General features: G+C 72.4%; 45 protein-coding genes and 3 tRNA genes (2 of these 48 cut by a window edge). 19 read left to right on the plus strand and 29 right to left on the minus strand.

Going from position 1 to position 57342, the window contains the following annotated elements; all coding sequences use genetic code 11:
• Together AC07DO_RS03005 and AC07DO_RS03010 are read left to right on the plus strand one after the other, a co-directional pair.
• Positions 1–115, plus strand: the 3' portion of a protein-coding gene (locus AC07DO_RS03005) for a hypothetical protein (protein WP_479056588.1). Its footprint begins 77 nt before the window's first position; 115 of the gene's 192 nt are visible here — the last part of the coding sequence; the start codon falls outside the window, past its left edge; its stop codon occupies positions 113–115.
• A 21-nt stretch (positions 116–136) separates the two neighbouring features.
• Positions 137–919: a sulfite exporter TauE/SafE family protein gene (locus AC07DO_RS03010; protein ID WP_479056589.1), complete on the plus strand. Its 783-nt coding sequence runs from the start codon at positions 137–139 to the stop codon at positions 917–919.
• 26 nt (positions 920–945) lie between these two features.
• Here AC07DO_RS03010 and AC07DO_RS03015 read toward each other — a convergent pair whose 3' ends face one another.
• The 6 genes from AC07DO_RS03015 to AC07DO_RS03040 form a co-directional block, all read right to left on the minus strand.
• A complete protein-coding gene (locus AC07DO_RS03015; protein ID WP_479056591.1) occupies positions 946–1674 on the minus strand; it encodes a class F sortase in 729 nt (242 codons plus the stop codon).
• Between the two features lie 118 nt (positions 1675–1792).
• Positions 1793–2365 (minus strand): hypothetical protein, encoded by a 573-nt coding sequence (locus AC07DO_RS03020; RefSeq protein ID WP_479056592.1) that lies wholly within the window; start codon positions 2363–2365, stop codon positions 1793–1795.
• 293 nt (positions 2366–2658) lie between these two features.
• On the minus strand, positions 2659–3456 hold the full coding sequence (locus tag AC07DO_RS03025; protein WP_479056593.1) for an aminotransferase class IV: 798 nt from the start codon (positions 3454–3456) through the stop codon (positions 2659–2661).
• Positions 3453–4007, minus strand: coding sequence for a redox-sensitive transcriptional activator SoxR (gene soxR / locus AC07DO_RS03030; RefSeq protein WP_479056594.1), 555 nt, complete (start codon positions 4005–4007; stop codon positions 3453–3455). The genes AC07DO_RS03025 and soxR overlap by 4 nt, the downstream gene beginning before the upstream one ends.
• A 61-nt stretch (positions 4008–4068) precedes the next feature.
• Positions 4069–5367, minus strand: a complete 1299-nt coding sequence (locus AC07DO_RS03035) for an ATP-binding protein (RefSeq protein WP_479056596.1) — start codon at positions 5365–5367, stop codon at positions 4069–4071.
• Complete coding sequence (locus AC07DO_RS03040; RefSeq protein ID WP_479056597.1) at positions 5367–6089, minus strand: hypothetical protein; 723 nt, start codon at positions 6087–6089, stop codon at positions 5367–5369. The genes AC07DO_RS03035 and AC07DO_RS03040 overlap by 1 nt, the downstream gene beginning before the upstream one ends.
• Positions 6090–6372: 283 nt before the next feature.
• Between AC07DO_RS03040 and AC07DO_RS03045 the strand changes: the two genes are divergently transcribed.
• The gene (locus tag AC07DO_RS03045; protein WP_479056599.1) at positions 6373–6861 is read left to right on the plus strand and encodes a gamma-glutamylcyclotransferase family protein; all 489 of its coding nucleotides are present in this window, start codon (positions 6373–6375) and stop codon (positions 6859–6861) included.
• A gap of 107 nt (positions 6862–6968) precedes the next feature.
• Complete coding sequence (locus tag AC07DO_RS03050) at positions 6969–7259, plus strand: DUF6355 family natural product biosynthesis protein (RefSeq protein WP_479056601.1); 291 nt, start codon at positions 6969–6971, stop codon at positions 7257–7259.
• 61 nt (positions 7260–7320) lie between these two features.
• On the opposite strand, the gene AC07DO_RS03055 is transcribed toward AC07DO_RS03050, so the two are convergent.
• Both AC07DO_RS03055 and AC07DO_RS03060 read right to left on the minus strand, forming a co-directional pair.
• Positions 7321–9462, minus strand: coding sequence for a molybdopterin oxidoreductase family protein (locus tag AC07DO_RS03055; protein ID WP_479056602.1), 2142 nt, complete (start codon positions 9460–9462; stop codon positions 7321–7323).
• A gap of 244 nt (positions 9463–9706) precedes the next feature.
• The gene (locus tag AC07DO_RS03060) at positions 9707–10429 is read right to left on the minus strand and encodes a SanA/YdcF family protein (RefSeq protein WP_479056604.1); all 723 of its coding nucleotides are present in this window, start codon (positions 10427–10429) and stop codon (positions 9707–9709) included.
• Between the two features lie 245 nt (positions 10430–10674).
• Between AC07DO_RS03060 and AC07DO_RS03065 the strand changes: the two genes are divergently transcribed.
• The 5 genes from AC07DO_RS03065 to AC07DO_RS03085 all read left to right on the plus strand — a co-directional run bounded on the left by AC07DO_RS03065 (position 10675) and on the right by AC07DO_RS03085 (position 17965).
• Positions 10675–11610, plus strand: coding sequence for a sirohydrochlorin chelatase (locus AC07DO_RS03065; protein WP_479056606.1), 936 nt, complete (start codon positions 10675–10677; stop codon positions 11608–11610).
• Between the two features lie 61 nt (positions 11611–11671).
• Entirely contained in the window at positions 11672–12982 is a 1311-nt protein-coding gene (locus AC07DO_RS03070; RefSeq protein WP_479056607.1) for a deoxyguanosinetriphosphate triphosphohydrolase, read from the plus strand.
• 202 nt (positions 12983–13184) lie between these two features.
• On the plus strand, positions 13185–14447 hold the full coding sequence (locus AC07DO_RS03075) for an NAD(P)/FAD-dependent oxidoreductase (RefSeq protein ID WP_479056608.1): 1263 nt from the start codon (positions 13185–13187) through the stop codon (positions 14445–14447).
• Between the two features lie 43 nt (positions 14448–14490).
• Positions 14491–16395: a DNA primase gene (dnaG, locus tag AC07DO_RS03080; protein WP_479056610.1), complete on the plus strand. Its 1905-nt coding sequence runs from the start codon at positions 14491–14493 to the stop codon at positions 16393–16395.
• A 211-nt stretch (positions 16396–16606) separates the two neighbouring features.
• Positions 16607–17965, plus strand: a complete 1359-nt coding sequence (locus tag AC07DO_RS03085; RefSeq protein ID WP_479056612.1) for an RNA polymerase sigma factor — start codon at positions 16607–16609, stop codon at positions 17963–17965.
• 34 nt (positions 17966–17999) lie between these two features.
• Here the strand turns inward: AC07DO_RS03085 and AC07DO_RS03090 are convergent, their stop codons facing one another.
• The 4 genes from AC07DO_RS03090 to AC07DO_RS03105 all read right to left on the minus strand — a co-directional run bounded on the left by AC07DO_RS03090 (position 18000) and on the right by AC07DO_RS03105 (position 23688).
• Positions 18000–19898 carry an ABC transporter ATP-binding protein gene (locus AC07DO_RS03090; protein ID WP_479056614.1) on the minus strand — a complete coding sequence of 633 codons (1899 nt, stop codon included), beginning with the start codon at positions 19896–19898 and terminating at the stop codon, positions 18000–18002.
• Between the two features lie 26 nt (positions 19899–19924).
• Entirely contained in the window at positions 19925–21658 is a 1734-nt protein-coding gene (locus AC07DO_RS03095) for an ABC transporter ATP-binding protein (protein WP_479056615.1), read from the minus strand.
• Between the two features lie 196 nt (positions 21659–21854).
• Entirely contained in the window at positions 21855–23285 is a 1431-nt protein-coding gene (locus AC07DO_RS03100; RefSeq protein ID WP_479056616.1) for a xylulokinase, read from the minus strand.
• 100 nt (positions 23286–23385) lie between these two features.
• Positions 23386–23688, minus strand: a complete 303-nt coding sequence (locus tag AC07DO_RS03105; protein ID WP_190537608.1) for a YtxH domain-containing protein — start codon at positions 23686–23688, stop codon at positions 23386–23388.
• Positions 23689–23880: 192 nt separating this feature from the next.
• Here AC07DO_RS03105 and AC07DO_RS03110 point away from each other — a divergent pair.
• The 3 genes from AC07DO_RS03110 (at position 23881) to AC07DO_RS03120 (ending at position 24295) form a co-directional block, all read left to right on the plus strand.
• Positions 23881–23953, plus strand: a tRNA-Asn gene (locus AC07DO_RS03110).
• Positions 23954–23958: 5 nt separating this feature from the next.
• Positions 23959–24031 (plus strand) — tRNA-Asn (locus AC07DO_RS03115).
• 187 nt (positions 24032–24218) lie between these two features.
• Positions 24219–24295, plus strand: a tRNA-Ile gene (locus AC07DO_RS03120).
• Between the two features lie 129 nt (positions 24296–24424).
• On the opposite strand, the gene AC07DO_RS03125 is transcribed toward AC07DO_RS03120, so the two are convergent.
• Positions 24425–25480, minus strand: a complete 1056-nt coding sequence (locus AC07DO_RS03125) for a YihY/virulence factor BrkB family protein (RefSeq protein ID WP_479056618.1) — start codon at positions 25478–25480, stop codon at positions 24425–24427.
• Positions 25481–25691: 211 nt separating this feature from the next.
• Here AC07DO_RS03125 and AC07DO_RS03130 point away from each other — a divergent pair, with 211 nt between their 5' ends.
• The 5 genes from AC07DO_RS03130 to AC07DO_RS03150 all read left to right on the plus strand — a co-directional run bounded on the left by AC07DO_RS03130 (position 25692) and on the right by AC07DO_RS03150 (position 32325).
• Entirely contained in the window at positions 25692–28541 is a 2850-nt protein-coding gene (locus AC07DO_RS03130; RefSeq protein WP_479056620.1) for a polymorphic toxin-type HINT domain-containing protein, read from the plus strand.
• Positions 28541–28834, plus strand: coding sequence for an immunity 53 family protein (locus AC07DO_RS03135; protein WP_479057507.1), 294 nt, complete (start codon positions 28541–28543; stop codon positions 28832–28834). The genes AC07DO_RS03130 and AC07DO_RS03135 overlap by 1 nt, the downstream gene beginning before the upstream one ends.
• A gap of 261 nt (positions 28835–29095) precedes the next feature.
• The gene (locus tag AC07DO_RS03140; protein WP_479057508.1) at positions 29096–29494 is read left to right on the plus strand and encodes a TOBE domain-containing protein; all 399 of its coding nucleotides are present in this window, start codon (positions 29096–29098) and stop codon (positions 29492–29494) included.
• Between the two features lie 73 nt (positions 29495–29567).
• Positions 29568–30362 (plus strand): molybdate ABC transporter substrate-binding protein, encoded by a 795-nt coding sequence (gene modA, locus AC07DO_RS03145; protein WP_479056622.1) that lies wholly within the window; start codon positions 29568–29570, stop codon positions 30360–30362.
• A 7-nt stretch (positions 30363–30369) separates the two neighbouring features.
• Entirely contained in the window at positions 30370–32325 is a 1956-nt protein-coding gene (locus AC07DO_RS03150) for an ABC transporter permease (RefSeq protein WP_479056624.1), read from the plus strand.
• An 82-nt stretch (positions 32326–32407) separates the two neighbouring features.
• Here AC07DO_RS03150 and AC07DO_RS03155 read toward each other — a convergent pair whose 3' ends face one another.
• The 5 genes from AC07DO_RS03155 to AC07DO_RS03175 all read right to left on the minus strand — a co-directional run bounded on the left by AC07DO_RS03155 (position 32408) and on the right by AC07DO_RS03175 (position 42546).
• Complete coding sequence (locus AC07DO_RS03155) at positions 32408–34066, minus strand: GAF domain-containing protein (RefSeq protein WP_479057509.1); 1659 nt, start codon at positions 34064–34066, stop codon at positions 32408–32410.
• A 58-nt stretch (positions 34067–34124) separates the two neighbouring features.
• A complete protein-coding gene (gene mreB / locus AC07DO_RS03160; protein WP_150167431.1) occupies positions 34125–35162 on the minus strand; it encodes a rod shape-determining protein in 1038 nt (345 codons plus the stop codon).
• Between the two features lie 240 nt (positions 35163–35402).
• Positions 35403–39530 carry an SAV_2336 N-terminal domain-related protein gene (locus AC07DO_RS03165; RefSeq protein ID WP_479056626.1) on the minus strand — a complete coding sequence of 1376 codons (4128 nt, stop codon included), beginning with the start codon at positions 39528–39530 and terminating at the stop codon, positions 35403–35405.
• Positions 39520–40698 (minus strand): AAA family ATPase, encoded by a 1179-nt coding sequence (locus AC07DO_RS03170; RefSeq protein WP_479056628.1) that lies wholly within the window; start codon positions 40696–40698, stop codon positions 39520–39522. The genes AC07DO_RS03165 and AC07DO_RS03170 overlap by 11 nt, the downstream gene beginning before the upstream one ends.
• Positions 40699–40725: 27 nt before the next feature.
• Positions 40726–42546 carry a VMAP-C domain-containing protein gene (locus tag AC07DO_RS03175; protein ID WP_479056630.1) on the minus strand — a complete coding sequence of 607 codons (1821 nt, stop codon included), beginning with the start codon at positions 42544–42546 and terminating at the stop codon, positions 40726–40728.
• Between the two features lie 440 nt (positions 42547–42986).
• Here AC07DO_RS03175 and AC07DO_RS03180 point away from each other — a divergent pair, with 440 nt between their 5' ends.
• Positions 42987–46673: a S8 family serine peptidase gene (locus tag AC07DO_RS03180; RefSeq protein ID WP_479056631.1), complete on the plus strand. Its 3687-nt coding sequence runs from the start codon at positions 42987–42989 to the stop codon at positions 46671–46673.
• Between the two features lie 116 nt (positions 46674–46789).
• Here the strand turns inward: AC07DO_RS03180 and AC07DO_RS03185 are convergent, their stop codons facing one another.
• The 4 genes from AC07DO_RS03185 to AC07DO_RS03200 form a co-directional block, all read right to left on the minus strand.
• Entirely contained in the window at positions 46790–48241 is a 1452-nt protein-coding gene (locus AC07DO_RS03185) for an acyl-CoA synthetase (protein WP_479056633.1), read from the minus strand.
• Positions 48242–48655: 414 nt separating this feature from the next.
• Positions 48656–49756 (minus strand): YeiH family protein, encoded by a 1101-nt coding sequence (locus AC07DO_RS03190; RefSeq protein ID WP_479056635.1) that lies wholly within the window; start codon positions 49754–49756, stop codon positions 48656–48658.
• A complete protein-coding gene (locus tag AC07DO_RS03195; protein ID WP_479056637.1) occupies positions 49756–50325 on the minus strand; it encodes a cysteine dioxygenase family protein in 570 nt (189 codons plus the stop codon). Before AC07DO_RS03195 ends, AC07DO_RS03190 begins: the two co-directional genes overlap by 1 nt.
• A 99-nt stretch (positions 50326–50424) precedes the next feature.
• Positions 50425–51330: a LysR family transcriptional regulator gene (locus AC07DO_RS03200; protein ID WP_479056639.1), complete on the minus strand. Its 906-nt coding sequence runs from the start codon at positions 51328–51330 to the stop codon at positions 50425–50427.
• Positions 51331–51519: 189 nt separating this feature from the next.
• Here AC07DO_RS03200 and AC07DO_RS03205 point away from each other — a divergent pair, with 189 nt between their 5' ends.
• Positions 51520–51834, plus strand: a complete 315-nt coding sequence (locus AC07DO_RS03205; RefSeq protein WP_479056641.1) for a hypothetical protein — start codon at positions 51520–51522, stop codon at positions 51832–51834.
• On the opposite strand, the gene AC07DO_RS03210 is transcribed toward AC07DO_RS03205, so the two are convergent.
• The 7 genes in view from AC07DO_RS03210 to AC07DO_RS03240 are tightly spaced (at most 30 nt apart) and all read right to left on the minus strand, a layout consistent with a single transcriptional unit that may run on beyond the window.
• A complete protein-coding gene (locus AC07DO_RS03210; protein ID WP_479056643.1) occupies positions 51824–52417 on the minus strand; it encodes a hypothetical protein in 594 nt (197 codons plus the stop codon). The two genes, AC07DO_RS03205 and AC07DO_RS03210, sit on opposite strands and share 11 nt — an antisense overlap.
• Positions 52407–53207: an FkbM family methyltransferase gene (locus AC07DO_RS03215; protein WP_479056645.1), complete on the minus strand. Its 801-nt coding sequence runs from the start codon at positions 53205–53207 to the stop codon at positions 52407–52409. The genes AC07DO_RS03210 and AC07DO_RS03215 overlap by 11 nt, the downstream gene beginning before the upstream one ends.
• Positions 53208–53237: 30 nt before the next feature.
• Positions 53238–53465, minus strand: a complete 228-nt coding sequence (locus tag AC07DO_RS03220) for a Trm112 family protein (RefSeq protein WP_150183948.1) — start codon at positions 53463–53465, stop codon at positions 53238–53240.
• The gene (locus tag AC07DO_RS03225) at positions 53462–54370 is read right to left on the minus strand and encodes a hypothetical protein (protein ID WP_479056647.1); all 909 of its coding nucleotides are present in this window, start codon (positions 54368–54370) and stop codon (positions 53462–53464) included. The genes AC07DO_RS03220 and AC07DO_RS03225 overlap by 4 nt, the downstream gene beginning before the upstream one ends.
• Positions 54371–54384: 14 nt before the next feature.
• Positions 54385–55149: a class I SAM-dependent methyltransferase gene (locus AC07DO_RS03230; protein WP_479056649.1), complete on the minus strand. Its 765-nt coding sequence runs from the start codon at positions 55147–55149 to the stop codon at positions 54385–54387.
• On the minus strand, positions 55146–56666 hold the full coding sequence (locus AC07DO_RS03235) for a condensation protein (RefSeq protein WP_479056651.1): 1521 nt from the start codon (positions 56664–56666) through the stop codon (positions 55146–55148). Before AC07DO_RS03235 ends, AC07DO_RS03230 begins: the two co-directional genes overlap by 4 nt.
• Positions 56663–57342: the 3' end of an alpha-(1->3)-arabinofuranosyltransferase gene (locus AC07DO_RS03240; protein ID WP_479056653.1), read on the minus strand. It continues 3754 nt past the right edge of the window; only the last 680 of its 4434 coding nucleotides appear in the window; its start codon lies off the right edge, out of view; its stop codon occupies positions 56663–56665. Before AC07DO_RS03240 ends, AC07DO_RS03235 begins: the two co-directional genes overlap by 4 nt.

Consider the following 57342-nt stretch of genomic DNA (forward strand, 5'->3'; position numbering starts at 1 on the left):
GGCCGGGGCGAGCGCGCTCGTCGCCGCGGCCCTCGCCGTCGCGGTCGACCCGGCGGCACCACCGGCCCCGGACCGCCCCTCGGCGGGCGTCCCCGCGCCTCAGGCCGCCCCATGATCGCGGGATAAGGTCGCGATCATGCCTGACATATCGCTGACCACGGTCGTCGTCCTCTGTCTCGCCGCCCTCGCGGCCGGCTGGATCGACGCCGTGGTCGGCGGCGGGGGACTGCTGCTGCTCCCCGCCCTGCTGCTCGGCCTGCCGGGCGGCACCCCGGCCGCGCACGCCCTCGGCACGAACAAGGCCGTCGCGATCGTGGGGACGACGGGCGCCGCGGTGACGTACGTCAGGAAGACACCCGTCGACGTGCCGACAGCCGTTCGCATCGGCCTCGCCGCGCTCGCCGGGTCGATGGGCGGCGCGTTCTTCGCGGCAGGGATGAGCACCGACGTGCTGAAGCCCGTGATCATGGTGGTGCTGCTCGCCGCCGTCGGCGCTTTCGTGATCCTCAAGCCCGCCTTCGGCACGGCGCCCGCCACCGGACCGGCGTCCCCGAAGCGGATCCTCGCCGCGATCGGCCTCGCGGGCCTCGGCATCGGCTTCTACGACGGGCTCATCGGGCCCGGCACCGGCACGTTCCTCGTCCTCGCCCTGACCGCCGTACTCCACCTCGACCTGGTCTCGGCCTCCGCGACCGCGAAGATCGTGAACTGCTGCACCAACGCGGGCGCCCTCGCGATGTTCGCCTGGCAGGGCGCGGTCCTGTGGCAGCTGGCCGGTCTCATGGCCGTCTTCAACCTGGCCGGCGCCATGTTCGGCGCGCGCACCGCCCTGAAGAAGGGCAGCGGCTTCGTCCGCGTCGTACTCCTGACGACCGTCTTCGGCCTCGTGGTGAAGATGGCCTACGAGCAGTGGTTGTAGGACCTCAGCGGGACCTCAGCGGAACCTCAGCGGACCGCGGTGAGGTGGGCGAAGACGACCACGTTGCCCTGGTAGCCCGTCTGCTTCGAGTACGTGCCGCCGCAGGTGATGACCCGTAGTTCCGGCCGGGACGCGGCGCCGTACACCTTGTCGTCGGGGAAGTCCGCCGCGTCGTACACCTCGTTCGCGTGGACCGTGAAGACGGCGACGCTGCCGTCCCTGCGCTCCACCTCGATCGTGCGGCCCTTCTGCAGCGCGCCCAGCTCGTAGAAGACGGCGGGCCCCTCCTTGTTGTCGACGTGGCCCGCCACGATGGCGGTGCCGCGTTCGCCGGGCGTGGTGCCCGCCTCGTACCAGCCCGCGAGGTTCTTGCGCTCCGGCGGCGGCACGTCGAGGCTGCCCTGCCTGGTCAGGCCGAGGCCCATCAGGGGAGTGTCGACGCCGATCGCGGGGATCCGCACGCGGTCGGGTGGGGACGGGGGGAGCGGGGTCGTACCGTGCTCGGACACCGAGGGGGCCGTGGCCCGTGCGGACTGTGCGGCCTGCGCGGCTTGTGCGGCGGACGGCTGGGGCGGCGGGTGCGAAGCGGCGCCGCTGCTCAGCAGCCACGCCCCGGAACACAGCGCCACGGCGGTGACCGTGCCTATGACGGCGTTGCCGGCCCTCCGGCCCGCGCCGGATCGGGTACGTGACCGTTCGCGGAGGCGCGTACGCAGGCGCGTGCGGAGTCGCGTACCGGTTCGCGTGCGGTGCATACGGCAACCTCCTCGGGGTCGGGCGGGCCGGTCCCCTCGTCCCCCTCCCCGCCCGCGAGGGGACACGGGCCGGGAGGGGGCGGGGGCGGCGGTACCGGTGGACAGCGGAGGGTGTCCGTCAGATCCTGTCGCCTCTCGCCCGGCGATGCAGGAGCCAGGTACCGCCCGCGGCGGCGACGGCCAAGGCCGCCACTCCCGCCGCGGTCTGCACGGGGTCGGGGCCGAGTGCGCCGCCGACCCCCGTCTTCACGTGCCCCTTGGGGAGCAACTGCTGCGGCCGTTCACCCGCGGCGGCGGCGGTGGAGGTGATCGTGACCATGAGATCGCCCGCGATCCGCTTGTTCTTCGCACCGGAACCGCCGGACCCGGAGCACTTCGCGACGATCTCGTACGTGCCGGGCTGCGCGGACGGCGGTACCTCGAACCGCCCCACGGCGGTCTCGCCGCCCTCCGGACGCGTGCCCGGCGCCATCGTGAACGCCCCCGCGCCGACCGCGCTCGCGTCGCCGGCCGCCGTCCCGCCCGGGCCGCACGCGGTGGTGTGCACGGTGACGGTGGAACCGGGGGCGACGGTGGCGGGGCGGATCTCCAGGCCCCCGGCGGGCGGGCCGGGAGCGGCGGCCGCGGGGACGGCCAGAGCGCCCGCCGCCACGGCGAGAGCGGTACCGGTCAGCAGACGGGCGTAGCGCATGTGGTCGTTCCTCCGAGGGCCTTCGTACGGGCACGGCCCGCGGCACCCCCAAGTGCCGCTGCGTCGGTCGAACCCCGCTCTACCGAGGTAAGTGGCACTCGGCGGCCCACGCCTCCTGATGAGGCATCAGAAAGCCGGTGTGCGGGCGCCTCCTGATGCGGCGAAAGGAACGTTCCAGCAGGTCACCGGCGTGCCGAGGGCCTGTGCCCGAAGGGTGCGCGGCGCGCCTGTGAATGGGTGACCCGGGCGCGTGGCGCGGGCTTCGCGCCCGGCCGCCCCGGCCGCCCCGGCCGTCAGACGGTGTCCCACGGCACGTCCTCGTACGCCCCGGCCACGCGCGCCATCAGCTGCTCGTCGACCCCGTACGCGACGTCGTCGATCCGCCGCACGGGACGCACCCCCCACGCGTTGGTGAGGAAGGCCGCCCCGTACGAGGGGAGGTCCGCGAGGGTCACCGGGGCGTGCCGGGTGGGCAGCCCCGCGTCGGGCAGGCGCGACCGGACGAGCCGCATCGTGATGCCTGCCAGGTGCGGTGCGTCCGGCCACACCACGCCCGTGCCGTCGAAGAAGGCGATGTTCGTGACGGCGCCCTCGCTGATCTCCCCGCCGGGACCGGTGAGCAGCACCTCGTCGAAACCGTCGCCCCGCGCGAGCTCCGCGTGGCGGGCCTGTCCGAAGCCGCCCAGGTGCTTGATGTGGGCGAAGGGCCGCTGATACGCCACGGAACGCAGCGACTGCGCCCGCTCCTCCATCGTGGCGGGCAGCTCCGTGGGCGGCCGGACGGTGACCAGGTGGGACGGCTTCCCGTCCGGGGCGTGGACGTAGACCCGTACGGACGCGTCGGTGATGTCGTCGCGCAGGATGTGCCGGACGAGACCGCGCACGTGCTCCCCGTCGACCCCGTGCCCGAACAGCTCGCGCGTGGCCGCGTCGAGTCGCGCCAGGTGAAGGTCGAGGCCGCGCACCTTGCCGCTCCTCACCTGCATCGCGGTGAAGTGCCCGGTCTGGACGAGGGCGGGCCACAGCAGACTCTCGACGGTCGCGGGCCGCCCGTCGACCTCGACGCGCAGTACCGGTGGGGGAAACTTCATACGGACACGTCTTCCTGTTCCTGGCCGTTCTCCGGAGCGGCTTCGTCCTGGTCCTCCGAAGCGGCCCCGCAGGACCCCGTGGCGCACGGAACCCGTTTCTCCACGAGGCGCCGCGGGCCGGGGCCGCGTGAACCCAGCGTGTCCCACGTGTTGGACAGCGCGCACCGGGACAGGGAGAGGCAGCCGCAGCCGATGCAGTCGGTGAGGTTGTCGCGCAGCCGTTGCAGGGTCCGTATCCGGGCGTCCAGGTCCTCGCGCCAGCACTCGGAGATCCTCGCCCAGTCCGCGCGGTTCGGCGTACGGTCCTCGGGGAGCAGGGCGAGCACCTCGCGGATCGTGGCGAGCGGCATGCCGAGCTGCTGCGAGGTGCGGATGAAGGCGACCCGGCGCAGGGTGTCGCGGCTGTACCGGCGCTGGTTGCCGGACGTGCGGCGGGACTTGATGAGGCCTTCGGTCTCGTAGAACCGCAGGGCGGAGGGGGCGGACCCGCTGCGTGCTGCGAGCTCGCCGATGGTGACTTCCTTGGCTTTCGGTGCGAGGCGGTGCGTCATGCGGTCAGCGTAGTGAGAGCCGGTCCGTGGACCGCCGTCGTTCGCGCGGGGCCGCCGCGGGTCATGCCCGGGGCAGGCGTACGACCGCGACCGCCCCGCCGTCCGCCGCGTTGGAGAACTCCACGCGGGCGCCGATCACTTGGGCCTGCCCGCACGCGATGGTCAGGCCGAGGCCGGTGCCCTGGCCGCGCTCCCGCGCGCCGGTCTGGAAGCGCCGCGGGCCGTCGTCGAGGAGGTGGTCGGGGAAGCCCGGCCCGTGGTCGCGGACCGTGACCTCGACGCCGTCGACCCGCACCTCGACGGGATCGCCGCCGTGCTTGCGGGCGTTGCTGACGAGGTTGGTGAGAATGCGCTCCAGGCGGCGCGCGTCCGTACGGACCGACATGCCGTACGCGCTCTCCGTGCCCACCGCCGTGAATCCCGCCGCCGACCCGCCCGCGCGCTCGGCGACGGACTCGACGAGCGGCCCCAGCGGGTGCACCGCGAGGTCGGGCTTCTCCACCTCCGCGTCGAGGCGCGCCACTTCGAGCAGGTCCTCGGTGAGGGTGCGCAGGGCGCGGACCCGGTCGCGCACGAGCTCGGTCGGGCGGCTCGGCGGCAGCAGCTCGGCCGCCGTGTGCAGTCCGGTCAGCGGGGTGCGCAGCTCGTGGGCGACGTCGGCGGTGAAGCGCTGCTCGGCCTCCAGGCGCTGCTGGAGGGACGCGGCCATCGTGTCGACGGCGGTGGCCAGTTCGGCCACCTCGTCCTTGCCGTGCCGCCCGTCGGGCGGCCGCGGATGGTCGATGCGGGCGTCGAGGTCGCCCTGGCTGATGCGGCGCGCGATGGCCGCCGCGGTACGCAGCTCACGGCTCAGCCTGCTCGCGAGGCCGGCGCCGCCGAGCGCGGCGAGAGCGACGACGACGGCGCCGGAGACCATCACGCGCCGGTCGAACTCGGCCATGCCGGCGGCCTGTTCGCGCAACGACAAGCGGATGGACAGGACGTGGCGCGGGTTGTCGCCGATCGGCCGCGCCGCCCAGACGCACGGGTCGTCCGACGTCATGTCGAGGTAGGTGGTGCGCTGCCCGGCCAGCGCGGCCCTGCGCAGCGCGGCGGGCGCTCGGGGGTCGTCGACACCGGCGTCCGTGTCCGCCTGATCGACCTGACCCGTCAGCTCGTACAGCTGCCGTACGCGCACGAGTTGGGCGGTCGCGCCGGAACGGGCGCCCGCGGAGATCTGGTCGAGCCGCGCGTGGTGGACGAGCAGCCCGATGGCGACGGCGACCACGGCGCAGCCGACCGCGAGCAGCGCGGCGATCTTCCAGCGCAACCCGAGACTGTTGAGCGCGGCACGGCCCCTGATCACGGGCCTGCGCGCCATCAAGGGCCTCCTGGGGAGAGGGAGTCGGCGGGGGAGCCGGGAGCGCTGGGCCGCGGGTCGCCGTCCGTCCCGGGCGGGCGGGGCGACCTCTTGTAGCTCTTGGTCTCGCTGATCGTGGACATGCGCGCGCCGTCCCAGTGGAAGCGGACCGCCTGTTCGCCGCCCTCGGAGCACGGTGTGCGCACCAGCAGGTCGGGGCCGATGGTCTCCACGCTCACGTTCCTGCCGGAGGTGAACAGGATCGGGTAGATCTTGCCGCCGCGCTCGGTGTAGACGCTGAGGATCGACCGGCCGCTCTCCGTGTCGGCGGCCACGAGCATGTCCCGCTTCTTGTCGCCGGTGAGATCGCGGAACATCGGCGGCCGGATTCCGGCCCGCCCCGGGCGGTCGATCGTCCCGCGTTCGGCGAGCGGTTTCGTACGGGGGTCGGCCCGCAGAAGCGCGTGGACGTCCACCGCGGCGAGCCCGCCCGAACCGACCTCCACGCCCCGCAGTGGCTGTGGGGGCGGCTGGCGCGTGGACGCGCGGGCGCCGGGCGCCAGCGATGTCTTGCCGGCCCAGGCGGGCCAGACCGTCTCCGGGCGCGGCTGCATGGAGACGGACGGCGCGGAGTCGCCGTGCCCGAGGCCGTCCGTACTGGCGCACCCCGTGAGCACGAGGGCAGCCAGGACGGCGAACAGGGCGGCGCCCGACAGGAGCGGGCGGCGGGGCATCGGATTCATGAGTGGCTGACCGTCACGTGGGAGGGCGATGGCGGTGGCCGGCCCAGGGCTGCACCGGGGATTCGGCAGGGGGACCGGCCACCGCGTTCGAAGGTAGGAACCCTCCATCACGGAAAACAGGAGATTGTGTAACAAGCACGCCTAAGACCGCCGAAACAACGAAGCTCGGGACCTAAGCCCAGGCCGCTCGACCCCGCTCGACCCGCAAAGCCCTGCGCGAAGACGCCACTCCTGCGCGAAGACGCCGCTCCTGCGCGAAGGCGTCCCCGTGGACAATCGGCGTATGAGTGACGACGAACTCGGCGCGGCCCGGCTGCCGTTCTTCGTGTACGGCACGCTGCGCCCCGGCGAGTCCAACCACGCCGTCCACCTGCGCGGCAGGACCGCGAGGGAGGAGCCCGCCCTTCTGCCGGACGCCGTCCTCTACGACGGCCCCGGCTACCCGTACGCCGTCGAGCACCCCGGCAAGGGCCCGGTCCGCGGCGACCTCCTGACCGCGCTCCCCGCCACGTACGTCCCCCTCCTCGCCGCCCTGGACCTCCTCGAGGAGTACACACCGGGCGATCCCCACAACCTCTACGAACGAGTCGTACGCGACGTGCTCGACCGGTCCTGCACCCCCGTCCGCGCCTGGGTCTACGTCGCGGCCCCGCGCATCGCCGCCGGACTCCGCACCTCCGGCTCGGCCATCCGGGCAGGCGACTGGGCAGCACACCGAGATGCGCGGCACAAACGCTTACGCACCCGAACCGGTGACTTGAATCACTCGTGAGAGCGAGTTGGCGTGACTACACAAAGTGAGCGACGACAAGCTCTCCGTGTGCACCTGCTGGTGTGCGCGGCGGTGCGTGAGCACCCTGTCCCTGAAGGAATCGCCCTATGCGAGTTCGTCGTTCCCTCCCGGCCGTCATCGGCGCCCTGGCCCTCGGCCTCGGGATGTCCCTGACGTCCTCGGCCTCCGCCTCACCGGCGGCCATCCAGAACCCGTGCGGGTTCTACGAGACCCACACCGACGCCTACTACAACCACTGCACGAGCGACGGCTCGAAGATCCTGATCGAGATCGACGACTGGGGCCCCAACACCATCAGGTGCGTGGGCCCGGGCGTCACCTGGATCGACGAGGCGAGTGACGTGGACGGCGCCTGGTACATCGGCCGCACCTGCTGACCTCCGTCTTCTCGTACGACCGCGGGCCCGGACCTCGACCCCGGGCCCGCTCCGCTTGGCCTCACACCCGCTCCACCCGCACCGCGCACACCTTGAACTCCGGCATCCGCGACACGGGATCCAGCGCGGGATGCGTCAGCGTGTTGGCCCGCCCCTCGCCCGGCCAGTGGAACGGCATGAACACCGTGTCGGCGCGGATCGCCGACGTCACCCGCGCCGGAGCCACCGCGCGCCCCCGCCGTGAGACGACGGCGACCGGATCGTCCTCCTCGACCCCCAGACGCGCGGCGAGCCGCGGATGCAGCTCCACGAAGGGCCCCGGAGCCGCAGCGTTGAGCTCGTCGACGCGCCGCGTCTGGGCCCCGGACTGGTACTGGGCGAGCACCCGCCCCGTCGTGAGCAGCACCGGATACTCCGCGTCCGGCTCCTCCGCCGCGTCCCGGTGCACCACCGGCACGAACCGCGCCCGCCCGTCCTCGGTGGCGAACCGCTCCAGGAACAGCCGCGGCGTCCCCTCGGCCCGCACACCCCCGGGACCTCCGGAACCGCCCGCACCTCCGGAACTCCCTGCACCTTCGGGCCCCATGGCACCTTCGGAACCCCCCGCACCCTCGGAACCCTCCGCACCCTCAGGACCCCCCGGCCCCGCCGGACACGGCCAGAACACCCCCTCCCCGTCGTCCTCCCTCAGCCGCTCGTAGCTGATCCCCGAGTAGTCCGCGGGACCACCGGCGCTCGCCCGGCGCAACTCCTCGAAGACCTCCTCCGGCTCGGTCGGGAACCCCTTCCCGTGCCCGAGCCGCTCCGCGAGCCCGTGCAGCACGTCGAGATCGCTGCGCACCCCGTCCGGAGCGGCCACCGCGCGCCGCCGCAGCAACACCCGCCCCTCCAGGTTCGTCACCGTCCCCGTCTCCTCCGCCCACTGCGTCACCGGCAGCACGACGTCCGCCAGCCGCGCCGTCTCGGACAGCACCACGTCCGCCACCGCGAGGAAGTCCAGCGACCGCAGCCGCTCCTCCACGTGCGCGGCCCGCGGCGCCGAGACGACCGGGTTGGAGCCCATCAGGAGCAGCGACTTGATGTCCCCGCCCAACGCGTCAAGGAGTTCGTACGCAGACCTGCCCGGCCCCGGCAGCGAGTCCGGGTCCACCCCCCAGACCCCCGCCACATGAGCCCGCGCCGCCGGATCGGTCAGCTTCCGGTAGCCGGGCAGCTGGTCCGCCTTCTGACCGTGCTCCCGTCCGCCCTGACCATTGCCCTGCCCCGTCAGGCACCCGTACCCGGAGAACGGCCGTCCGGCGTGCCCCGTGGCCAGGCACAGATTGATCCACGCCCCCACCGTGTCCGTGCCCTTGGACTGCTGCTCGGGCCCGCGCGCCGTGAGTACCATCGCCGTGTCGGCGCCGCAGAAGAGCCGCACGACATCCCGCAGTTGAGGCACCGCCACACCCGTGATCCGCTCGACGTGCTCCGGCCAGTGGGCCATCGCCGCCGCCCTCGCCTCCTCCCATCCGCTCGTCCGCTCCTCGATGAACGCGTCGTCCGTGCGGCCCTCCGCCACGACCAGGTGCAGCAGGCCGAGCGCCAGGGCGAGATCCGTGCCGGGCCGCGGCGCCAGGTGCAGATCCGCCTGCTCCGCGGTCCGGGTCCGCCGGGGGTCCACGACGATCAATGTGCCGCCGTTCTCCCGCAGCTCCGTCAGATACCGCAGCGCGGGCGGCATCGTCTCGGCGAGATTCGACCCGACGAGGATCACGCACCCGGTGCGCGGGATGTCCTCCAGCGGAAACGGCAGCCCCCGGTCGAGCCCGAACGCCCGCTGGCCGGCGGCCGCGGCCGACGACATGCAGAACCGTCCGTTGTAGTCGATCTGCGACGTGCCGAGCGCGACCCTCGCGAACTTGCCCAGCGCGTACGCCTTCTCGTTGGTCAGACCGCCCCCGCCGAACACCCCGCACGCGTCCGCGCCGTACTCGGCCCGGATGCGGATCAGCGCGTCGGCGATCCGGTCGAGCGCCTCCTCCCAGGTGGCCGGCGTGAGCTCACCCGTGGCGCGGGACCGGACGAGCGGCTCCGTCAGCCGCACCCGGGAGGAGAGCACCGCGGGAGCCGTGCGCCCCTTGCCGCACAGGGCCCCCTTGTTCACGGGGAACCCGGCACGCTCCACGACCTCCACTCCCTGCGGGCCCGTGACCAGGCCCATCCCGCACTGCAGCGCGCAGTACGGACAGTGGGTCGAGGTCGCGGATGTCTCGGGCGTTGCGGATGTCTCGGGTGTCTCGGGTGTTGCCGGTACCGCCGGTGTCGCCGTGGAGTGCATGCGGTCCAGCCTCCGCCGGGCTTGTTACGCGCCCCGACCCGATCGCGTTACGCACGCGGTAAGCCGACCTCAGCGACGACCGCACCGCGTTGTGAGCCGCCCGTGCCCGCTGCGGGCCGGCCGGGCCTCAGCGCGGCGCGTCCAGTGCCCGGGACACGCCCGGCTCCCGCGGCCCGAGGAAGTGCGGATCCGGTTGGAACGCCGCGTCGACCGCCGCCTTGCCCGCCGCGAGGACCTCCCGGGCGCCGCCGTAGTACCAGGTCGTGTCGTGCTTGGCGTCCACCGCCACCCCGTACGACGAGACGCCCGCCGCGTCACAGAGCGCGACCGCCCTGCGTATGTGGAAGCCCTGGCTGACCAGCACCGCCCGGTCCACGCCGAATATCTTCTTGGCGCGCACGCAGCTGTCCCAGGTGTCGAACCCGGCGTAGTCGCTCACGATCCGTCGGTCCGGCACGCCGTGCTCCTTCAGGTAGGCACGCATGGCGTCCGGTTCGTCGTACTCCTCGCGGCTGTTGTCGCCCGTGACGAGCACGACCTCTATGCGGCCCGTGCGGTACAACTCGGCTGCCGCGTCGAGCCGGTGCGCCAGATAGGGCGACGGCTCGCCCTGCCACAGTCCGGCGCCGAAGACGACGGCCACCCGGGCGCGCGGCGCCTCGGCGACCGTCCCGATCCTGTCCTCCGTCGACACGAACAGCCAGGTCGCGGGCGACAGCGCCAGCACGCACAGCGCCATCACCGCCTGTATCGCCCGCCGCTGCTCCTTCCGCGTGCGCGGCAGCCGCAGCCATGCGGGTCTGCGCGGCCGCCCCGACCATCGCCCCGCCAGGTCCCCAGGTCTGTTCATCGGTGATCCGCCCCCGTGCCCCGTCGGATCTCCCCCGATCCGATCAATGCCACAACGGTAAGCCGCCCCGCCGGGCACGTCAGCGACCCGTGCCCCCGAAACACCCCCGACACCCACCCCCACAGCACCCCGAGGCGCGTTCCGCTCCACCCCTGACATCGTCCCGCCAGCCGCCGTGAGCCCGGTGAAAACAGTCGTCACGGCCGCGCAACGCCCCCGCAACACGTCCCGGCCATCCTCGGTTCATGACGCCGTCGAACCCTCTTCGCGACGAGTCCGGCAGCACTCACCTCGACAGTACGGCGCAGATCATGGACCGCATTTCCAGCCAGCTCGGCACCCAGCTCAGCCTCGTCTCGCCCGACGGCACCCGCCGTCACGACCCGCGACCCACCCTCGTCCTGGTCGCCCACGGCAGCCGCGACCCACGTGCCCTCACCACCGTCACGGCCCTCGCCGAGCGCATCCGCGAGCGGCGCCCCGGACTCGCCGTCCGGCTGGGCCACATCGAGCTGAACGAACCACTGCTCACCGAGACGCTGGACGAACTGGGCGACCTCGGCGAACACGACGAACACGGCAGACGCACCGGGCCCGGCGCCCGAGCCGTCCTCGTCCCCCTCCTCCTCGGCCGCGGCCAGCACGTCAAGCGCGACATCCCCGCGGCCGCCGCCCGCTTCCCCGCCCTCGACACCCGCGTCGCCGCACCGCTCGGCCCCCACCCGCTCCTCGCCGAGGCACTGCACGCCCGGCTCGTCCAGGCCGGCTGGCCCGAGCGGCCGGCCAGGGCCGGTGCGCGGCGCAGGCACGCGGTGGTCCTCGCCGCCGCGGGCTCCCGCGACCCGGAGTCGGCCGCCGACACGGAGACCGCGGCCGCGCTGCTCGCCGACCGCCTGGGCGTCCCCGTCGTCCCCGCCTACGCCGCACCCACCCCGGCCTGCCCCCGCGGCGTCCCGGAAGCGCTCGAAGCGCTGGCCGCGGAAGGGCGGACGCGTACCGCCGTCGCCTCCTACTTCACCGCGCCCGGCCGCTTCGCCACCCAGAGCGCGGGCGCGGCCCCCTGGATCGCCTCGGCTCCCCTCGGCCCCCACGCCGCACTCGCCCGTCTCGTCCTGCTCCGCTACGACCAGGCACGCAGCGCTCCCGCACCCGCATTCCGACGCACCCTCAGCAGCGTCTGACAGAGGCCGGATCCATGAGGCCAGATCCCTGTTTGTCACTGCTTGCGTCTACTGTCGGTGCATGGAAGGCACAGCACCGAACGCGCGATACGAGGCGTACAGCGCCTATGACGAAGCAGCCGTGGAACGGTGGGCCGCCGAGCCCGACAAGAGGCCGGGGCGCACGGCCTTCCAGCGCGACCGCGCGCGCGTCCTGCACTCCGCGGCCCTGCGCCGCCTCGCGGGCAAGACCCAGGTCGTCACGCCGGGCACCCGCAGCCAGGCCTGGGACGCCAGTGCCCGTACGCGCCTGACGCACTCCCTGGAGTGCGCCCAGGTGGGCCGCGAGCTCGGAGCCGCGCTCGGCTGCGACCCCGACCTGGTCGAGACGGCCTGCCTCTCCCACGACCTCGGCCACCCCCCGTTCGGGCACAACGGCGAGCAGGCGCTCAACGAAGTGGCGCGGGACTGCGGCGGTTTCGAGGGCAACGCCCAGTCGCTGCGGCTGCTCACCCGCATCGAACCGAAGCGCTTCATCCGCTCCGAGACCACCGACGAGCTCGTCAGCGTGGGACTCAACCTCACGCGTGCCGCCCTCGACGCCGCCACCAAGTACCCGTGGCCGCTCGGCGCCCACCCCACCGACCCGGCGTCCGTGAAATTCGGTGTCTACGAAGACGACCGTCCCGTCTTCGACTGGATCCGCAAAGAAGCCCCCGGGCAGCGCACCTGCTTCGAGGCACAGGTCATGGACTGGTCGGACGACGTCGCGTACTCGGTCCACGACTTCGAGGACGGCCTGCACGCCGGGCACATCGACCCGAACGCGCTGCACGCCGAACCGGAGCGCCAGGACGTCTACGCCGTCGCCCTGGGGCGGTACGTTCCCGAGGACACCGACCCCGAAGAGCTCGCCCAGGCCCTCGACCGCCTCCTGGACCAGGAGTGGTGGCCGCACGGGTACGACGGATCGGCCGTCACCCAGGCCCGGTTGAAGGACGCCACCAGCCAGCTCATCGGCCGCTTCTGTCTGGCCGCGGAAACGGCCACCCGCGCGCGGTACGGCACGGGCCGGCTCACGCGGTACGCGGCCGAGCTCGTCGTGCCCCGAGAGGCACGGCACGAATGCGCGGTCCTCAAAGCCGTCGCCGATCGCTACGTGATGCAGCGCCCAGCCCAGGAGCGGCTCCGCGCGGACCAGCGCATCGTCGTCGCCGAGCTCGCCGAGGTGCTCACCGCCCGCGCCCCCGACGGACTCGACCCGCAGTTCCGCGCGCTGTTCGACACGGCGCCCGACGACCGTGCCGCGCGGCGCGTCGTGATCGACCAGATCGCGTCCCTGACGGACGCCGCCGCCCGCGCCCTGCACACCCGCCTGACGTCGAGGCCCTGACCCGGGGCCGCGACAAATCGAGAGCAAGTGACCATGGAGTGACCACAGGGCGTGACGCGATGTGGCCGGTCGGGGGCAGGCCCCCTTCCCCCATCACGCTGCGTGCGGGACGCTCCCAGTGGCGGCAAGCCCAGTTGGCAAGTGTGGCAAGACTGAGTTCTTCCGGGGCACACCCCCGGTACCCCGGGCAAGGAGGCATCAAGTGGTCGACGCGGATCAGACGTTCGTCATTGTCGGAGGAGGGCTGGCCGGCGCCAAGGCGGCCGAAACGCTCCGCTCCGAAGGATTCACCGGCCGGGTGATCCTCATCGGCGACGAGCGTGACCACCCCTACGAGCGCCCGCCCCTCTCCAAGGGGTACCTCCTCGGCAAGGAGGAGCGCGACAGCGTCTTCGTCCACGAACCGGGGTGGTACGCGCAGGCCGACGTCGAACTGCACCTGGGCCAGACCGTCGTCGCCATCGACCGCGAGGCGAAGAGCGTCCGTCTCGGCGACGGCGCCGTCATCCACTACGACAAGCTCCTGATGGTCACCGGTGCCGAACCCCGCCGCCTCGACGTCCCCGGCACCGACCTCGCCGGCGTCCACCACCTGCGCCGCCTCGCGCACGCCGACCGCCTCCGGCACGTCCTCGCCTCCCTCGGCAGGGACAACGGCCACCTGGTGATCGCGGGCGCCGGCTGGATCGGCCTGGAGATCGCGGCGGCCGCCAGGGAGTACGGCGCGGAGGTCACCGTCGTCGAGGCCGAGCAGACCCCGCTGCACGCCGTCCTCGGCCCCGAGGTCGGCCAGATGTTCGCCGACCTGCACGCCGAGCACGGCGTCCGCTTCCACTTCGGCGCGCGCCTCACCGAGATCGCGGGCCAGGACGGGATGGTCCTCGCCGCCCGCACGGACGACGGCGAGGAGCACCCCGCGCACGACGTCCTCGCCGCCATCGGCGCGGCCCCCCGCACGGCCCTCGCCGAGTCCGCGGGCCTCGAACTGGCCGACCGCGCCGAGGGCGGCGGCATCGTCGTCGACGCGTCGCTGCGCACCTCCGACCCCGACATCTACGCGGCGGGCGACGTGGCCGCCGTCCGCCACCCGCTCCTCGGCACGAGCCTGCGCGTCGAGCACTGGGCCAACGCCCTCAACGGCGGCCCCGCCGCCGCGCGCGCGATGCTCGGCCAGGACGTCACGTACGACCGCGTGCCGTACTTCTTCTCCGACCAGTACGACGTCGGCCTGGAGTACTCGGGCTGGGCGCCCCCGGGGACGTACGACCAAGTGGTGGTGCGCGGCGACACCGGAAAGCGCGAGTTCATCGCCTTCTGGCTGCGCGACGGGCAGGTCCTCGCGGGCATGAACGTGAATGTGTGGGACGTCACGGACCCGATCCAGCAGCTGATCCGCAAGGGCGTGCGCCCCGACCCGGACGCCCTCGCGGACCCGTCGACCCCCCTGGCGTCGCTCCTGGCGTGACCGGCCGGGCAGGAGTGTCACAGGCGAGCCGTAGTATTCCTACGTGGCAGGCAGGATCAATGACGAAGACGTGAAGGCGGTTCGGGACGCGGTCCCGATCGACGCCGTGGTCTCCGACTACCTCCAGCTGCGCAACGCGGGGGGTGGAAACCTCAAGGGTCTGTGCCCCTTCCACGACGAGAAGTCCCCGTCCTTCCAGGTCAGCCCGAGCAAGGGTCTCTTCCACTGCTTCGGCTGCCAGGAAGGCGGCGACACGATCGCCTTCGTGATGAAGATCGACCACCTCACGTTCTCGGAGACGGTCGAGCGCCTCGCCGCCCAGGCGGGCATCACGCTGCGCTACGAAGAGGGCGGGTACAACCCCTCGCACCAGCGCGGCGAGCGCATCCGCCTCGTCGAGGCCCACAAGATCGCCGCCCAGTTCTACGTGGAGCAGCTGGAGAGCGCCGAGGCCGAGATCGGCCGCAAGTTCCTCGCCGAGCGCGGCTTCGACCAGGCCGCGGCCGCGCACTTCGGCGTGGGGTACAGCCCCGCGGGCTGGGACCACCTCACCCGCTATCTGCGCGGCAAGGGCTTCACCGACAAGGAGCTCACCCTCTCCGGCCTCTCCCAGGAGGGCCGCCGCGGCCCCATCGACCGCTTCCGCGGCCGCCTCATGTGGCCGATCCGCGACGTCGGCGGCGACGTGGTGGGCTTCGGCGCGCGCAAGCTCCGCGACGACGACAACGGCCCGAAGTACCTGAACACGCCCGAGACGGCGATCTACAAGAAATCCCAGGTCCTGTACGGCATCGACCTGGCCAAGAAGGAGATCGCCAAGTCCAGCCGCGCCGTCGTCGTCGAGGGGTACACGGACGTGATGGCCTGCCACCTGGCCGGCATCACCACCGCCATCGCGACCTGCGGCACGGCCTTCGGCGGCGACCACATCAAGATCCTCCGCCGCCTCCTGATGGACAACGGCTCGGCCCGCGTGATCTTCACCTTCGACGGAGACGCGGCGGGCCAGAAGGCCGCCCTGCGCGCCTTCGAGGACGACCAGAAGTTCGCCGCCGAGACGTACATCGCGATCGCCCCCGACGGCATGGACCCCTGCGACCTGCGGCTCGCCAAGGGCGACGCGGCCGTCGCCGAGCTCGTCGAACCGCGGACACCGCTCTTCGAGTTCGCGCTGCGCCAGATCGTCGCGCGGTACGACCTGGAGACCCCCGCGGGCCGCGCCGCCGCCCTCGACGAGGCGGGCCCCGTCGTGGCCCGCATCAAGAACAGTGGCGCGCAGCACGAGGTCGCCGTGCAGCTCGCCGGCATGCTCGGCATCCTCGACACCCAGTTCGTCGTCAAGCGCGTCGCCCAGCTGGCCCGCTGGGCCCGCGACCGCGGCGGCCGTGGCCCCGCGCCCGCCCCCGCGGCCCAGCGCTCCGCGGCGGCGTACGAGAGCGCGCCGCAGGGCTTCAGCGGCCCCGCGCTCAACCTGCGCAGCCCCGCCCACCGCACCGAGCGCGAACTGATCAAACTGGCCCTGCAGTACCCGCAGTTGGTCTCCCCGGCCTTCGACGCGTACGGCACGGACGAGTTCACCGCCCCGCCCTACGCCGCGGTGCGCCGCGCCATCGAGGAGGCGGGTGGTGTGGAGTACGGCGCCCAGGACCCGCAGGAGTACCTCGTACGCGTCCGCGACGCGGCGCCCGACGACGCGGTCCGCGCGATGGTCACCGAGCTCGCCGTCGAGGCGATCCTGCGCAAGACCGTCGACGAGATGTACGCGGGCATCCAGCTCGTGCAGGTCCGGCTGCGCGCCGTCGACCGCCGCATCCGCGACGTCCAGGGCACCCTCGCCCGCGTGGGCGCGAGCGGCGACCCGCAGCATCTGACCGCCGTGCAGAACGAGTTGTGGGTCCTGCAGCAGTACGGCCAGGCGCTCCGCGAGCGCGGCGCGGACGCCCTCTGAGGCGGGCCGGAACCCGCCCCCGAGGCGGGTCGGGGTCAGCTCCCTGAAGCGGGCCGGAACTCGCCCCTGAGAGCGAGCGGCGGGGGCGCGGGGGGATTCACCCGGGGGCCCGGGGTTACCCGGCGGGTAACCACGCGGTCACGGACCGGACTCAAAAAGTCACCGCACGCCCCTCGTGGCGGCCGTGTGTCGTACCCCACACTGGGTTCCGGTGCCTGAGTCCTCGGAGCGCGGCCGGCCCGCCGACAGCGGGTCCGAGACCCCCGCGGTTCCACAATTCGTGATCGGGACGGACAGCGGCGAGGCCGTCGTCCCTCTCCCGTTGCCGCACGCCTCAGATGCGATCACCCTGGAGGTCGCCCCCGTGCAGACCCAGACCCTCACCCAGACCGACACCGCCCCGCGCGCGGATGCGGATACGGACGTCCTGGAGGCGGTCCCGCCACAGAGCCGAGCCACCCGGCACCCCGAGGCCTCGGCGGCGCAGGAAACGACCCGGGAACAGGAAGCGCCCCGGGAAACCGCACAGACCGCCGAGACCACCGCCGCGCGGGACGACGTCGAAGCCCTCGATGCCCCTGATACCCCTGATGCCCCCGAAGGCCTCGCGCCCGAGACCCTGGAGCTGCCCGCCCCGCGCAGCCGCACCGACACCGGCGGCCCGTCCTCCGACCTGTTCCGCCAGTACCTGCGCGAGATCGGGCGGATCCCGCTGCTCACCGCCGCCGAGGAGGTGGAGCTCGCCCGCGCCGTCGAGGCCGGCCTCTTCGCGGAGGAGAAGCTGAGCAACACCCCCGACCTGGACTCCCAACTCGCCCTGGACCTCGACAAGCTGGTCGTCATGGGCCGGATGGCCAAGCGCCGCCTCATCGAGGCCAACCTCCGCCTGGTCGTCTCCGTCGCCAAGCGGTACGTGGGACGCGGGCTCACCATGCTCGACCTCGTCCAGGAGGGCAACCTCGGCCTGATCAGGGCGGTCGAGAAGTTCGACTACGCCCGGGGCTACAAGTTCTCGACGTACGCGACCTGGTGGATCCGCCAGGCCATGTCCCGCGCCCTCGCGGACCAGGCCCGCACGATCCGCGTCCCCGTGCACGTCGTGGAGCTCATCAACCGGGTCGTACGCGTCCAGCGCCGCATGCTCCAGGAGCGCGGGTACGAACCCACGCCCGAAGAGGTCGCCGCCCACCTGGACCTCCCGCACGAGCGCGTCAGCGAAGTCCTGCGCCTGGCCCAGGAACCCGTCTCGCTGCACGCCCCCGTCGGCGAGGAGGACGACGTCGCGCTCGGCGACCTCATCGAGGACGGCGACGCCACGAGTCCCGTGGAGTCGGCGGCGTTCCTGCTGCTCCGCGAGCACCTGGAAGCCGTCCTCTCGACGCTCGGCGAACGCGAACGCAAAGTCGTCCAGCTGCGCTACGGCCTCGCGGACGGCAGGCCCCGCACCCTGGAGGAGATCGGCCGCATCTTCGGCGTGACGCGCGAGCGGATACGGCAGATCGAGTCCAAGACCCTCAACAAGCTGCGTGACCACGCCTTCGCGGACCAGCTCAGGGGCTACCTCGACTGAGCGCCGTAGGCAGCCCCCGTCCCGTACGGGGGAGCTAGTCCACCTCGGCGACGGCCTGCGCGAACTGGGCCGCGTACAACCGTGCGTAGGCCCCGTCGGCGGCCAGCAGGGCGTCGTGCGAGCCCTGCTCGACGATCGACCCGTTCTCCATCACCAGAATCGTGTCCGCGTCCCGGATCGTGGAGAGCCGGTGCGCGATGACGAACGACGTCCGCCCGTGCGCCAGACGCGCCATCGCCTTCTGGATGAGCACCTCCGTACGGGTGTCGACCGAGCTCGTCGCCTCGTCGAGCACCAGGATCACCGGGTCGGACAGGAACGCCCGCGCGATGGTGATGAGCTGCTTCTCGCCCGCGCTGACGCCCGCACCGTCGTCGTCGATCACCGTGTCGTACCCGTCGGGGAGCGTGCGCACGAAGCGGTCGGCGTGGGCGGCGCGCGCCGCCTCCTCGATCTCCTCGCGCGTCACGTCCTTCGGCGCGCCGTACGCGATGTTCTCCGCGATGGTGCCGCCGAACAGCCAGGTGTCCTGGAGCACCATGCCGATCCCGGACCGCAGCTCGTCGCGCGACATCGCCGCGATGTCGACCCCGTCCAGGGCGATCCGCCCGCCCGTCACTTCGTAGAACCGCATCAGCAGGTTGACCAGCGTCGTCTTGCCGGCGCCCGTGGGCCCCACGATGGCGACCGTGTGCCCCGGCTCGACGACCAGCGACAGGTCCTCGATGAGCGGCTTGTCCTTGTCGTAGCGGAACGAGACGTGCGACATCTCCACGCGCCCGCGCGGCTTCTCGGGCCGCTCGCCGGGCACCGGATCGGCCTCCTGCTCCTCCGCGTCGAGGATCTCGAAGATCCGCTCGGCGGACGCCACGCCCGACTGCACCATGTTCGCCATCGAGGCGACCTGTGTCAGGGGCATCGAGAACTGCCGCGAGTACTGGATGAAGGCCTGCACGTCACCGATGGACAGCGACCCCGAGGCGACCCGCAGACCGCCCACCACGGCCACCAGGACGTAGTTCAGGTTCGAGATGAAGAACATCAGCGGCTGCATGACACCGCTGTTGAACTGCGCCTTGAACGACGCCTCGTACAGCTGCTCGTTCTGCTCGGCGAACGCCTTCGCCGACTGCTCCTGCCGCCCGAAGACCTTCACCAGGGTGTGCCCGGTGTACATCTCCTCCACGTGGGCGTTGAGCGTGCCGGTCGTCTTCCACTGCTGCACGAACTGCGGCTGCGACCGCTTGCCGACCTTCGTCGCCACGAAGAACGACAGCGGCACCGTCACGAGCGCCACCAGCGCGAGCAGCGGCGACACCCAGAACATCATCACCAGGACGCCGATGATGGTCAGCAGGGAGTTGATGAGCTGCCCCATCGTCTGCTGCAGCGTCTGGTTGAGGTTGTCGAGGTCGTTCGTGGCGCGGCTCAGCACCTCGCCGCGCTGCCGCTTGTCGAAGTACGACAACGGGAGCCGCGAAAGCTTCGCCTGTACGTCGCCACGCATCCGGAAGACGGTCTTGTTGATGGCGCGGTTCGACAGACGCGTCGCCACCGCCATCAGCAGGCCCGCCACCAGGAACGTGCCGAGCGCGAGCAGCAGGACCTCGCCCACCGCGCCGAAGTCGATGCCCTTGCCGGGCGTGAAGTCGACTCCGGAGAGCATGTCGGCCATGCCGCCGTCGCCGCGGGCGCGCAGGCCGTCGAGTGCCTGTTCCTTCGTCGTCCCCTCGGGCATGTCACGGCCGACGATGCCCGCGAAGAGCAGGTCGGTCGCGCGGCCGAGGATCTTGGGGCCGACCACGGAGAGGGCGACGCTCAGGACACCGGCCACGAGCATCGCGTACATCGTGGCGCGCTCGGGTCTGAAGTGTCCGAGCAGCCGCTTGCCGGAGGCCTTGAAGTTCATGGAACGGGAGTCGGGGCCCAGCATGGGCCCACCGATGCCACCAGGGGGCATTACGCGGCCTCCGCTTCCGTCAGCTGGGAGAGCACGATCTCCCGGTAGGTCTCGTTGTTCTCCATCAGCTCGTGATGGCGTCCCGTACCCACGACGCGGCCCTCGTCGAGGACCACGATGCGGTCGGCGTCCCGGATGGTCGACACGCGCTGGGCGACGATCACGACGGTCGCCTCCGCGGTCTCCTGGCCGAGGGCGGAGCGCAGCGCGGCGTCGGTGGCGTAGTCGAGCGCGGAGAACGAGTCGTCGAAGAGGTAGATCTCCGGGCGCTGCACGAGCGTGCGCGCGATGGACAGACGCTGCCGCTGACCACCGGAGACATTGGTTCCGCCCTGCGAGATGGGCGCGTCGAGCCCTTCCTCCAGGCCCTCGACGAACTCCTTGGCCTGGGCGACCTCCAGCGCGTGCCAGAGCTCGTCGTCGGTGGCGTCCGGATTTCCGTAGCGCAGGTTGGACGCGACGGTCCCGGCGAACAGGTACGGCTTCTGGGGGACGAGGCTGACCGTCTTCGCGAGCAGCGCGGGCTCGATGGTGCCCACGTCCACGCCGCCGACCAGGACCTCGCCCTCCGTCACGTCGATCAGGCGCGGTACGAGGCTCAGCAGCGTCGACTTGCCGCTGCCGGTCGATCCGATCACGGCGGTCGTCTCGCCGGGCCGCGCGACCAGGTGGACGGACTTGAGGACGGGCTCCTCGGCGCCGGGGTAGCGGAAGCCTGCGTCCCGTATCTCCAGGTGGCCGTGGCTGCGCAGCTCGCGCACCGGGGCGGCCGGGGGCACCACGCTGCTCTCGGTGTCCAGGACCTCCTCGATGCGCTCGGCGCAGACCTCCGCGCGCGGCACCATCATGAACATGAAGGTGGCCATCATCACGGACATCACGATCTGCATCAGATAGGCGAGGAACGCGGTGAGCGCGCCGATCTGCATGCCGCCGCTGTCGATGCGGTGCGCGCCGAACCACACCACCGCGATCGAGGAGATGTTCACGACGGTCATGACGATCGGGAACATCAGCGCGAGCAGCTTGCCGGTGCCGAGGGAGACCTCGGTCAGGTCGGCGTTGGCCTTCCGGAAGCGCTCCTTCTCGTAGTCGTCGCGGACGAAGGCGCGGATGACGCGGTTGCCGGTGATCTGCTCGCGCAGCACGCGGTTCACGGTGTCGAGCCGCACCTGCATGGTGCGGAACAGGGGCCGCAGCCGTCGCACGATGAGGCTGACGCTGATGCCGAGAACGGGCACGACGGCGACCAGGACCGTGGAGAGCGGCACGTCCTGGCCGAGCGCCATGACGATGCCGCCGACGCACATGATGGGCGCGGTCACCATCAGCGTGAACGACATCAGGACCAGCATCTGGACCTGCTGGACGTCGTTGGTCGTCCGCGTGATCAGCGACGGGGCACCGAACTGGCCCACTTCGCGCGCCGAGAACGACTGCACCCGGTCGAAGACGGCGGCCCGCACGTCGCGGCCGAGGGCGGCGGCGGTCCGCGCGCCGTAGAAGACGGCGCCGATGTTGCAGACCATCTGCACGACGGTGACGGCGATCATGATGCCGCCGAAGCCGAGGATGTAGCCCGTGTCGCCCTCGACGACACCGTTGTCGATGATGTCGGCGTTCAGGCTGGGCAGGTAGAGCGCGGCGCAGGTCTGCAGGAACTGCAGCAGCACCAGCAGGACGATGGGTTTCTGGTACGGACGCAGGTATGTCCGCAGGAGTCGTATGAGCACGCTCGGTCTCTCGAGGAGTGGGATGTCGGGCGTCGTCGAGGTGGGGGTGGCGGGCAAGGCCGCCCCCATCCTCCGACACCCGGCCCATGGTCGCGCAACCGATTAACCCATGACCCGGTCAAATTTCAGCCCGGGTAAAGAACTGGGCTCACTCAAGGAAGGATCAAGCCGCGTACGCATACGTGGCCGCGCGGGTTCAACCGGCGAAGGCCCCGGGGTGGGACTGCTCCCGCACCGTCGCGTACTGCTGCCGCACGGCCTGCCCCACCGCGAGCTCCTCGCCCGGCTCGAAGACCTGCGCGGAGGCCCCCTGCCAGAGCGGCAGCTGCCCGGTCAGCGCCCACGCGGCCTGCCGCGCCGCACCGATCGCCGCGTAGTCCGCGGGCTGCGGCACCACGACCTGCGTACCGAACAGCATCGGAGCCGCGGCCTGTACGGCGGGCAGCTCGGCCGCGGCGCCCAGCAGGAACACGCGCCGGACCTCCACCCCGCGCCCCCGCAGGACGTCGAGCGCGTCCCCGAGCCCGCACAGCATGCCCTCGAAGGCGGCGCGCGCCAGGTGCTCGGGCTTCATGGACTCGCGCCGCAGCCCGGTCAGCGTCCCGGCGGCGTGCGGCAGATGCGGAGTCTTCTCTCCCTCCAGGTAGGGGAGGAAGACCAGACCGTGTGCGCCGGGCGTCGACTTCATGGCGAGCGCGGAGAGCTCCTCCAGGTCGGCGATCCCGAGCATCTCGGCGGAGCCGCGCAGCACGCGTACGGCGTTCGAGGTGTGGACGACCGGCAGGTGCATGCCGGTGGCGTCCGCGAGGGAGGTGATGTTGCCGGCCGCGTCGACGAGCGCCTCGTGGTGCACGGCCATCACGGAGCCCGACGCGCCGAGCGACACCACGGCGTCGCCCTGCTGGACCCCGAGCCCGAAGGCGGCGGCCATCGTCTCGCCCGTACCCGCCGATATCAGGAGCCCCTCGGGCGTCGTCCCCGCGGCTTCGGCGGGCCCGATCACCTCGGGCAGCATCGCCTGGTGCCCGAGAGCCATCTCGACGAGATCCGGGCGGTACGTTCCGCTCGCCGCCGACCAGTACCCGGTGCCCGATGCCCCGCCACGGTCGGTCGTACGCCGCGCGGGCCGGCCCAGGAGCTGCCACACGAGCCAGTCGGGCGCCTGCAGCAGGGCGGCCGTGCGGCGCGCCGCCTCGGGCTCGTTCTTCGCCAGCCAGCGCAGCTTGGTGACCGGGAGCGGGGCCTGCGGAACGCATCCGACGGACTGCGCCCACGCCTCGCGGCCGCCGAGTCCGTCGATGAGGTCGACGGCGGCCACCTGCGCCCGCCGGTCGTTGCCGACGAGCGCGGGCCGCACGGTGTTGCCGTGCTGGTCGAGCGGTACGAGCGCGTTCTGCTGAGCGGACACGCCGATGGCCTGCACGCCTTCGAGCAGCCCGCCCCCGGCGGCTTCGCCGAGGGAGAGCAGCCAGGCCTGTGGATCCACGTCGGAGGGCCGCCCGCCCCCCTCGGTGTTCTCCAGCGGATGCGGGGCGTACCCCTGCTTCAGTACGGCACCCGTGTCCGTGTCACAGACCACGATGCGCGTGAAATCGGGCGAACTGTCCAACCCTGCGACTATCCCCATGCCAGGAATTCTGCCGCACGGGGGGCGGTGTCCCGTACCCCTGTTCGCTCTCCGTGATCCCTGCGCCGCCCGGCGGTGATCCGTACTCCGCCCGGCACCGTCAGGTGTTGCTGGTGCCCCAGTCGTCCTCGGCGCCGCCCTGGCCCTTCTCGCGCAGGGACCGGACGCGCTCGGCGACCGAGTCGGGCATCTTGTCACCGACCCTCTCGGAGACGGTGTGGAAGGCCTTGCCCGCCACCTCGCGTCCCTGCTGCGTCGCTGACTCGACGGTGTTGCGCACGGCCGGGTTCTGCGAGATCTCGCGGGCGGACTTCCTCAACTGCTCATAGCGCTCGCGCCCGGCCCGGGTTCCGAGCACGTACCCGAGGGCCAGTCCCGCCACGAATGTGAGCCGGTACCGCATGGCTGCCACCCTTCACTTGCGTCGGCTTCGCACGTCTGTCGCACGTCTGTCACGCGTCTGTCGCTCGCCTGCTGATCCACCGGGGGATACCGATTGGCGGAGCACCCCCCTGCTTGCGCTAATGTATGTGTCGCAGCGAGCGCGCGCCGCCCGGAGAGTTCCCAGGTAGGTGCGTTCGATGCAACGAGACGATCCCCTGTAGCTCAATTGGCAGAGCAGCCGGCTGTTAACCGGCAGGTTACTGGTTCGAGTCCAGTCGGGGGAGCTCGGTCTCCTGTAGCTCAATTGGCAGAGCAGCCGGCTGTTAACCGGCAGGTTACTGGTTCGAGTCCAGTCGGGAGAGCTGTGACGAAGGACCCCCGCGATGCCTCTCGGGGGTCCTTTTTCGTGCGTCTTCCGCGCCTGATGGAACCATGCGGGCAGCCTTGCGGTCCTCATGGTCGAGCGAAGCCGACCATCCGAAGCAGGAGATCGTATGAGCGGCTATGCTGCGGCAGACGGCGCGCACAAATGTGCGCGACGCGCCGTTAGGGGCGGTAGCTCAGCCGGTTAGAGCAGCGGACTCATAATCCGTCGGCCGTGGGTTCGAGTCCCACCCGCCCCACCACAGCGCTAGGCCGCAGGAACGTTTCCACCTGCGTCAACGGCGCAAACCTCCGGGGGCCGCCCGTTCGGGCGAAGTCCGGGTGATCGATGGCCGCTCCGTGTCTGTGCCCGGGGCCCCGAGGCCCTCGGATCACGCTTCCGTGGCCTTGCGTGCTTCTGGGGTACGAGCCTTGCGGCGGCGCGGCCATTTGCGGGTGTCGCGGGGCTCCACGTACGGCTCTTCCTCCGGGGGCATGCCGCCGGAGATCGCCCGCTGTCGGGCCAGCTCCGCGTCGAATTCCAGGCCCAGCAGGATCGCCAGGTTCGACAGCCAGAGCCAGATCAGGAAGACGACGACGCCCGCGAGGGTGCCGTACGTCTTGTTGTACGAGGCGAAGTTGGCGACGTACAGGGCGAAGCCGCCGGAGGCCACCAGCCAGAGCAGGACCGCCACCGCGCTGCCGGGGCTCAGCCAGCGGAAGCCGGGGCCGCGCACGTTGGGAGCCCGCCAGAAGAGCAGGGCGATCATCAGGACGACCAGGATCAGCAGGACCGGCCACTTCGCGATGGACCACGCCGTCAGCGCCGCGTCGCCCACGCCGATCGCGTCACCGGCGCGCTCGGCCAGCGGGCCCGTGAAGACGACGATCAGCGCGCTGATGGCGAGCAGGATCATCAGAACCACGGTGAGCGCTATCCGGAGCGGGGTCAGTTTCCACACCGGGCGGCCCTCCGGGAGGTCGTAGACGGCGTTGGAGGTGCGGATGAACGCCGCCACGTATCCGGACGCCGACCAGACGGCGAGCAGCAGGCCGACGATCGCCATCACGCCGCTGGTGCCGCCGCTGTCCTGCAGCTGCCGCACCGAGTCGTCGAGCAGGTCCCGCACCGGGCCCGGCGCGAGGTCCTGGAGGTTGTCCAGGACCTTGTGGGTCGCCGATTCGCCGATCACGCCCAGGAGCGAGACGAGGACCAGCAGGGCGGGGAAGAGGGACAGGACGCCGTAGTAGGTGAGGGCGGCGGCCCTGTCGGGGAGTTCGTCGTCCATGAACTCTTTGCCGGTACGCCGCAGCACCGCCCACCAGGAGCGGGCGGGCAACTCGGTGGGCTCGTCGGGCGCGGCCCGCTCGACCTCCGGGTCGGGACCGGTACTGAGGGCGGGCTCGGTCTCGTCCCGCGCGTGCTTGTCGTCGTCGAAGAGTGCCATGAGGTGGCGAGTTCTCCGGTTCGGGCCGGCTATGCCTGCTCGTGGCCGCGCGGGCCGGGGCTTGGAGGTTCCTCCAGAGGGTGGGGCGGGGGCGGGGCGGGCGTGTGGGGCTTACCTGTGCCTGTTTCGGCCAACCGGCCTTCGGCGAGCAACCGGCCGACCGGGTCGGGCCGGCGCCTCCGGTTTGCGGTCAAGGGGGCTTCCGAAAGCGGTGAAGGGCTGGTGGTGGGCGTCAGGGCTGGGTCACGTTTGCGGTTGGTGTGCCCGCACAGGTGCCTCTCGGTGGGGCGAGCCCGACACCGGTACGAAGCTGACCCTCAACAGCTACGACAAGAAGGCGAAGGGCCAGCTGTACGGCAGCTACCGCTACGAGAACGGCGCCGTCACCACAGCTTCGGTGATCACCCAGCTGGACGACATGTACCAGCCGGAGCAGACCCAGGTGACCCTCGGCGACGCGGCCGACAAGGAACTGCGCGGCACGTACACCTACAACACCGAGTACAACAACGACGGCACGATCAAGGGGCAGACCCTGCCCGCTGCCGGCGGCCTGCCGAGCGAGACGCTGACCTACACGTACGACGACCTGCAGCGCCCCACCTCGCTGACGACACTGCTGGGCGGGCAGGCGGACGGCAGCTACGTCAAGAAGGCGCACTATGCCTCGACGTCCCAGCTCCTGGGCCTGGACCTCGGGCAGATCGGCACCGAAGGCAAGCTGCCCCGTCTCTTCTACGAGTACGAGAAGGGCACCGACCGACTCATCGGAGCGGGCGCCGACATCGTCGGCGACAACGCCTTCGTCGCGGACGCGAGCTACTCGTACGACGACTCCGGCAACGTCACGTCCATAGCCGACACGCCCCAGGGCGGTCAGAGCGACGTGCAGTGCTTCACCTATGACTGGCAGCAGCGTCTCAAGGAGGCTTGGTCCACCTCCAATGCCCCGGACGGCAAGGCCGGCTCGGGTCGCCAGGACGCGGCGTGCTCGGGGGGCGCGACCGGCGGCACGATCGGCGGCGCTGCCCCGTACTGGCAGTCCTTCGACTACGACACCGCGGGTAACCGACTGTCGCAGGTGCGGCACGGTGTGGCGGGCGCCCCGGACGTCACCCGCTCCTACACCTACGGCAAGGACGCGGCCGGCAACGGCGGCCCGCACACCCTGACCAAGGTCGTCGAGAAGACGCCGGCGTCCGGAGACGACCCTGCCGTCACCCGCCAGGACACCTACACCTACGACGAGGCGGGCAACACCCGTCAACGCGTCCTCAACGGCACGACGCAGGACCTCAAGTGGGGCGTCGAGGGCAAGCTGCAGGCGGCGGGAGCGGACACGGCGTATTCCTACGACGCCGCCGGAGCACGGCTTCTCCGCAAGGAGAAGGACCAGCACACGCTCTATCTGCCGGGCATGGAGCTCAACCTCAACACCACCACGCGCACCGTCGACGCCACGCGTTACTACACCTTCGGTGCCCAGACGGTGGCGATGCGCACGACGAAGGGCGTGCAGTTCCTGGCCGGCGACCACCAGGGCACCATGTCGGCGGCCATCGACGCGACGACGGGCGGAGTGACCCGGCGTCGCATGGACCCGTTCGGCAACGAACGCGGCAAGGGCACCGACCCGTGGGTCGACGACAAGGGGTTCCTCGGCAAGTCCGTCGACTCGTCCACCGGCCTGACACATGTCGGCGCGCGAGAGTACGAACCGGAGAACGGCCGGTTCATCACCGCCGACCCCATCATCGACTTCAACGACCCGCAGCAGATCAACGGTTACGCGTACGCGTCCAACAACCCGGTGACGAAGAGCGATCCGTCGGGCCTCAAGGACGACGGCTGCCTCCTGGTCGGCGTGCAGTGCACGGCCGGCCGCAACGGCGGCTGGGACATCAAGGTCACCAAGACGTACTACACGTACTACCAGGTGCATGCGACTCCGGCGCAGAAGAGGGCGACTGCCGCCCGCTCGGAAGCCAGCGCCCGTGAAACCCGCATGAAGCGGGCGGCCCAGGAGCTCGCAGGAATCCTCGCGGACGAACTCGGCATCACCGATGCCCTGGACTGCTTCACCACCGGAAGTCTGGGTTCCTGCGGCGCGACCATCGCCAACATCGCGACGAGCCTGGTCGGTGGAGTAGCGGCCAAACTCGCCAAGAAGTACGGCCTGCCGTGGAACTGGAAGAAGGGCATGGCCCTCGCCAAGAAGGTCGGCGGCTTGGTGAAGGGCCTGTTCAAGGACTTCAAGGCCTGGATGAAGCTGGACAAGAAGGCGGACAGGCTGGAGGAGGCGGCGGAGGACGGCGCCAGCTGTCTGGCGAACAGTTTCACTCCAAAGACAAAGGTGTTGATGGCCGATGGCACCACGAGGGCCATCGGGGACATCGACATCGGCGACAAGGTCCTGGCCACGGATCCCAGGACCGGCAAGACCGTTATCAAGACGGTGACCGCCGAGATCAAGGGCAAGGGCGTCAAGCACCTCGTCAAGATCACGATCAAGGCGGCGGGCAAGAAGGGGACGAAGGGCCGGTCCGCCTCGGTCACCGCGACCGATGGACACCCTTTCTGGGTGCCGGAGTTGGGCGAGTGGGTCAAGGCCACGGACCTGCGGCCGGGGGAGACGCTGCGAACGAACACCGGTGCATACGCGCGTGTTTCGGCAATCGAGCGTTCAACCGTGCAGCGGGCCACCGCTCACAACCTCACGGTTGCTGATGCGCACACGTACTATGTGCTGGCGGGCGCTACGCCGGTCCTGGTTCACAATTCTCGTGGCGGGAATCTTTGTCCGCACCCGGACGCGGAAGGACCTCATACGTCGTTCCGTCGCGACGGAACGACGGGGGAGATCGACCACTATGAATCCTATGATCGGCCGTCAGACCCCCGGGACCCGCGACCATTCATTCCGACAAAGCGAGTCGACGTGAAGGGCAAGCCTCACTACGACAAGCAGTCCAAGACGAGAGTTCCGACGCCACACGTGAACCTGCCGGATGGATCAGCGGTCCCCGCGGCCCCCTGGGAAATTCCTAGAAGGAACCCATGATGTCGAACTTGAAGGTTCTCCAGCAGTGGTACGCAGACGTCTGTGACGGAGACTGGGAACATTCATACGGAATTCGAATCGAAACAACCGACAATCCTGGCTGGATCCTCTCTGTCGACCTGGCCCGAACCGCTCTCTACGGTCGCACGTGCGAGAGGGAAGAGCAGTGCGCTGATGGGTCTTGGATTTCTGCCAAGAGTGACGGAAGCGAGTTTGTGGCAGCATGCGATCCATGCTCGTTGGAGAGGGTGATCGGCTATTTTGTCGAATTCGCTGCTGCCGGACCTGCGTGATGGCTGGGCGTGACGATGGGGATATCCGGGCTGATGCTGGTACGGGGTTGAGCGAGGCGGGTCACGTCTGGTGCCAAGCCCCCCCGGGGCCGGGTGGCTCCGGGGGGGGGCTGAACGGCATGGCCCGTCTGGGTGTGCTCGTTTGACGGACGGGCTTCGGGTTGGAGGTTCCTCCAGGAGTGGGGGTGCTTAGGCGCATCTGCCATGGAGATCTGGATCAACTTTTACATCTGCGAGGCGATTGCGCTTATCTTGTCGCACATGCAGTCCTACACAATCGGGCAGGCCGCCCGTCTGCTCGGGGTCAGTCCCGATACCGCTCGTCGTTGGGCCGATGCCGGGCGGGTCGCCACGCATCGGGATGAGGGTGGGCGGCGGCTCGTCGATGGGCGGGATCTTGCCGCCTTCGCTGTCGAGGTCGGACAGGGTGCGGGTGCGGGTGATGAGGGTGTTTCTTATACCTCTGCTCGGAACGCCTTTCCCGGGATCGTCACCGCCGTGAAGCTCGGTGACGTCGCCGCGCAGGTCGAGATCCAGGCCGGGCCGCACCGGCTCGTCTCGCTGCTGACCCGCGAGGCCGTGGAGGAGCTCGGTCTCGAAGTCGGAGTCGAGGCCACGGCTCGGGTCAAGTCCACCAGCGTTCACATCGATCGTGCGTGAGTGCCTGAGTAGTGCCTGAGTAGTGCCTGAGTGCGTTGCTTTGTCGTGTTCTTCATTCGCCAGGAGCCGTGCCATGTCCCCGAAGTTCTCCCGCCGCACCGTCCGCCGTACCGCCGCCGCTGCCGCCACCGCCGCGCTGCTCGTTCCGCTCGCCGCCTGCGGGAGCGACAGCGACAGCGACGGTGACAGTGAGGGGAAGAAGGATGTAAGTCTTACCGTCCTTGCCGCTTCTTCTCTCACCGACGTATTCGCCACCGCCGAGAAGGCGTACGAGAAGGAGCATCCGGGGACAAAGATCACCGTCTCCGCCGCCGGGTCGCAGGAGCTTGCCGCGCAGGTCAAGCAGGGGGCGCCCGCTGACGTGCTCGTCACCGCCGACACCAAGACCATGGACGGGCTGAAGGGAGAGACCGGCGAGCCCACCGTCATCGCCAGGAATCGGCTCGTCATCGCCACCCGGGAAGGCAACCCGGAGAAGGTCAAGGGGCTCAAGGATCTCGGCAGCAGCAAGCTGAAGGTCGTTCTTGCCGATGACACCGTGCCCGTCGGGCGTTACAGCAAGCAGGTCCTCGACAAGCAGGGCGTCGACGTCAAACCGGTCTCCAAGGAGGCCAACGTGCGGTCCGTGCTCAGCAAGGTCGAGCTCGGGGAGGCCGACGCGGGGATCGTGTACCGGACCGATGCCGCCGGTGCGCCAGGCAAGGTCGATGCCGTCGAGATCCCCGACTCGCAGAACGCCGTCGCCTCCTACCCGGCCGCGACCCTCAAGGGCTCCGAACACGGTGACGCGGCCGCCGCGTTCGTGAAGTGGCTCAGCACGCCCGAGGCGCAGAAGATGCTGCGGGACGCCGGGTTCCAGAAGCCGTAGCGCACAGATGAACCGGCCCCCTCTTCGTTCTCGCGTCCGTGTGCGGTCCCGCGCGCCGCTCACGCTCGCCGTGCCCGCGGTGCTCGCCGTCGCCTTTCTGCTCATGCCGCTCGTCGGCATCCTCGCCCGGACCGAGTGGGGCGACCTCGGGAGTCATCTGACGACTCCCGGGGTCACCCAGGCCCTGAAGCTCTCGCTGCTCGTGTCCTTCTGGGCCCTCGGGCTCTCGCTCCTGCTCGGGGTGCCGCTGGCCTGGCTCCTTGCACGAGTGGAGTTCCGGGGGAAGGCACTCGTACGGTCCCTCGTGCTGCTGCCGATGGTGCTGCCGCCGACCGTCGGAGGCGTGGCGCTGCTCCTCGGGTTCGGGCGGCGCGGGCTGCTCGGGCCGTGGCTCGAGGACACCTTCGGGATCGTGCTGCCCTTCCACACGTCGGGTGCGGTGGTCGCGGCGACGTTCGTCGCGATGCCGTTCCTCGTCATCAGTTTGGAGGGCGCGCTGGGTGGGCTGCGGCCCGGGTTCGAGGAGACGGCGGCGTCACTGGGGGCGTCACCGGTACGGGTGTTCCTCACCGTCACCCTGCCGATGGTCGCCCCCGGGCTCGCCGCGGGAGCCGCGCTGACCTGGGCGCGGGCGCTCGGTGAGTTCGGGGCCACGATCACCTTCGCGGGCAACCTGCCGGGGACCACGCAGACCCTGCCCCTCCAGGTGTACCTGCTGTTGCAGGACTCGTCGGAGGCGGCGACGTCGTTGTCGTTGCTGCTGCTCGCCATCGCCATGGCCGTGCTTGTCGGGTTGCGGGGGCGGTGGACCGCGGGGGGCGGTCCGGTGCGGGTGCGGGAGCCGGTGCGCGGCGGCGACGAAGAGGGCGGGCCGGTGCAGGTGGGGCCCGAGGCTCCGCCCGCGACAGCCGCCGGGACGGACGAGAAGTGGTCCCTGCACGCCGACGTCACCGGCTACAACCACCTCACCCTCGACGCCCGGCCCGGCACCACCATCGCCGTCGTCGGGCCCAACGGCGCGGGCAAGACCACGCTCCTGCGCGCCCTCCTCGGCCTCACCCCACGCGCCCACGCGGAGCTGCGGCTCGGCGAACGCGACGTCACCGGTCTGCCTCCGCACCGGCGGGGGGTCGCCTGGGTACCCCAGGAAGGTGCGCTCTTCCCGCACCTCAACGCGCTCGGCAACACCGCGTACGGGCTGCGGGCGCAGGGCGTACGGCGTGCCGACGCCCGGCGCGAGGCACAGGCGTGGCTCGACCGGCTCGGCGTCGGACACCTCGCGCACCGCAGGCCCGCCCAGCTCTCCGGAGGGCAGGCCCAGCGGGTCGCCCTGGCCCGGGCCCTGGCCGCCCGCCCCCGGCTGCTGCTCCTCGACGAGCCGCTCGCCGCCCTCGACCAGACCACCCGCGCCCACGTCCGGCACACCCTGCGCCGCCACCTCGAAGGGTTCGGCGGCGTCTGCCTCATCGTCACGCACGACCCCGTCGAGGCCGTCTCGCTGGCGGACCGGGTCCTCGTACTCGACGAAGGGCGTACGTTGCAGGACGCGCCGCCCACCGAGGTCACCCGGCACCCGCGCTCGCCCTGGGTGGCCCGCATGCTCGGCCGCAACGCCTGGCCAGGCACCGCTGCCGCCGACGGGACGCTCGCGCTGGCGGGGGAGGGGCGCCTGGTCGTCGCCGACCCGCTGGAGGAGGGCGCGCGGGCGCTCGCGGTCATCGCCCCGGAGGCCGTGTCCCTGCACCGCGAGAAGCCGGCGGGCAGCCCGCGCAACGTGTGGCCCGGGAGGGTGCGTGAGATCACCACGGCCGGCAGTCGGCTGCGCGTCCTCGTCACCTCGGGCGAGGCACCCGACCTGGTCGCCGAGATCACTCCGCAGGCCGCGGTGGAGCTCGGGCTGATGGAGGGAGCCGAGGTGTGGACGAGCGTGAAGGCCACGGAGGTGTCGGTGGTGGGGTTGTGAGGGGGCCGCGGGAGGGGTGGTTGCGGGCCCATGTGTCGTAGTGGTTGCTGTAGCGGACGCCTGCGCCGTGTCGTGGCGCTCGTTACAGCGGGGCCTGCCACGTTGCCGTCGTTCCCGCTTCCACGCCGTCCGTGGCCCCGTCGTCGTACACCGTCAGCCGCACTCCCGAGCGGCCGTCCGGCAGTGTGGCCCGTGCGTCGACCGCGACGTCCACGCGCGTGACGCCGGTGCGGCGGGACGTCGCGGCCAGGGCCCGGCGCAGGGCGGCGAGCAGGTGGCCCGCCGCAGGCTCCGTGACCTGCGTGTCGACGGCGCCGGCGAAGTGCACGGACGGCTGGATGCCGAGGATCGCCGACGCGCCCGCCGTCTCGCGCAGGACCTTGCCCCGGAAGGTGGCGGGGGCGTCCGCGGGCGGCTGCTGCAGCGCGAAGATGGCCGTGCGGACCTCCTGGATCGTGGACTCCAGCTCGTCCACGGCGTGGTCGAGGGTCGTCTCGACCTTGGTCGACCTGGCCTTGCGGCGCGTCGACTCCAGCATCATGCCGGTCGCGAAGAGCCGCTGGACCACGAGGTCGTGCAGGTCGCGGGCGATGCGGTCGCGGTCCTCGAAGACCGCCAGGCGCCGGCGGCTCTGCTGGGCGTCGGCGAGTACGAGGGCGAGCGCGGCCTGCGAGGCGAACTGGGTCGCGAGCAGGCGTTCGGCGGAGGTGTAGGCGGGCGCGCCGCGCCTGCGGGGGAGGGCGAGCGTGCCGATGAGGCGGCCGCCCGCCTGAAGCGGCAGCATCATGCTGGGGCCGAAGCGGGCGCGCACGTGCGTGGTCATGCGGGGGTCGGTCGCCGAGTCGTCGATGTAGACGGGTTCGCCGCCGAGGAGCTGGGTGAGGACGGCGCTGCCGGGTTCGATCGTGGTGCCGATCAGGTCGTTGTGGTGGGGGTGGGGGGTCGGCTGGGTGCTGGTGCTGGTGCTGGTGCTGGTGCTGGTGCTGGTGCTGGTGCTGGCGCTGGCGGTAGCGGTAGCGGTGGGGCGTGCGTCCGCGGGGGGGCCGGTGGGGCGTGACGTGCCGTCACCCGGTGGGCGCCTGTGTGACGACGCTCCCCATCCGTGCGGCTCCCCGTCCGTGGCCGCCGCGACGATGCGCATGCCGCCCGCCTCCGTGGGCTGCAGGATCACACCCGCCGCCGCGCCCGCGAGGATCCGCGCCCGGTCCGCCACCGTCATCAGCGCGTCCGCCGCCGCCTCGCCGGTGAGCAGGGCCGTGGTGACCGCCGCCGCGCCCTCGATCCAGCGCTCCCGCTGCCGGGCCGCCTCGAACAGGCGGGCGTTGCCGATCGCGATGCCCGCCTGGCTCGCCAGGACCCTCAGGAGCTGGCGGTCCTCGTCGGTGAACGGGCCGCCCCCGCCCTTCTCGGCGAGCAGCAGCGTGCCGAACGGGTCGTCATGGACGTGGATCGGTACGTCGATGACGGTGCCGTCCGCGGTCGGGCGTACGCACGGCACGCCGTCGGGGAAGCGGCCGGGGCCGCCCGCCACGAACAGCTCGGCCGGGCCCCCGGCGCCGGGGGCGTCGACGCCCAACGTGCCGAGCTCGGCCCCGGTCAGCCGGGCCGCGCTGTCCACGATGTGCTGCAGCGTCGCCCGGAGTTCGAGGTCCGTGCCGACGCTGAGGACCGCCTCGAGGATCGGCTGCATCGAGGGCTGCGGCGCGTCCGCCCCTTCGCCTTCGCCATCACCTTCGGGCATCTCGGTCACGTACGACGTACTCCATGGTCGTGGTGGGGGCACGCGTCGGCCGTTCGGCTCAGCCGGACAGGGGCGCCAGCGCCAGCGGTTGGATCTTGCCCTCAAGCATCGCACCGAGCCCCAGTACGGCGCACACATCCGGCCGTTCCGCGATATGTACGGGCATTCCGGTCGCGTCCCGCAGCATCTGGTCGAGCCCCGGAAGCAGCGCGCTGCCCCCGACCATCATGATTCCGCGGTCCGCGAGGTCGGCCACCAGGTCCGGCGGGCAGTCGCGCAGCACCTTGCCGATGCCGTCGAGCACGGCGGTCAGCGGGGTGTGAATGGCGTCGCGGACGGCGGCCGTGTCGACCTGGACGGAGCGGGCCAGACCCGTCGCGACGTCCCTGCCGTGGATCTCCGTCGACTCCGGGCCCTGCGGCGTGAGGCCGTTGCCGCGCAGCGCGAGCTGGAGGGGACGTACGGACTGGGAGGGCAGCATCAGTTCGTGGTGGTGGCGCAGGTGCTGCACGATCGCGTTGTCGATGGCCTCGCCGCCGACGGGAATCCGTTCCGCGGTCACGATCGAGCCGAGGGAGAGGACCGCGACCTGCGTCGTGGCGGCGCCGCAGACGAGGATCATCGTCGCCTCGGGACGCTCCACCGGAAGACCGCAGCCGACGGCCGCCGCGATGAGCGTGTCGACCAGTTCCACGCGGCGCGCACCGAGCCCGACCATCGTCTCGACCGCGGCACGCTGGGCCAGCGGGTCCGCGTCGTGCGGCGTGCAGGCGGCGGCGCGCAGCCGGGGCTTGCGGCGCAGCGTGCGGCGGAGCTTCTCGCCGATCAGGTTGCGCAGCATGCGCTGGGCCATCTCGATGTCGACGACGGTGCCGCCGGAGACGGGGCGCACCACCCGGATGTAGCCGGGCGTACGTCCCGTCATCTGCTCGGCGAACTGACCGACCGCGATGAGCGCGCCGGTGCGCGTGTTGACGGCGGCGGCGCTCGGCTGGTCGACGACGAGGCCCGCCCCCTTCACGTACACGCGGGTCCTCGCGGCTCCCAGGTCGACGGCGATGTGGCAGCGGCGCAACTGCTCCAGACTGACGGTCATGGCAGATCCTCCCGAGAGCGCAGACCGTACGGACCGTCGGACGACGGTCCTGTCTCGCATCGTGCGGCGGACGGGCGCGGCCCGCGCGCTGAACTGAGCCGGGCGGGGTGCCGCCGCACGGGTGGTGTGTGTGGGGGGCGTCGCAGGCGGTGCGGTGGTCCGGGCGAACAGTGCGGTGGTCCCAGTGGACCCGGAGGGGTCGCTACCGAGTAGGTGCGTACTCGCCGATCTGATGGCTTCTCATGCCTCCCGCTGACGGGCGATGTCCATGAACGCGCGCAGGGAGGCGACGGTGAGCCGGGCTCCCGCGTCGATGAGGAGTTCCGCGGAATGCCGGGCGGGTGCGTAACCGATGAAGTCGGCCCCCGCGGCCCCGGCGGCGCGCAGCTCGTGGACGCTCGTTCCGAGCATCAGGCAGCGGACCGGGTCGGCGCCGAGCCGGCGCAACGCCCGGTTCGGGCAGTCCGGGTCCGGCATCAGGCGCGTGAGGTCCGCGGTGCGGCCGTGGATGCCGCCGCGGGGGGCGGGCAGGCCGTGCGCTTCGAGGTACGCCGACACGGCGTCGGACGAGACGTCGGTGACGATGGCGACGGGATGGTTCGTGAGGAGGCCGCGGAGTGCGCCGCTGTGGGCCAGTGGCCTGGCCGCGGCCGCGCGGTCCGTCTCCAGCGTGGTGAGGCGTGCGTGCAGCTCGGCGGCGTACTCCTGGTGGTGCGCGAGCGCCCTCAGCGCGTCCAGGGGGTGGGTGAGCTGTCCGCTGGGCACGACGGTACTGCGCGACTCCAGCAGCGGTACGCCCGACAGCGCGTCGTTCAGGTGGCGGTACTCGGCGACCACGGACATGAGGGAGAGAGTGGCCGCACGTGCCGTGGACTCCCGGAAGAGATGGGTGAAGACCCCGTCGAAGCCGAGCAGGACCGGTGCGCCGGGAGAGGTGGCGGGCGGTGCCGCGATGCGGCTGAACCAGTGGCCCGTGCCGGGCGCCTCCTCGAGGGCGGGGGCGCCGGGCGGTTCCCGGAGGACGAGGGATGCATACAGTGCGTCGGGGACGGCGATCACCATGCCTCCCTCGCGGCCGAACAGGTGCCGCAGTCCCTCGGGGAACCGGGGCGGGAAGGCGGTCGGGCCGGGGGCTTGCGCGACCGTGACGGCGAGCGCGACGTGCGGCAGGTCCGTGAGGAGGGTGGGGAGCCACTCCAGGAGCCCCGGCAGCAGCCGCTCAGGGAGGGCACCTGGAGGAACGACCACCTGCCAGCCCCCTGAGACCGGCTGGAACGTGTAGTGATGCAGGCCGCAGTGGGCCAGTACATCGGAGAGCGACCGGCCCAGCCGCTCTCTGAGCGTGTCGGACAGGTCGAGGGGCGCCACGCACTCGAACACCGCGAGGGTGTGCTGCGACCCCGCGTCCCGGACGAGACGTTCACCGTCCGGGACACGCAGGCTCCTTTGGAGCAGGCGGACGGATGCCCTCGCCCGTACCGCGGCCGGGCCGGGCACTCCGCTCAGTGGGTCCCCGCGCCACAGCGCCAGGGCCTCCCACACCCGTGCGCGGGCCGTCCCCGCGTCCCCCGCCACCCGCGCCGCGTCGGCCTCGGCGGCCAGCCGCCGGCAGCGGAACAGGTCGACGGAGTCCTCGTGCGGGAGGTTGAGGACGTACCCGTCGGCCCGCTCGGACAGCGGCAGCTCCATCACGTCCCGGATGTGGGTCAGGCAGGAGTCGAGGAGGGAGAGGGAGGGGCCGGCGCGGTCGGCCCGTAGGCCCTCCGCCAGCTCCTCGTACGAGAGGGGGCGTCCCTTGCCGAGCAGCAGCATGCAGAGCACCGCCTGGCACTCCGGCGTGCCCGTCGGCACGGGCGCGCCGTCCCGGAGGACCGTGGGCTCGCCCAACAGGGAGTAGGTGATCTCCGGGCCCGGAAGTACCGTGAGGTCCAACAGCTGCGTGACAGCCCGTTGTTGGCGCTCCAGCTGCCCGGACTCGAGGTCGACGACGGCCGACTCCAGGGCCGTCAGGGCCGCTTCAGGGAGGATGCCGGGGCGTGCGACTCCAGAGGCACGGCCCACCGGTGTCGCCGTCGATCCCGCGTACGTCTCGTGCACGAGGCGCCCGAGCGCCATCAGGTCGGACCGCCGGACCGCCGGGCCGTACCGGGCGAGGGTGAAGCCGCAGAGGACCGGGCCGCGCCCCCGGGGGACCCGCACCTGCTCGGCGGAGATCGCACCATGGGCGAGGCCGTGCGCGTGCAGGGCCTGGACCGCGTCGGCCAGCGACGCCACCACCTGCAGGAGGTGCTCGCCGGGCAGGCCTTCGGGGTGCCCGAGCAGCACCTCGTCCAGGTTGCGGCCCGGTACGAACTCCGTGACCAGGTAGAAGACTCCGTTGTCCACACCGTGGTCGCGGACGGCGGCGACGTGCTGGTGCCGGAAGCGTGCGAGTTTGGCCGCCTCGAACGACGCGCGCGGCCCGTCCGGCACCGCCAGGAACCGCTGCACCACCACGAACTCGCCCTCGCCCCCGACGGAGAGGTCGTCCGCGATCCACACGCCGGGGCTCCGCCCGATCTGTTCCACACCGCGGTAGCGCCCGCCGAGCAAGTGGTCCCGTTCCCCACCGAGCTGCCGGACGCTCTCGGGGGCGACGGTCGCGAACGCGCCGCCCGCACCGCCCTCCGTCCCCTCGTCGTCGGGCCCCGGCACATGGGCCACCGCCCGCAGTTCGCCGGGCGCGACGCCCGCCCGGTCGTCGATCAACCCACCCACCTGGGCCAGGAGTTCACCGGTCCGCCCGCGGGCCGTGCGTGGCAGGGTGCGCAGCAGCAGCTCGCGTACGCCGTCCCGGAAGGCGTACGCACCCGGCGGGCCTTCCGGGGCCTCCGCGAGCATGCCGCTGAGGATCACCTCCGCGAGGTGCTGCGGCCGAGGGTCCCTCTCGACCGCCCGGTGGACCAGGCGCATGACCGGCAACTGCGGTTCGCCGAGCGCGAGATGGCCCGCGAGCCGGAACGCCTCGGGTGAGGCGGTGGAGCGGAATCGCAGTACGAGCTCCTCGGCGGTGAGCCGGGTGATGTCCTCGCGGGCCGGGGTGCCCGGAGCCGGTTCGGCCGTCGGGTGCTTGTGTGACGTGGGCATCAACCAGCCCACCGCTCCGGGCAGTCGGGCACCCCCGGGGTCGGTGACGAGTGCCGCCCAGTTGGCGAGCCAGTTCGCCGCGGGCTCCAGGACGGGCAGGGGCAGGGCGCCCTCGGGGTGCGGCTCTTCCGGGGCGTCGTAGGCGGTGAAGGCGAGGGCGGCGGCAGGGGCCGCCGGATGCGGGGCCGACAGGAGGCCGGGGGCCGTCGGCAGGGCGGTGGTGCGCCACAGGCGTTCGGGGAGGGGCTGGACGACGGCCAGCGGCATGCGGGCCGCCCAGCGTCGCAGCACGCGGCGCCAGCGGACGGCGCCGGGGCCCTCGCGCCACTGGGGGCCCATGCAGTCGCTGACCACCAGGACGACGGTACGTCCGTCGGCGGGCACGGACGCCGCCCGGGCCGGGACCGTGCCGTCGGGCGCCGCGCGGTGCAGCTCGACGGTGCGGAACACGCCGGACTGGGCCAGCGCGGTGTGCAGCTCCCGCACGAGCGGCCGCCACATGGGCATCGTGGCGCCGCCGTCGTGCACGACGCAGAGCCGGAGCCAGCGCTCCGGGGACGGCCGCAGGACCGGCAGCCATCCCTGTGGCCGCCCGCCGAGCAGGGCGATGCGGTGGGCGGTGGCCTCCTCGTCGAGGAAGCGTCCGGTGGGTGAGGGGACGTACCGCTTGAGGGGGCGCACCGCGCGTTGCAGCGCGAGCGGGTGGGCGAGCATCGGCGGGACGGGCACGTGCAGCGGGACGCGACGGGTGCCGGGGGAGGGCGGACGCGGTGCGGAGAGGTGAGGGCCGTGTGCCGCGTGGCTGTCGGGCGGGGGCGTGGACGGTGGTTGGGGAGGATGGGGCTTGCGGAGGGGGCGGGGCGGGAGGTGCAGCGGGATGCGGTGGTCGGTGGATGGCGGCGGACCGTCGGCGGGCGGGGCGGGGTCGGGGCGCGACCGCTTCTTCGTGTCTTCGGAGGGGTCTTGCGGGGCGGCTTCGGCTTCGGTCGTGGGGCGAGCTTCGGGACGGGCCTCGGAAGGGATGGAGGGGCCGGGGGTATGCGGGGAGGGGTCGGTGGCGGTCGAGGCGGGGGGTGGGTCCAGGGGCCGGCGTGGCTCCGGGGGCGCGGGCAAGTGGGGTGTCAGCCACAGGAGTTCCGCGAGCTCGGTCGGCGTGAGGTGACGGGCCCCGCCCGACACGTCGGCCAGCAGCGCGGCGAGGTGCGCGACCTCGCCGGGGCGCGGACGCCGGTCAGAAGGCATTGCGGCCGGTGTCGGTCGCCGTCGACAGGTAGGGCATCAGCCGCTGCGCCAGTTCGTCCCGCGAGGCGGCGTCGAGCCCCGCGGCGCCGGTCAGGTAGATGGCGTTGAGGAGCTGGTCGGTGGCGAGTTCACCGCCGGCGCCGCGTTCCAGGAAACGGGTGATGAGGCCGCGGGCGTAGGCGTCGGGCTCGCCCAGGTGGGCGCGGACGATCTCTTCCAGGTGCTCGTCGCGCGGCTGGCGCAGCCGCAGGGTGACGCAGCGGCGCAGGAAGGCGGGCGGGAACTCGCGTTCGCCGTTGCTGGTGAGGACGACGAAGGGGAAGGCGCGGCAGCGGACGCGGCCCTTCTCGATGGTGACCGGCGTGTCGGTGCCGTCGGTCAGGAGGGTCGCGCGCGGGGTGCGGTTCGCGACCCGCAGCAGCTCCGGGATCTCGTACTGGCCCTCCTCCAGGATGTTCAGGAGGTCATTGGGAAGGTCGAGGTCGCTCTTGTCGATCTCGTCGATGAGGAGGGCGCGGGGGCGACCGTAGGGGAGGAGGGCGGTGCCCAGGGGGCCGAGGCGCAGGTGGTCGGCGACGCCCGCGCGGTCCACCGGTGCGGCGGCCTCGACGTGGTCGGCGTGCTCATGGGGGGCGGTGCTCTCATGCGGGGCCTGCGGGGCGGGAGCGTGACCGGGAAGCGGGGAGACCGGTGCGCCCGGCGCCGACTGTGTCCCCGGGGCGTGCGGCGCGTCCGGCGCGTGAGGACGGGTCCTGGCCGCCTCGTCCTGTGCGGCCTGCCCCGCCGCGTACAGCCGGGACAGCGGGTCGTACTGATACAGCGCGTCGTGCAGCGTGCTGCGGCTCGTGATGTTCCAGCGCAGCACCGGACCGAGCCGCAGCTCGCGGGCGACCGCGTACGCGAGGCTCGACTTGCCGCTGCCGGGCGGCCCCGTGACCAGGAGCGGGCGCCGCAAGTAGAGCGCCGCGTTGACGAGTTGGACCGCCTCGTCGGTGGCCCGGTAGGTGCGCGCCCGGTGGGCGCGGTCGGGGGAGGTGGTGGCTCCGTCGTCCGCGGGGGTCGGCAGGGCGGGGCCGCCGTCGAAGGCGCGCCAGGGCGGGGGCGGCGGCAGGTCGGCGATGTCGTCGTGGGGCGCTGTCCTGCCGGTGTAGACGGGCCACTGGCTCATGCGGGTTCTCCGGTGGGGTGCGGGCGCTCAGCGGGTGACGGGGGAGAGCTGGGTGACAGGAGGGGCGGGCCCGGTGGGGGAGACGGGGGAGAGCTGAGGGGCGGTGGCCGCGTCGGGGAAGCAGCGGGGGTCGTCCCACAGGAGCTGGACGTCCCTGGCCCAGTGCCGCTCGGGTGCGTCGGACGCCTCGGCGCTCTCGCGCAGCGTGAGGACGTGGCGGGGCAGTTCGGCGGGCGGCAGGCCGTCCAGGTACACGGCGAGCCGGTCCAGGAAGTCCGTACCGGCGCAGGCTCCCGCCTCGTCGTGGTCGCCGTGCTCGCAGCCGCTGCGCGGCCACACGAGGATGGGCGCGGGCGCGTTCAGGGAGGCCTCGAAGTGGGGCCGGACGCGGGACGCGGTCGGGGCCGCGGCGAAACCGGCCAGGTCCGCCTCGTCGCGGCGGAGCAGGAAGCGGAGTCTGCCCGGCTTCTCGCTGGTGCCGCACTCGACGCGGTGCAGGGTCGCCGACGTCCTGCCGCCGAGCCGTTCCCACTTGCGGGCGAGCTGGTGGCGCAAGCCGCCGGTGCGGCGGGAGCGTTCGGTCACGACGAGGGGGTACGAGCAGCCGAGCGGCGTCGGGTCGTCTGCGCTGCGCTGCCAGTCGGCCACGGGCTCGTTGAGCCATTCGCGGGGCAGTACGAAGGCGATCAGCTCGTCGGCGCCCGGCGGAAGGTGCCAGAAGGCCTGCTCGATGTGCTCCTGGACGTGGGCCCGCACCTCGCTCCTGTGCAGGGCGCGTGAGTCGACCGGATGGCGGCGGCCCTCGCGGTGGGCGGAGACCGTCACGAGGACCCGGTCGGTGTCGCCGCCGCTGTGCTCTATCTCGATGAGGATCGGGGCCCAGGCCGGGCCCGCGGCCGAGGGGCCCGGTGCGGCGGGGCCGGGCGCCGCGTGTCCGGGCGCCGCGTGGCAAGGGGTGTGGCCGGGGGTCGTACAGGCGGTGGTGGCCGGGGTGGGCCGGAGCCGGGCATCGAGCAGGGCGGCCAGCCGGTCGGCGAAGCGGATCGCGGCCTCCGGTTCCCCGACCTCCCACAGCAGATACCAGGCGGCGGCCCACAGCGAGTCGAAGCCGCCCGCGGGGACCGGCGGGCCGAACGGTCCGGCCGCGTCCAGGTACAGGCGTTCCGGGTTGCGGGCGAACTCGGTGTCGGCGGCCTTCCCGACGAGTTCGCGCAGCCGTTCCGCGGTACTCGACGAGTGCGAGGGTGTGCGGACCAGTTCGGTGAGACGCGGCCAGTAGCGGGACATCACGGAGGTGGGCAGCATCCGGCCGCTGAGGATGTCGGGCGTGCCGTCCGCCGCCGACAGCATGCCGACGACACGGCCGGTGTCGGCGAGGGTCACCGCGGCACCGCTGAACCCCGGCGCGAGACGCTGGCCGTGGGCGCTCCACGCTTCCAGCTGGACCCACTCGGCCGCGATCAACTGAGCGGCCGTGACACGGTATTCGGCGATCGTGCCTTCGTCGTACCCGTGCGGGAAGCCGTACACGATGAGGCGCGGACGCGGTTCGCCGTACGCGTCGTCGGGCGCCGCGAACTCGGCGGGGGCGACCGGCACCGAACGCTCCAGTTCCAGCACGGCGAGGTCGCCGGGGTCGTCGTGGCGGCCCTGCCAGCCGCCGTGCCCGGTGACCGTGGCGCGCACGGGGGTGAGTTCCCTGTGGTGCGGGAAGGTGACGGTGACGGGGTGGCGCGCGTTGTCCCTGACGACGTGTGCGCAGGTGAGGACGTGCCGCGCGGAGACGAGGAAGCCCGCGCCGACCTCGCCGCCGCAGTCGATGCGGGCGTGCCAGGAGGTGTTCTTCATGGCGTACGCGCCTGCCTTGCCGCGGCCCGCGTCGAACTGCCCATGACCTGCCCCCCGTTGAGCCCGTGCGGTTCCCGCTAACCGGCCGCCGTGACCCGGTCGCCGTGACCCGGCCGCCGTGACCCGGCCGCCGTGACCCGGTCGCCGTGAACCGGCCGCGCGGATCCGGCCTCCGTATTCTCGCGGACGGCACGTGCGGCTGTCAGCGCCTTCGTGACGCCGACGGCCCGGGGGCGCGGCCGACGGCATGGACGTGATGCCGACGGCTTCGGCTCCGGGAAGGCGGGCGCCCCGTGGCGGATTCTCCCCCTGGCGGCTTCCCGCCACCTCCGCCAACTGCCGCGCACCACAAGCCTCCTGGCACTCTTCGCAGCACTCGGGCACCACCTCCGCCCAGCCCTGCCCAGCCCCGCCCGGGTCCGACGAAGAGAGGCAGCCCCATGACCAGAGCCCCCGTGCGGCGAAGAGCCGCGCTCGTGGCCGCCGTCGGTCTCGCGTTCGCCCTGCTTCCCGCCGGGCAGGGCGCCGTCGCCGACGACGCACCCGCCGCAGGCCCCGAGGCCGCGTCCACGCCTCCGGCCGCCCGCACCGTCACCCTGATCACCGGGGACAAGGTCACCGTCACCCGGCTCCCCGGCGGCAGGCAGACCGTCACCGTCGACCGGCCCGCCGGGGCGGGCGGGGTGCGAGGGGCCGTGCGCAGTCAGGTCGTCGACGGGCACGTCACCGTCGTGCCGGACGAGGCGCGGCCGTATCTGCGCTCCGGTGTCCTCGACGAGCGGCTCTTCGACGTGACCGGGCTGATCCGGCAGGGGCTCGCGGACCGGGGCGGGGCCGCCACCGCGCTGCCCCTCATCATCACGTACGGCAAGGAGTCGCGGTGCGCTCGCCCGGTGCCCCGCGGGGTCGAGAAGGTGCGCTCTCTCGAGAGCGTCGGCGGCGTCGCCGTCAGCGCCGAGCGTCCCGGCGCCCTCTGGCGGGCCCTGCGCGCCGAGGCGTCCGGCATCGACAAGGTGTGGCTCGACGGGCGCGTCGAGGCCGACATGGCGCAGAGCAACGAGCAGATCGGCACCCCCAAGGCCTGGGAGGCCGGGCTCACGGGCAAGGGCGTCAAGGTCGCCGTCCTCGACACCGGGGTCGACGGCGATCACCCGGACCTGAAGGGGCGCGTCGGCGAGAGCAGGAGTTTCATCCCGGGGGAGGAGGTCGTCGACCGCAACGGGCACGGCACGCACGTCGCCTCCACCGTCGGCGGCAGCGGCGCCGCATCCGACGGCGGCAAGGAGAAGGGCGTCGCGCCCGGCGCCTCCCTCGCCGTCGGCAAGGTGCTCAGCGACGAGGGCTTCGGCAGCGAGTCGGAGATCATCGCCGGCATGGAGTGGGCGGCCAAGGACGTCGACGCCAAGGTCGTCTCCATGAGCCTCGGTTCGTCGGAGGCGAGTGACGGGACCGACCCGATGGCCACCGCCGTCGACTCCCTCTCCAGGGAGACCGGCGCCCTCTTCGTCGTCGCCGCAGGCAACACGGGCGCCCCCGCCTCCATCGGCTCGCCCGGCGCCGCCGACTCCGCGCTGACCGTCGGTGCCGTCGACTCCGCGGACAAGGCCGCGTACTTCACGAGCCGGGGTCCGCGCGCCGGCGACCACGCGCTGAAGCCCGACCTGTCGGCGCCCGGCGTCGACATCCTCGCCGCCCGATCCCAATTCACCGAGGGCGAGGGCTTCTACACCGGGATGAGCGGTACGTCGATGGCGACGCCGCACGTCGCGGGCGTCGCCGCCCTCCTCGCCGAGCGGCACCCCGACTGGACCGGCGCGCAGCTCAAGGACGCCCTCATGTCCAGTTCCAAGAAACTGCGAGCCTCGTCCGCCTACGAGTTGGGGGCGGGCCGGGTCAGCGTCCCCGACGCCGTCGACGCCCGCGTCACCGCCACCGGCAGCGCCGACCTCGGCTTCTACGGCTGGCCCTACGAGGACAACAAGCCGGTCGAGAAGACCCTCACCTATCGCAACTCGACAGCGAGTGAGGTTCGGTTGAGCCTCGCGGCGGAGGGCGCCGCCGACGGCGTCGTCACGCTCGCCGACTCCACCCTCACCGTCCCCGCCCACGGCACCGCGTCGACCACCGTCACCGGCGACGGGTCGAAGGCGCCCGTCGGGAACACCAGCGGCGCCGTCGTCGCGAGCGCGGACGGCAAGGAAGTCGCGCACACCGCGTTAGGGCTGGTCAAGGAAGAGGAGCGGTACACCCTCACCGTCCACGTCAAGGACCGTGACGGTGCCGCGTCCCCCGCCGACCTCGTCGTGCGGCAACTCGCCGACGGCACCGAGCCGTTCCCGGCCGCCGTCGACGAATCCGGCACCCTGAAGCTGCGGCTCAAGCCCGGCACGTACGCCCTGTCGACCTTCCTCGATGTGCGCGGCAGCCACGGCAAGGACTCCCTTGGCCTCGGCTTCCTCGCCGATCCGCAGATCCGCCTCGACCAGGACCGCGCCATCACCCTGGACGGACGGAAGCTCCGTGAGATCAAGGCCGACGTGGACCGGCGGACCGAGACCCGGCAGCTGCTCATGGAGTACGACCGCAAGGCCGGCGGCGCCGACCTCATGGGCGCCGTCCAGGTGCCCGTGAAGTACGACAGCGTCTTCGCCGCACCCACCGCGAAGGTCACCGACGGCAGCTTCGAGTACCGCACCGTGTGGCGGCTCGGCAAGCCCCTCGTGGACGTGAAGGGCCTGCGCGAGGCCGTGGCCCAACCCGGCGGGACGATCGCCGAGGGACACAAGAAGTGGGCCCTCGTGGACGCGGGCGACGGCACCCCGGCCGCGTACGAGGGCAAGGACGTCCGCGGCAAGGCCGTCGTCGTGCGCCGCACGGACGCGGTCACCCCGGCGCGGCTGGGGCAGGCCGCGCAGGACGCGGGCGCGCAGGCGCTGTTCGTGACGGACGACCGGCCGGGCCGCCTCAACGCGTGGTTCGGCACGGACGACAACGGTGACCGGCCGCTGCAGATCGCCACGGTCGACGCCGCCGACGGCGCCCGGCTCGTCGCGGCCGCGGGGGCGGGGAAGCGGGTCGAGAGTACGGGGACCGTCAACACCCCCTACGTGTACGACCTTTCGGAGGGGCACGAAGGGAGCGTTCCCCAGGGTGATCTCACCTACGAGCCGACCGAGCGCGACATCGCCACGCTGGACACCACGTTCCACGCGGTGAAGCCCGCGGCGGGCGGCGAGTACCGCTACTCCATCACCGACACCTTCCCGGTCGGCTTCGGCTTCCAGGAGAAGGTCGACCTCCCGGCCGGGCGCACGGAGTACGTCTCCACGGGCCGGGGTCAGTTGTGGCACGAGTCGGTGTCCACCGGGCCCGGCGCGCTGGAGGAGCGCAGCGGCCTGGTGACCTACAAGGGCGGCAAGCGCACCGGCCTCGACTGGTTCAAGCCGGTCCTGCACCCCTGGCTCGGCACCGGGCTCGGCTGGGGCCAGACGCGCAGCGGCAACGACCTGGCGTTCAACGTGCCGGGCTGGGGCGACTCGGGGCCCGACCACACCGGCTTCGGCGACGTCTGGAACGAGGAGTCGATGACGCAGGTCAGCGAGGTCTTCGTGGACGGCGTGAGCGCCGACCGGCGCAAGAGCTCCGGTGTGTACGTGTGGGACGCGGACCCCGCCGAGCACACGTACAAGGTCGTCACCGACACGACGCTCGACCCGGAGCGGTGGCGGCTCGCGACGAAGGGCCACGCCGAGTGGACCTTCAAGTCGAAGCAGACCCCCGCGGACAAGAAGACGTTCCTGCCCCTGCTGAACCTCGGGTTCGACGTGGACACGGACCTCGCGGGCGCGGTGCGGGGCGGCCGCACCGTCGACGTCGGGATCTTCGCCGCATACGTGAAGGGGGCGGCGGACACGGGCACCATCGGGGGCGGGAAGCTGTCCGTCTCGTACGACGAGGGCGCGACGTGGAAGGACGTCGCCCTGCGGCGGGACGGCAAGAAGGCTGCCTGGGAAGGGGAGTTGAGAGTGCCGGGCGGCGCGGGATCCGTGTCGTTGCGGGCATCCGCCTCCGATGACCGGGGCGGGGCCGTCTCCCAGGAGATCATCCGGGCGGTCGGGGTGAAGTAGAGGCTCCCCCTCACCCCGCCCGTCCCGAAATCAGGGTTCTGCCCCCTGGAACCCGCACCTCGCACGATGGCCTCCATCGCCGGCCGGGCCCGAACACCGGCCCGGTCGGCGATGGATCATCCCGCCGTCAGTGCCCGCTTCATGATCTTCCCCATGTCGTTGCGCGGCAGGGACTCCACGTACCGCACCACCCGCGGCCGCTTGTGCGGCGCCAGGCTCGACGCGACGTGGTCCGCCAGCTCCGCGGCGGCCGGGGGCGCCTGGGGGTCGGCGGGGACCACCCACGCCACGATCCGCTCACCCAGGTCGGGGTCGGGCTCGCCGGTGACCGCGGCCTCCCGCACCCCCTCGTGGGCGAGGAGCGCGTTCTCGATCTCGCCCGCGCCGATCTTGTAGCCGCCGCTCTTGATGAGGTCGGTGGCCTTGCGGCCGACGATGCGCACGTATCCGTCGGGGTCGCGCACCGCCATGTCGCCGGTGCGGAACCAGCCGCCGGGCGCGAAGGCCGCCGCGGTCGCGTCCGGGCGGTTCAGGTACTCCGTGAACAGGTTCGGGCCGCGTACCTGGATCTCGCCGACCGCCTCCGGGCCGTCCGCCGCCACCTCCTCGCCCGCCTCGTCCACCAGGCGCAGCTCGACGCCGGGCAGCGGCACGCCGACCGCGCCCGCGCGCGGCTCGCCGTCCGCGCGGACGCTGGTGTTCATGAGGGTCTCCGTCATGCCGTACCGCTCGATGACGCGGCGGCCCGTGGCGGCGGCGATGCGCTCGTGGTCGTGGACCGGGAGCGCCGCCGAGCCGGACACGAGCAGGCGCGCCCCGGCCAGGGCCTTCGCCAGCTCCGGGTCGTCCGGCAGGGCCTCGGCGATCCGGTGGTACATCGTCGGCACCCCGAACAGCATGGTCGCCCCCGAACCGAGCTCGCGCGTCACGCCCTCGGTGCCGAACCGGCCCAGGTGCCGCACGGAGCCGCCCCGGCGCAGCGGGCCCAGCGTGCCGAGGATCAGACCGTGCACGTGGAAGAGGGGCAGGCCGTGCACGAGGACGTCGTCGCCGGTCCACTGCCAGGCGTCCGCCAGCGCGTCCAGTGTGGCGGCGATCGCGCGGCGGGGCAGGACGGCGCCCTTGGGCGGGCCCGTGGTGCCGGAGGTGTAGACGATCAGGGCGGGGGACTCCGGGGCCGGTTCGGCGGGGGAGGGGGCCGAGTGGCGTCCGCCGTCCTCCCGTACGTCGATGTCGTGCCGGTCCAGGGCCGCCGACGCGGGCGGGAGTGCCGCCCCCGGCTCGGCCAGCACCAGCGCGGGCGCGCTGTCGCGCAGGATGTGCGTGAGTTCAAAGTCGCCCGACTTCGGGTTGAGCGGCACGGCCGGTACGCCCGCGAGCAGCGCCGCGACCACGCCCACCGCCGTCTCCAGGGACGGCGTCGCCCACACGGCGACCCGCCCGGCGGCGCGCAGCCTCGGGGCCAAGGAGGCGGCGGCCGAGGCGAGTTCGGGGTAGGTCAGGGAGCGGTCACCGAACCGGAGGGCCTCGCCGCGCGCGGTGTCCAGGGCCGGGAAAAGGGGATCCACGTGTCGTACTCCTCGTTGTCGTCATCTGCACCGGACGTCAGGAGAGTCTTACGCCGATGAGGGGGCAGACGCGACATGCGGCGACGCCGCCTCCCCTGGGACGGGGGAGGCGGCGTCGCTGCTTATCGGTGCGCGTGACGTCAGACGAGCCAGCCCAGGAAGTGGGCGAGACCGGCGACGACGTCAGTGATGAGGTTCATGGTGGTGCTTCTCCTTGTGGGACTTTCAGGGATGCTCAGGACCTGGATCCGGGTCCAACTGCCCGGCCGTGTATGGGACATGGGCCGGGTGGCGCGGTCACGGCCTGCAGTCCGTCGCTCGCGCACCGTAAGCATCGTCAATCTCGTGCGCCCCGCGCAATTCCTGGCGCGACGATCACCTGTTCCAGGGAACAACTGCCCACTCGTTCGAGCGTCAGTAGGTCAGCACCACACCCACGTACGAGATCCCGGCGATCACGCCCCACGAGACGAGGCCGAGCGCCGCGACCCGGCCCCCCGTGCGCGTCAGGGACGGCAGGTCGACCGCGCTGCCCAGGCCGAACAGGGCGGCGGCGAGCAGGAGTTCCTGCGCCGTTCCCGCCGCGTCGATCGCCCCGCCGGGCAGCCATCCGGTCGTGCGCAGCGCCACCATGGCGAGGAAGCCGGCCACGAAGAGCGGCACCAGAGGCGGCCGTTTGGTCTCGGCCGTCCCCGCCCCCGCGGCCCCCTCGGCGGAGCCGCGTCCCTGCCGGCGCGCTCGTACCGAGAGGGCCACCGCCGCGACGAGCGGCGCGAGCAGGGCGACCCGCATCAGCTTGACCAGGACCGCGTCGCCCAGCGCCCCCGCACCCGCGGTCTGCGCCGTCGCCACGACCTGGCCCACGTCGTGCACGCTCGCCCCGACCCAGCGCCCGAACTCCGCGTCGCTGAGGCCCAACGGGTGCTGCAGCAGCGGCAGTACGGCGATGGCGAGCGTGCCGCACAGGGTCACCAGCGCCACCGAGGTGGCCGTGTCCCGCTCGTCGCTCTCGGACACCTCGCTGACCGCGCCGATCGCGGAGGCGCCGCAGATCGAGTAGCCGGTGGCGATCAGCAGCGGCTGGTCGCCGCGCAGCCCCATCCGGCGGCCCAGCCACCACGTGCCGAGGAAGGTCACCGCGACCACGCAGAGCACCATCCCCACCGAGGCCCAGCCGAGCCCCAGCACGTCGTCCAGGCTCAGCTTCAGGCCGAGCAGCACGACGCCGACCCGCATCAGCCGCTTGCCCGCGAACGTCAGCCCTGCCTTGCCCGAGCCGCGTACGAACGCGTGCGCCGCGCCCGGCACATGGGCCGCCGCGATGCCGAGGACCACGGCCGCGGTGAGCATCGGAACGGCGGGGACGACGTGGTGCACGGCCCAGGCGACGGCGACCCCGGCCACCGCGAGCGCCAGGCCCGGCAGCTTGCGCGGAGTGCCCCGCGGGGGCGCGGCGGGCGCGGACGTGACGGGGTGGGTGCGGGACCTGCCGGTGCGCTCCCCGAGCAGCGCCATTACCGGTCGGCCGGGAGTTCGTACACGCGACGGACGCTGCTGCCCAGGCGGGCTATGTCCGCGCCGTAGACGTGGATCGATATCGCGAGCGTGCCGCAGGCGTTCCACACCCGGTGGATGTCGCCGGGCGGCGCGAAACCGCACACCGAGCCCCGCGGATTGACGACGTCCTCCGTGGCGACGAGGCGGGCCGCGCCACCGGGCCCGGCGGCGGGCACCAGGCGGTAGCGCCGCTCCTGCTCCTCGCCCTCGTGCACGCCCGTGACGCACCACGACACGTGGTCGTGGACGGAGGTCCGCTGCCCGGGCAGCCAGACCAGCGCCACGATCGAGAAGCTGCCGTCGTGCTCGGCGTGCAGGACGTGCTGGCGGTAGCGCTCGGGGTCGCCCTCGCGCTGTTCGTCGGTGAGCAGGTCGGCGGAGCCGAGGTGGGGGGCGAGCCGTTCGCCGACCAGGTACGCGGTCAGGTCGGGAGGCAGGCCGCGCCCCACGGCCTCGCGCACGTCGGTGACGAGGGTGTCGAGGCGCTCTGTGGTCCGGGCGGCCCGGTACGCGGTCGGAGTGCTCATGACGGCAGCGTCGCGCCGCCCGATCCATCACGTCCAACGACAGTATTTTGGCAGCCCCCCAACTTCCGCTTATGGGTACGAGGGGGCGGAGGGCGGCGATCAGCAGCCGACGCGGTTGGCGGCCACCGTCCTCAGCTCGTCGAGCACCAGCGCGGTGGCCGGAATCCGCAGGTGGTCCTTGAGGACGTACGCCGACACCTGACGCCGCGACGCCGGGTCCAGGGCGCGGCCCGTCACCTTGCGGTGGCAGAGGAAGTTCAGGACGAGGCCCGGCATCATCGCGATGCCGAGCCCCTCCGCGACCAGGCTCTGCACCACCAGGTTGTCGTCGGTGGTGAACGCGATCTCGGGCGCGAAGCCCAGCTCGGCGCACTCGTGCAGGAAGTTCGCGCGGCAGCGCGGACAGCCCGCGATCCACCGCTCCTCGGCCAGCTCGGCGAGTTTGACCGAACGCTGGCGTGCCATGCGGTGCCCGGATGGCAGCAGCACGGTCAGCTGGTCCTCCATGAGCGGGATCTCCGCCAGCTCGTCGGGCACCTCGTCGTGCAGGCCGGGATAGGTGAAGGCCAGCGTGATGTCGCACTCGCCGCGCACCACGCGCCGCAGCGATTCGGGCGGCTCGTCCTCGAGGAGCTCCACGCGCACGCCCGGGTGGCCCGAGGCGAGCCGGGCCAGGGCCTCCGGGATGAGCGTCGCGTTGGCGCTGGGGAACGCGCAGACCCGCACCCGTCCCGAGCGCAGTCGCGTGATCGCGTTCATCTGCTGCTGGGCGGCGGAGATGTCGTCCAGGATGATCCCCGCGTGCCGCGACAGCGCCTCACCGGCCTCCGTCAGGCGCATGCGGCGGCCGACGCGGGTGAACAGCGGGGTGCCGACGGACCGTTCGAGGGCCTTCATCTGCTGGGTTATCGCCGGCTGGGTATAGCCGAGGGAGCGGGCGGCCGCCGAGTAGGAACCGGCCCGGACCACCTCGTGGAACGTCTTGATGTGCCGCGAATCGAACACCGCCGAATCATAAGCAGATGTTGGAGGCGGCGAACAAGGTCGGGGTCCGGCTTTTGCCCCGGCGGCAAGAGCGCGGGCATCGCGGAGCGGTGCCAGGAAGGGCGCGGGGAGTGCGAACGGCACGCGACCGCGCGTGGCTGCGCCCGTGCGCCGGATACGTGACGTGTGTGATCCATTACGTTGAGCTACATGAATCGACGAAGCGTGACCACGGTGACCAAGCTGACCAAGGCGCTCGGGGCGACGACGGCGGCCGCGGCACTCGCCTTCTCCGCGCCGGGCTCGGCGTACGCGGCGGAAGGCATCCTCAACATCAATGGCCGGAACCACGAGAATCCGAGCGGCTGCTACGCGGTCGACCGGTTCCCGAGCTCGGTCACCAACAACACCGACGCCATCGCGGAGGTCCACTCCGGCCCCGACTGCACCGGCTCGGTCGAGTGGCTCGTGTACCCGGGCGAGACGTACCACACCGAGACCGCGCAGAGCGTCTTCATTCTCTGACGCCCACCCGCTGCAGCAGCCCCCAGGTGAACTCCGCCACGCAGTGCCGCCGTTCACCGTCCCCGTCCACCGCCTCGAACGCGAGGCCCCACCGCGTCGGCGCCGTCCCCTCCATGGGGCGCGCCGGCGCGAAGGCGCGCGCGGCCTCGTCGACCGTGCACGACCAGGGCGTGAGGTCCTCCAGCGTGCGCAGCTCGGGACCCGGCGCGTCCGGCGCGCGCACCAGCCACTCGTTCCACACCGCCCCGTTCGGCGCGCGCAGCACCTCGAAGCGCAGGTCGGGCCAGAGCGCGACCGGCCACAGCAGCGCCTCGCACTCCAGGTCGCCGATGCGGCGGCGGACCGTCGCCTCGGGCGGGCCGAGGACCGAGCGGTACCGGGAGACGGCGCCCCGCGACCGCGAGGACCGGGTCATCGCCTGCCAGCGGCGGTTGGCCTCGCGCATGTCGGCGACGGAGACGCCCAGCGCGTGCCGCGCGCTCTCCACCAGGTCGGCGTTGTGGTCGGCCATCCGGCGCAGCAGGACCAGCTGGAAGTCCAGCGCGGTGAACGGGCCGGGGGCGGGGGAAGAGCTAGCGGGCATGCACCCCATGGTCGCGCACCGCGAGCGCTCCCGGGCGGTGCCCGTCGGGAAGGAAGAGCACCGAGTTGACGTACCGGGGACGTCTCGGCGTGAGGACCCGGCGCAGCAGGCCCTGCGACACGACGTACGAGGTGGCGGACTGGTGCGCCTCCAGGGCGAACGCGTCGAGCGGCACCCAGCTGTCGTGCGGCAGCACCCAGCCCCGGTAGCCGTGGCCGGTCAGGAGCTCCACGATGGGCGCGGTCGGCTGGATCCGCGACTCCAGCTCCAGGAAGATCGCCGGACGGTCGCGGGCGATCAGCTCGCGCGCGCCGCGCAGGACCCGCAGCTCGTTGCCGTCCACATCGATCTTGACGAAGTGCACGTCCCGCAGCCCCAGGCCGTCCAGGGTCAGGCACGGCACGTCCACGGCCACGTCGTGGATGTCCCGGCGGACCAGGGACGACACACCTCTCTCCCCGCGGTCGCCGCGCGGCAGCCACAGCCTGGCCGTGCCGGGCCGGTCCGTCGCCGCGGCCTGGACCACCCGCACGTTGCGGGGCGTGCTGGCCGCGAGGAGCCGCGCCAGCTGCGGCACCGGCTCGACGGTCACCACGCGGTGCGCGCGCGAGGCGAGCCGGTGCGACCACGGGCCGTACCAGCCGCCGACGTCCACGGCGGTGCCGCAGCCCGCCGGGCAGAGGTCGGCGAGCCGGGCGAGCTCCGGTTCGAAGCGCGGATAGACGAGCCGGGCCAGGGAGGCGATCAGACGGTCGGGGACATAGGGCGCCACGCGGGCGGCGAAAGTCATGCGGACCCTCTCGGCACGGGGACATTCACGTCACGGGGACATTCGCTTGAGCAGCTGCTCGTGTTCCTCCTCCGGGACCTGCTCGCCGGAGGAGGGGAGCAGCTGCGGTATGCCGTCGAGCACCGGATAGCGGCGCCGCAGCCGCGGGTTGTACAGCGACTCCTCCGGTACGAGGGGCTCCTCGGCGGCGAGCAGGTGCAGCGGGCCCTTGTCCAGCGGGCACGCGAGGATCTTCAGCAGCGGGTCTTCGGGGTTCATCCGCTGGTCAACTCCTTGGGAGCGGTCGAGGGCCGGGGGGCGGTGTCGTCGTGCTTCGGCATGGCGAGGAGTACGGAGACGGCGAGGACCGTGCCCGCGATGCGCAGCGTGAGGCGCACCGGCTCGTGCGGCAGCGCCTCGCCGAACGCCAGCGTCCCGAGCACCGCCGTGAAGAGCGACGTCACGGTCGTGCAGACGGGGACGATGAGGGACGCCCGGCAGCGCTGGAGGGCCGCCTGCGACATGATCAGGCCGAACGCGCCGGTGAAGAGCAACAGATAGGGGTAGGGCGAGCGCAGCAGGCCGCCGACCGCGCCGCCGATGTCCTCCGTCGTCAGATAGCTGGACACGCCCTTGATGGCGAGCGAGCTCACCCCGTACAGGAGCCCCACCGCGACGCCGTACTCGACGCCCGCCGTCGGCATCCGGTGCCGGTGCTTGGCGCGGCGCTCCGCGGAGCCGTACAGCCAGAGGCCCGCCGCGAGCGAGGGCAGGCACACCGTGAGGATCAGCGGCACGGGCGCGCCGTGGCCGACCGTGTCGCTGTCCTCGCTGAGCGAGAGGACCACCATCAGGAGCGCGATCAGGATCCCGGCGACCGCGTACCGCTCACGGCCCGAGGTCCGTTCGCCGAGCAGGACGGAGGAGAGCAGCAGGAGGAGGACGAGGCCGGACACGAAGATGCCCTGGGCCGCGGCGATCGGCAGCGTGCGGTAGACGGCGAGCTGCGCGCCGAAGCCCGCCGCCAGGGCCAGCGAGCCGCCGATCCACAGCGGACTGCCGAGCACCTGCCGCAGCAGCCGGGCGGGGCTGCGGACGCTCACCGAAGGCATCGCCGTCAACGCCCGCTTCTCCAGGACGAATCCGGTGCTGTAGAGCAGGTTCGCGAGCAGTGCCGCGGCCACGCCCCACCACATGGTCAGGCCTTTCGGGCGTGCAGCAGGAGGATCGACGCGGCGCTCGGCACGGCGCAGGCCAGCCGGTCGAGGGCGCGCAGCGGGCGCGGTACGCCGTGGAACGGCGCTCCCGACAGGCGTACGACCTCGAAGCCGGACGCGGCGACGAACTCGCGCAGGGCGCGCGCCGTGTACAGCCGCAGATGTCCCACGACCTCCTTGCCCGGCCTGCCGTGGATGCCGCGCAGGCTCACCTCGGAGAAGACGGGCTGTACGCCGGCGAGGAGCAGGCCGCGGTTGTACCAGGCGGCGAGGTTCGGGGTGGAGAGCATCAGGTGGCCGCCCGGCCGCAGTACCCTCCTCAGCTCGTCCAGGGCGCCGTCCGGGTCGACGAGGTGCTCGACGACCTCGCTGAACAGCACGGCGTCGGCCGCTCCGGCGGCGAACGGCAGTCCGCCGTCGGAGAGTTCGCCGCGCACGACGTACGGGAGCCGGGCGTGCGCGCGCCTCAGGGCGTCCTGCGACCAGTCCACGCCGACGACGCGGTGCCCGGCGAGGAGCGGCGCCGCGGTCGCCGCCGCCGTGCCGTCGCCGCAGCCGATGTCCAGGACCGTGGCGGTACGGGTGGTGGCGGGGCCGAGCGCGGCGGCGAGGATGCGGGCCTGGCGGATACTGCGGGCGTCGCCGGACGCGACGGGGACCGCCGGGTTCTCGTAGAAGTCCCGGAGTCCCTTGGGACGTCGGGTGGTGGTGGCGGCGGTGGCGGTGGCGGTCCTTGTGGTGGTCACGTTGACCCCCCGTGGAGTTCTGTGTGTTCCGTCGCGTGGAGGTAGTGCTCGAACAGATCGCGTAGGTGGGCACCGTCGCCGTGGCTGAGCAGGCTCTTCGACCAGCGCAGCGCGAGGTGCAGCCGGCCCGCCGTGGACGCGGTGGTCACGGTGAGGCCGCGCGGCAGCCGGGCGGGCGCGGAGAACCAGACGGCGTGCGCGCGGCCCGCGTCGCCGAAGTCCAGGGCGTAGGGGACGCGGCCGATGTTGCTCAGGAGTGTCGTCGATGTCCAGGGGGCGGCGGCCCTGCGCAGGCCGCGGGTGACGGCGGCGCGGAGGGTGACGGGCAGGACGGGTGCGGTCAGGAGCGTGGCGCCGTGGCCCAGTTGGGGGCGGGAGAGGGCCTTGAGGGCGCGGGTGCGTTCGGAGGTGCGGCGGAGGAGGTCGCGGGTGACTTCCGGTGTCCAGTCCCTGGTCGTCAACTCTGTTGCGGTGAAGGGGACTTCTACGAGTCGGGTGCCGTTGCCTATCGGCATCGTGGCGTCCCGGGGGCGGTCGTCCACGGGCATCGTGATGCGGAACGGGCGCGGTCGGGCGCCGTGTTCCCTGTTCCAGTGCGCGATCATCAGCGCGGTGGCGACCATGAGCTGGTCGTTCACGGTGAACGGGGAGCCTTTGGGGCGCCGTGGCACGGGCAGCTCCGCGATGAGCATGCCGTTGCCGGGCGAGGGGTCGGGCCTTCCCTTCGCCACCCGGGCGGGGGGCGACCAGCCCGAGGGGGCGTCGGCCGGGGGCTGCTGCTCCGTCGGTTGTTGTGCGGCGGGGGCGCGGGACGGGGGTGCTGCCGGGGCGTTGTCCTTGCCGCCGTACAGTTCGGCGGCCGTCGCCAGGACGCGGAGGCACGCGGGGCCGTCCAGGGCCGTGTGGTTGATGGTGAGGAAGAGGACGGAGCCGGGGTCCGTGGGGGTGTGCTCGGTCGGTTCCGGGGCGGGGCCGCCACGGTATGTCCGTCCTCGCCGTCCCTGCGGCTCTGTCGGCTCCTCCGCCCCGGAAGCCTGCGCCTCTGTGCTCCGGGCGGACACACCGGTGCGTCCCCTCGCGTGTGCTTCGCGGCTCTCCGCCGGTGGGGTCGGGGCCGCCACCACCTCCAGGCGGATCGGGGGCGAGGAGGTCAGTGGTGGTGCCTCGGCGAGGGCGCGTTCGCGGGCCCGCTTCAGCGCGTCCGGTTCCGGGGGCGGGAACGTCACCACCTCCAGATCCGGGTCCGGGGTGAGTTCCCATTCGTAGCGGCGGCGGTACCAGGGGCCCCGCGCCTCCCGCATCAGGATGCGCGGGTGGCGGCGGAGTGCCTCGGTGAAGGCGGCCCGGAGGCGGTCCGGGTCCGGGGTGCCCGGCAGGTGCACCTCGATGTGCACGGTCTCCGGCTCCTCCTCCTGGAGGCAGTGCCGTGAGACCTCGTCCACCACGGGGAACGGCACGCGCGCGGGGGGCCGCCCGGGGCCTTCCGCGCGCCGTGCCGGGTGTTCCAGTGCGGTCATCGCTGAGTGCCTTCTCCTGTCGTGGACGGACGCCTGCGGCGGGGGAAGCGCGCCGCCCTGTGGCCCGGCGGGGTGGGCTCCGGCTGGGCCTTGGCCGGGGCGCGGGCCGAGACGGTCGGGCCTGCGGCCGCCTGCGGTGCGCCGTCCGTGCCGTCCCCGGCGCGATTGCGGCGGGGCAGCGGGGGTGTTGACGGGTCGGGGTCCTGCCCAGGAGCGGGTGGGGGTGGAGGTGTGGGTGTGTACGGCGGGGGTGTGGGTGTGTATGGCGGGGGTGTGTCTGGGGTGTGCTGCGGTGCGGCCGTGGTGCGGGGGGACTTCTCGCGTACGGACACCAGCGCCGCGAACAGGGCTATGAGGGCCAGGAGTTGTGCCGTGTGGCCGAATGCCCCCTCGTCGGACGCGATCGGTTCGCTCGCGCCCGTCGCCGCCGTTATGCCCGCTCCCGCCATGGCGAGGAACGCGATCGGCACCAGCAGCGCGTGGCGCCGGCGGGTCAGCAGGGCGAGCGCGGGGACCAGCAGTGCGAACGGGCCCGCGATCACCGCTGCCACCAGCGTGAGCGCCACCGTGCCGAGGACGATGCCCGGGGCGGGCGGCGGCGTGGACGGGGTGTCGGGGTTGGGGTCGCGTCGCCGCACCAGGGCCAGCGCCAGCAGGGCGAGGACACCGACACCGG

Source organism: Streptomyces sp. NPDC045678 (genome assembly GCF_056432085.1).

Bases quoted from the DNA above. Each gene is read 5' to 3' on its own strand.
- AC07DO_RS03010 (WP_479056589.1), top strand. From the start codon at position 137: ATGCCTGACATATCGCTGACCACGGTCGTCGTCCTCTGTCTCGCCGCC.
- AC07DO_RS03015 (WP_479056591.1), bottom strand. From the start codon at position 1,674: ATGCACCGCACGCGAACCGGTACGCGACTCCGCACGCGCCTGCGTACG.
- AC07DO_RS03020 (WP_479056592.1), bottom strand. From the start codon at position 2,365: ATGCGCTACGCCCGTCTGCTGACCGGTACCGCTCTCGCCGTGGCGGCG.
- AC07DO_RS03025 (WP_479056593.1), bottom strand. From the start codon at position 3,456: ATGAAGTTTCCCCCACCGGTACTGCGCGTCGAGGTCGACGGGCGGCCC.
- soxR (WP_479056594.1), bottom strand. From the start codon at position 4,007: ATGACGCACCGCCTCGCACCGAAAGCCAAGGAAGTCACCATCGGCGAG.
- AC07DO_RS03035 (WP_479056596.1), bottom strand. From the start codon at position 5,367: ATGGCGCGCAGGCCCGTGATCAGGGGCCGTGCCGCGCTCAACAGTCTC.
- AC07DO_RS03040 (WP_479056597.1), bottom strand. From the start codon at position 6,089: ATGAATCCGATGCCCCGCCGCCCGCTCCTGTCGGGCGCCGCCCTGTTC.
- AC07DO_RS03045 (WP_479056599.1), top strand. From the start codon at position 6,373: ATGAGTGACGACGAACTCGGCGCGGCCCGGCTGCCGTTCTTCGTGTAC.
- AC07DO_RS03050 (WP_479056601.1), top strand. From the start codon at position 6,969: ATGCGAGTTCGTCGTTCCCTCCCGGCCGTCATCGGCGCCCTGGCCCTC.
- AC07DO_RS03055 (WP_479056602.1), bottom strand. From the start codon at position 9,462: ATGGGCCTGGTCACGGGCCCGCAGGGAGTGGAGGTCGTGGAGCGTGCC.
- AC07DO_RS03060 (WP_479056604.1), bottom strand. From the start codon at position 10,429: ATGAACAGACCTGGGGACCTGGCGGGGCGATGGTCGGGGCGGCCGCGC.
- AC07DO_RS03065 (WP_479056606.1), top strand. From the start codon at position 10,675: ATGACGCCGTCGAACCCTCTTCGCGACGAGTCCGGCAGCACTCACCTC.
- AC07DO_RS03070 (WP_479056607.1), top strand. From the start codon at position 11,672: ATGGAAGGCACAGCACCGAACGCGCGATACGAGGCGTACAGCGCCTAT.
- AC07DO_RS03090 (WP_479056614.1), bottom strand. From the start codon at position 19,898: ATGCTGGGCCCCGACTCCCGTTCCATGAACTTCAAGGCCTCCGGCAAG.
- AC07DO_RS03100 (WP_479056616.1), bottom strand. From the start codon at position 23,285: ATGGGGATAGTCGCAGGGTTGGACAGTTCGCCCGATTTCACGCGCATC.
- AC07DO_RS03105 (WP_190537608.1), bottom strand. From the start codon at position 23,688: ATGCGGTACCGGCTCACATTCGTGGCGGGACTGGCCCTCGGGTACGTG.
- AC07DO_RS03125 (WP_479056618.1), bottom strand. From the start codon at position 25,480: ATGGCACTCTTCGACGACGACAAGCACGCGCGGGACGAGACCGAGCCC.
- AC07DO_RS03135 (WP_479057507.1), top strand. From the start codon at position 28,541: ATGTCGAACTTGAAGGTTCTCCAGCAGTGGTACGCAGACGTCTGTGAC.
- AC07DO_RS03140 (WP_479057508.1), top strand. From the start codon at position 29,096: ATGCAGTCCTACACAATCGGGCAGGCCGCCCGTCTGCTCGGGGTCAGT.
- modA (WP_479056622.1), top strand. From the start codon at position 29,568: ATGTCCCCGAAGTTCTCCCGCCGCACCGTCCGCCGTACCGCCGCCGCT.
- AC07DO_RS03150 (WP_479056624.1), top strand. From the start codon at position 30,370: ATGAACCGGCCCCCTCTTCGTTCTCGCGTCCGTGTGCGGTCCCGCGCG.
- AC07DO_RS03155 (WP_479057509.1), bottom strand. From the start codon at position 34,066: ATGCCCGAAGGTGATGGCGAAGGCGAAGGGGCGGACGCGCCGCAGCCC.
- mreB (WP_150167431.1), bottom strand. From the start codon at position 35,162: ATGACCGTCAGTCTGGAGCAGTTGCGCCGCTGCCACATCGCCGTCGAC.
- AC07DO_RS03165 (WP_479056626.1), bottom strand. From the start codon at position 39,530: ATGCCTTCTGACCGGCGTCCGCGCCCCGGCGAGGTCGCGCACCTCGCC.
- AC07DO_RS03170 (WP_479056628.1), bottom strand. From the start codon at position 40,698: ATGAGCCAGTGGCCCGTCTACACCGGCAGGACAGCGCCCCACGACGAC.
- AC07DO_RS03175 (WP_479056630.1), bottom strand. From the start codon at position 42,546: ATGAAGAACACCTCCTGGCACGCCCGCATCGACTGCGGCGGCGAGGTC.
- AC07DO_RS03180 (WP_479056631.1), top strand. From the start codon at position 42,987: ATGACCAGAGCCCCCGTGCGGCGAAGAGCCGCGCTCGTGGCCGCCGTC.
- AC07DO_RS03190 (WP_479056635.1), bottom strand. From the start codon at position 49,756: ATGGCGCTGCTCGGGGAGCGCACCGGCAGGTCCCGCACCCACCCCGTC.
- AC07DO_RS03195 (WP_479056637.1), bottom strand. From the start codon at position 50,325: ATGAGCACTCCGACCGCGTACCGGGCCGCCCGGACCACAGAGCGCCTC.
- AC07DO_RS03205 (WP_479056641.1), top strand. From the start codon at position 51,520: ATGAATCGACGAAGCGTGACCACGGTGACCAAGCTGACCAAGGCGCTC.
- AC07DO_RS03210 (WP_479056643.1), bottom strand. From the start codon at position 52,417: ATGCCCGCTAGCTCTTCCCCCGCCCCCGGCCCGTTCACCGCGCTGGAC.
- AC07DO_RS03215 (WP_479056645.1), bottom strand. From the start codon at position 53,207: ATGACTTTCGCCGCCCGCGTGGCGCCCTATGTCCCCGACCGTCTGATC.
- AC07DO_RS03220 (WP_150183948.1), bottom strand. From the start codon at position 53,465: ATGAACCCCGAAGACCCGCTGCTGAAGATCCTCGCGTGCCCGCTGGAC.
- AC07DO_RS03235 (WP_479056651.1), bottom strand. From the start codon at position 56,666: ATGACCGCACTGGAACACCCGGCACGGCGCGCGGAAGGCCCCGGGCGG.